The 56,130-nt window shown below is 69.3% G+C and carries 52 protein-coding genes, 1 other RNA gene, 1 pseudogene and 1 riboswitch; of the genes and pseudogenes, 8 read left to right on the top strand and 46 right to left on the bottom strand.

All coding sequences use genetic code 11. From position 1 onward, the window contains the following. Positions 1-479: 479 nt before the first annotated feature. The gene (locus E2F46_RS15790) at positions 480-1,394 is read right to left on the bottom strand and encodes a M23 family metallopeptidase (protein WP_133323545.1); all 915 of its coding nucleotides are present in this window, start codon (positions 1,392-1,394) and stop codon (positions 480-482) included. 15 nt (positions 1,395-1,409) lie between these two features. Between E2F46_RS15790 and E2F46_RS15785 the strand changes: the two are divergent. Continuing rightward, positions 1,410-1,865: pseudogene (locus E2F46_RS15785) on the top strand (DciA family protein); the annotation flags it as partial. A gap of 247 nt (positions 1,866-2,112) precedes the next feature. On the opposite strand, the gene lpxC reads toward E2F46_RS15785, so the two are convergent. The 14 genes from lpxC to mraZ all read right to left on the bottom strand — a co-directional run bounded on the left by lpxC (position 2,113) and on the right by mraZ (position 18,000). Beyond that, positions 2,113-3,021 (bottom strand): UDP-3-O-acyl-N-acetylglucosamine deacetylase, encoded by a 909-nt coding sequence (gene lpxC / locus E2F46_RS15780; RefSeq protein ID WP_133323543.1) that lies wholly within the window; start codon positions 3,019-3,021, stop codon positions 2,113-2,115. Between the two features lie 286 nt (positions 3,022-3,307). After that, entirely contained in the window at positions 3,308-4,564 is a 1,257-nt protein-coding gene (gene ftsZ, locus E2F46_RS15775) for a cell division protein FtsZ (protein WP_133323542.1), read from the bottom strand. Positions 4,565-4,710: 146 nt separating this feature from the next. Then, complete coding sequence (ftsA, locus tag E2F46_RS15770; RefSeq protein ID WP_133323541.1) at positions 4,711-5,946, bottom strand: cell division protein FtsA; 1,236 nt, start codon at positions 5,944-5,946, stop codon at positions 4,711-4,713. Beyond that, positions 5,943-6,806 carry a cell division protein FtsQ/DivIB gene (locus tag E2F46_RS15765; protein ID WP_243720473.1) on the bottom strand — a complete coding sequence of 288 codons (864 nt, stop codon included), beginning with the start codon at positions 6,804-6,806 and terminating at the stop codon, positions 5,943-5,945. The genes ftsA and E2F46_RS15765 overlap by 4 nt, the downstream gene beginning before the upstream one ends. Then, the gene (locus E2F46_RS15760) at positions 6,803-7,765 is read right to left on the bottom strand and encodes a D-alanine--D-alanine ligase (protein WP_133323540.1); all 963 of its coding nucleotides are present in this window, start codon (positions 7,763-7,765) and stop codon (positions 6,803-6,805) included. Before E2F46_RS15760 ends, E2F46_RS15765 begins: the two co-directional genes overlap by 4 nt. Further along, positions 7,762-9,210 (bottom strand): UDP-N-acetylmuramate--L-alanine ligase, encoded by a 1,449-nt coding sequence (gene murC / locus E2F46_RS15755; RefSeq protein ID WP_133323539.1) that lies wholly within the window; start codon positions 9,208-9,210, stop codon positions 7,762-7,764. The genes E2F46_RS15760 and murC overlap by 4 nt, the downstream gene beginning before the upstream one ends. Then, a complete protein-coding gene (gene ftsW, locus E2F46_RS15750) occupies positions 9,207-10,529 on the bottom strand; it encodes a putative lipid II flippase FtsW (RefSeq protein ID WP_133323538.1) in 1,323 nt (440 codons plus the stop codon). The genes murC and ftsW overlap by 4 nt, the downstream gene beginning before the upstream one ends. After that, positions 10,529-11,614 (bottom strand): phospho-N-acetylmuramoyl-pentapeptide-transferase, encoded by a 1,086-nt coding sequence (gene mraY / locus E2F46_RS15745; protein ID WP_133323537.1) that lies wholly within the window; start codon positions 11,612-11,614, stop codon positions 10,529-10,531. The genes ftsW and mraY overlap by 1 nt, the downstream gene beginning before the upstream one ends. Then, a complete protein-coding gene (locus tag E2F46_RS15740; RefSeq protein WP_133323536.1) occupies positions 11,604-12,983 on the bottom strand; it encodes a UDP-N-acetylmuramoyl-tripeptide--D-alanyl-D-alanine ligase in 1,380 nt (459 codons plus the stop codon). The genes mraY and E2F46_RS15740 overlap by 11 nt, the downstream gene beginning before the upstream one ends. Next, positions 12,980-14,482, bottom strand: a complete 1,503-nt coding sequence (locus tag E2F46_RS15735; RefSeq protein WP_133323535.1) for a UDP-N-acetylmuramoyl-L-alanyl-D-glutamate--2,6-diaminopimelate ligase — start codon at positions 14,480-14,482, stop codon at positions 12,980-12,982. The genes E2F46_RS15740 and E2F46_RS15735 overlap by 4 nt, the downstream gene beginning before the upstream one ends. Then, positions 14,479-16,326 (bottom strand): peptidoglycan D,D-transpeptidase FtsI family protein, encoded by a 1,848-nt coding sequence (locus tag E2F46_RS15730; RefSeq protein WP_133323534.1) that lies wholly within the window; start codon positions 16,324-16,326, stop codon positions 14,479-14,481. The genes E2F46_RS15735 and E2F46_RS15730 overlap by 4 nt, the downstream gene beginning before the upstream one ends. Further along, on the bottom strand, positions 16,323-16,589 hold the full coding sequence (gene ftsL, locus E2F46_RS15725; protein WP_133323533.1) for a cell division protein FtsL: 267 nt from the start codon (positions 16,587-16,589) through the stop codon (positions 16,323-16,325). The genes E2F46_RS15730 and ftsL overlap by 4 nt, the downstream gene beginning before the upstream one ends. Next, the gene (gene rsmH, locus E2F46_RS15720) at positions 16,586-17,539 is read right to left on the bottom strand and encodes a 16S rRNA (cytosine(1402)-N(4))-methyltransferase RsmH (RefSeq protein ID WP_279512690.1); all 954 of its coding nucleotides are present in this window, start codon (positions 17,537-17,539) and stop codon (positions 16,586-16,588) included. Before rsmH ends, ftsL begins: the two co-directional genes overlap by 4 nt. Beyond that, on the bottom strand, positions 17,536-18,000 hold the full coding sequence (gene mraZ, locus E2F46_RS15715; RefSeq protein WP_207949613.1) for a division/cell wall cluster transcriptional repressor MraZ: 465 nt from the start codon (positions 17,998-18,000) through the stop codon (positions 17,536-17,538). The genes rsmH and mraZ overlap by 4 nt, the downstream gene beginning before the upstream one ends. A gap of 310 nt (positions 18,001-18,310) precedes the next feature. On the opposite strand from mraZ, the gene E2F46_RS15710 reads away from it, so the two are divergent. Then, on the top strand, positions 18,311-19,072 hold the full coding sequence (locus E2F46_RS15710; protein WP_133323531.1) for an NRDE family protein: 762 nt from the start codon (positions 18,311-18,313) through the stop codon (positions 19,070-19,072). 316 nt (positions 19,073-19,388) lie between these two features. On the opposite strand, the gene rnpB is transcribed toward E2F46_RS15710, so the two are convergent. The 3 genes from rnpB to rsmI form a co-directional block, all read right to left on the bottom strand. Beyond that, positions 19,389-19,741, bottom strand: an RNA gene (rnpB, locus tag E2F46_RS15705) — RNase P RNA component class A. 44 nt (positions 19,742-19,785) lie between these two features. Next, positions 19,786-20,961, bottom strand: a complete 1,176-nt coding sequence (gene chrA / locus E2F46_RS15700) for a chromate efflux transporter (RefSeq protein WP_133323530.1) — start codon at positions 20,959-20,961, stop codon at positions 19,786-19,788. A gap of 22 nt (positions 20,962-20,983) precedes the next feature. Next, positions 20,984-21,835, bottom strand: a complete 852-nt coding sequence (rsmI, locus tag E2F46_RS15695) for a 16S rRNA (cytidine(1402)-2'-O)-methyltransferase (protein WP_133323529.1) — start codon at positions 21,833-21,835, stop codon at positions 20,984-20,986. 63 nt (positions 21,836-21,898) lie between these two features. On the opposite strand from rsmI, the gene E2F46_RS15690 reads away from it, so the two are divergent. The 3 genes from E2F46_RS15690 to E2F46_RS15680 are packed head-to-tail and all read left to right on the top strand — an operon-like array spanning position 21,899 to position 23,998. Further along, a complete protein-coding gene (locus E2F46_RS15690; protein WP_243720472.1) occupies positions 21,899-23,068 on the top strand; it encodes a penicillin-binding protein activator in 1,170 nt (389 codons plus the stop codon). Between the two features lie 7 nt (positions 23,069-23,075). Then, the gene (locus E2F46_RS15685; protein ID WP_133323527.1) at positions 23,076-23,441 is read left to right on the top strand and encodes a YraN family protein; all 366 of its coding nucleotides are present in this window, start codon (positions 23,076-23,078) and stop codon (positions 23,439-23,441) included. Further along, complete coding sequence (locus tag E2F46_RS15680; RefSeq protein WP_133323526.1) at positions 23,441-23,998, top strand: metal-dependent hydrolase; 558 nt, start codon at positions 23,441-23,443, stop codon at positions 23,996-23,998. Before E2F46_RS15685 ends, E2F46_RS15680 begins: the two co-directional genes overlap by 1 nt. Here the strand turns inward: E2F46_RS15680 and thiL are convergent. From thiL to E2F46_RS15620, 12 genes are all read right to left on the bottom strand, one after another. Beyond that, positions 23,983-24,933 carry a thiamine-phosphate kinase gene (thiL, locus tag E2F46_RS15675; RefSeq protein WP_133323525.1) on the bottom strand — a complete coding sequence of 317 codons (951 nt, stop codon included), beginning with the start codon at positions 24,931-24,933 and terminating at the stop codon, positions 23,983-23,985. The two genes, E2F46_RS15680 and thiL, sit on opposite strands and share 16 nt — an antisense overlap. Before the next feature lie 14 nt (positions 24,934-24,947). Then, positions 24,948-25,406, bottom strand: coding sequence for a transcription antitermination factor NusB (gene nusB, locus E2F46_RS15670; RefSeq protein WP_133323524.1), 459 nt, complete (start codon positions 25,404-25,406; stop codon positions 24,948-24,950). Next, positions 25,403-25,870, bottom strand: coding sequence for a 6,7-dimethyl-8-ribityllumazine synthase (gene ribH, locus E2F46_RS15665; RefSeq protein ID WP_133323523.1), 468 nt, complete (start codon positions 25,868-25,870; stop codon positions 25,403-25,405). The genes nusB and ribH overlap by 4 nt, the downstream gene beginning before the upstream one ends. A 138-nt stretch (positions 25,871-26,008) precedes the next feature. Continuing rightward, entirely contained in the window at positions 26,009-27,118 is a 1,110-nt protein-coding gene (gene ribB, locus E2F46_RS15660) for a 3,4-dihydroxy-2-butanone-4-phosphate synthase (protein ID WP_133323522.1), read from the bottom strand. Next, entirely contained in the window at positions 27,115-27,717 is a 603-nt protein-coding gene (locus E2F46_RS15655) for a riboflavin synthase (protein ID WP_133323521.1), read from the bottom strand. The genes ribB and E2F46_RS15655 overlap by 4 nt, the downstream gene beginning before the upstream one ends. Positions 27,718-27,785: 68 nt before the next feature. Further along, positions 27,786-27,972, bottom strand: a riboswitch (FMN riboswitch). 37 nt (positions 27,973-28,009) lie between these two features. Next, positions 28,010-29,032, bottom strand: coding sequence for a Gfo/Idh/MocA family protein (locus tag E2F46_RS15650; RefSeq protein ID WP_133323520.1), 1,023 nt, complete (start codon positions 29,030-29,032; stop codon positions 28,010-28,012). Beyond that, positions 29,029-29,769 (bottom strand): class I SAM-dependent methyltransferase, encoded by a 741-nt coding sequence (locus E2F46_RS15645; protein ID WP_165967500.1) that lies wholly within the window; start codon positions 29,767-29,769, stop codon positions 29,029-29,031. The genes E2F46_RS15650 and E2F46_RS15645 overlap by 4 nt, the downstream gene beginning before the upstream one ends. Before the next feature lie 11 nt (positions 29,770-29,780). Beyond that, complete coding sequence (gene ribD, locus E2F46_RS15640; protein WP_133323518.1) at positions 29,781-30,875, bottom strand: bifunctional diaminohydroxyphosphoribosylaminopyrimidine deaminase/5-amino-6-(5-phosphoribosylamino)uracil reductase RibD; 1,095 nt, start codon at positions 30,873-30,875, stop codon at positions 29,781-29,783. A gap of 40 nt (positions 30,876-30,915) precedes the next feature. Next, on the bottom strand, positions 30,916-31,449 hold the full coding sequence (nrdR, locus tag E2F46_RS15635) for a transcriptional regulator NrdR (protein WP_133323517.1): 534 nt from the start codon (positions 31,447-31,449) through the stop codon (positions 30,916-30,918). Between the two features lie 65 nt (positions 31,450-31,514). Continuing rightward, complete coding sequence (gene glyA, locus E2F46_RS15630) at positions 31,515-32,783, bottom strand: serine hydroxymethyltransferase (RefSeq protein ID WP_133323516.1); 1,269 nt, start codon at positions 32,781-32,783, stop codon at positions 31,515-31,517. Between the two features lie 133 nt (positions 32,784-32,916). Continuing rightward, positions 32,917-33,426: an RcnB family protein gene (locus E2F46_RS15625; RefSeq protein WP_133323515.1), complete on the bottom strand. Its 510-nt coding sequence runs from the start codon at positions 33,424-33,426 to the stop codon at positions 32,917-32,919. 231 nt (positions 33,427-33,657) lie between these two features. Further along, entirely contained in the window at positions 33,658-34,080 is a 423-nt protein-coding gene (locus E2F46_RS15620) for an RcnB family protein (protein WP_133323514.1), read from the bottom strand. Positions 34,081-34,291: 211 nt separating this feature from the next. Here E2F46_RS15620 and ettA point away from each other — a divergent pair, with 211 nt between their 5' ends. The 3 genes from ettA (at position 34,292) to pyrF (ending at position 37,662) form a co-directional block, all read left to right on the top strand. Next, complete coding sequence (gene ettA, locus E2F46_RS15615) at positions 34,292-35,956, top strand: energy-dependent translational throttle protein EttA (protein WP_133323513.1); 1,665 nt, start codon at positions 34,292-34,294, stop codon at positions 35,954-35,956. 133 nt (positions 35,957-36,089) lie between these two features. Next, entirely contained in the window at positions 36,090-36,827 is a 738-nt protein-coding gene (gene map, locus E2F46_RS15610) for a type I methionyl aminopeptidase (protein ID WP_133323512.1), read from the top strand. A 10-nt stretch (positions 36,828-36,837) separates the two neighbouring features. After that, entirely contained in the window at positions 36,838-37,662 is an 825-nt protein-coding gene (gene pyrF, locus E2F46_RS15605) for an orotidine-5'-phosphate decarboxylase (RefSeq protein WP_133323511.1), read from the top strand. A 15-nt stretch (positions 37,663-37,677) separates the two neighbouring features. Here pyrF and E2F46_RS15600 read toward each other — a convergent pair whose 3' ends face one another. The 16 genes from E2F46_RS15600 to E2F46_RS15525 all read right to left on the bottom strand — a co-directional run. Next, positions 37,678-38,529 (bottom strand): glycosyltransferase family 2 protein, encoded by an 852-nt coding sequence (locus E2F46_RS15600; RefSeq protein ID WP_133323510.1) that lies wholly within the window; start codon positions 38,527-38,529, stop codon positions 37,678-37,680. Then, positions 38,526-39,416 (bottom strand): glycosyltransferase family 2 protein, encoded by an 891-nt coding sequence (locus E2F46_RS15595; RefSeq protein WP_243720471.1) that lies wholly within the window; start codon positions 39,414-39,416, stop codon positions 38,526-38,528. The genes E2F46_RS15600 and E2F46_RS15595 overlap by 4 nt, the downstream gene beginning before the upstream one ends. 24 nt (positions 39,417-39,440) lie before the next feature. Then, positions 39,441-41,636 (bottom strand): type II secretion system secretin GspD, encoded by a 2,196-nt coding sequence (gene gspD, locus E2F46_RS15590; RefSeq protein ID WP_243720470.1) that lies wholly within the window; start codon positions 41,634-41,636, stop codon positions 39,441-39,443. 13 nt (positions 41,637-41,649) lie between these two features. Then, positions 41,650-42,471: a hypothetical protein gene (locus E2F46_RS15585; RefSeq protein WP_133323508.1), complete on the bottom strand. Its 822-nt coding sequence runs from the start codon at positions 42,469-42,471 to the stop codon at positions 41,650-41,652. Beyond that, a complete protein-coding gene (gspM, locus tag E2F46_RS15580; RefSeq protein ID WP_133323507.1) occupies positions 42,458-43,069 on the bottom strand; it encodes a type II secretion system protein GspM in 612 nt (203 codons plus the stop codon). Before gspM ends, E2F46_RS15585 begins: the two co-directional genes overlap by 14 nt. Then, positions 43,059-44,240 carry a PilN domain-containing protein gene (locus E2F46_RS15575; protein WP_133323551.1) on the bottom strand — a complete coding sequence of 394 codons (1,182 nt, stop codon included), beginning with the start codon at positions 44,238-44,240 and terminating at the stop codon, positions 43,059-43,061. Before E2F46_RS15575 ends, gspM begins: the two co-directional genes overlap by 11 nt. Beyond that, complete coding sequence (locus tag E2F46_RS15570) at positions 44,240-45,082, bottom strand: type II secretion system minor pseudopilin (RefSeq protein ID WP_133323506.1); 843 nt, start codon at positions 45,080-45,082, stop codon at positions 44,240-44,242. Before E2F46_RS15570 ends, E2F46_RS15575 begins: the two co-directional genes overlap by 1 nt. Positions 45,083-45,279: 197 nt before the next feature. Next, positions 45,280-45,930 (bottom strand): prepilin-type N-terminal cleavage/methylation domain-containing protein, encoded by a 651-nt coding sequence (locus E2F46_RS15565; RefSeq protein ID WP_133323505.1) that lies wholly within the window; start codon positions 45,928-45,930, stop codon positions 45,280-45,282. A gap of 200 nt (positions 45,931-46,130) precedes the next feature. Then, on the bottom strand, positions 46,131-46,637 hold the full coding sequence (gene xpsI / locus E2F46_RS15560) for a type II secretion system protein XpsI (protein ID WP_133323504.1): 507 nt from the start codon (positions 46,635-46,637) through the stop codon (positions 46,131-46,133). After that, positions 46,634-47,131, bottom strand: a complete 498-nt coding sequence (gene xpsH / locus E2F46_RS15555; protein ID WP_133323503.1) for a type II secretion system protein XpsH — start codon at positions 47,129-47,131, stop codon at positions 46,634-46,636. The genes xpsI and xpsH overlap by 4 nt, the downstream gene beginning before the upstream one ends. Positions 47,132-47,416: 285 nt before the next feature. Continuing rightward, positions 47,417-47,830 (bottom strand): type II secretion system major pseudopilin GspG, encoded by a 414-nt coding sequence (gene gspG, locus E2F46_RS15550; RefSeq protein ID WP_133323502.1) that lies wholly within the window; start codon positions 47,828-47,830, stop codon positions 47,417-47,419. Between the two features lie 273 nt (positions 47,831-48,103). Beyond that, entirely contained in the window at positions 48,104-49,318 is a 1,215-nt protein-coding gene (xpsF, locus tag E2F46_RS15545; RefSeq protein WP_133323501.1) for a type II secretion system protein XpsF, read from the bottom strand. 2 nt (positions 49,319-49,320) lie between these two features. Beyond that, positions 49,321-49,971, bottom strand: a complete 651-nt coding sequence (locus E2F46_RS15540) for a dihydrofolate reductase family protein (protein ID WP_133323500.1) — start codon at positions 49,969-49,971, stop codon at positions 49,321-49,323. Further along, on the bottom strand, positions 49,971-51,701 hold the full coding sequence (gene gspE / locus E2F46_RS15535) for a type II secretion system ATPase GspE (protein WP_243720476.1): 1,731 nt from the start codon (positions 51,699-51,701) through the stop codon (positions 49,971-49,973). The genes E2F46_RS15540 and gspE overlap by 1 nt, the downstream gene beginning before the upstream one ends. Positions 51,702-51,852: 151 nt before the next feature. Then, positions 51,853-53,748, bottom strand: a complete 1,896-nt coding sequence (locus tag E2F46_RS15530) for a S8 family serine peptidase (protein WP_133323498.1) — start codon at positions 53,746-53,748, stop codon at positions 51,853-51,855. A 123-nt stretch (positions 53,749-53,871) separates the two neighbouring features. Beyond that, positions 53,872-56,130: YadA family autotransporter adhesin (locus E2F46_RS15525; protein WP_207949612.1), on the bottom strand; the 2,259-nt coding region annotated here is incomplete at its 5' end.

The raw sequence follows: 56,130 nt of genomic DNA, 5'->3' as shown, positions 1-56,130 counted from the left end.
GGCCGGGAGGGGCGTTTCAGTCTCGATCAATTGCGCCGCGACGGCACGCCCCCCCACCCCAATCCTCCCCCGCATCGCGGGGGAGGGAGCACATCGCGGGCGCAGTGAGTCGAAAACCATGCCCCTCCCTGCGCGCAGCGGGGGGAGGCCGGGAGGGGTGTTTCAGTCTCGATCAATTGCGCCGCGACGGCACGCCCCCCACCCCAACCCTCCCCCGCATTGCGGGGGAGGGAGCACATCGCGGGCGCAGTGAGTCGAAAACCATGCCCCTCCCTCCGCGCAGCGGGGGGAGGCCGGGAGGGGGCGTTTCAGTCTTGATCAAATTCGCGGCGACGGCACGGGCCCCCACCCCAACCCTCCCCTGCGCTGCGGGGGAGGGAGCAAGTCGGGGGCGCGCCGCGGGTGAGGGAGCGCGTCGTGAGTGCGCGAGGGCGTGGCCGTGCCCTCCCTCCGCGTCGCGGGGGATGGGCCCGGAGCGATCACATCCGCTTCGCGCCGATCTCGCCGAGGAACTTGCGCGGGTTGTGCACGCGGCCGTTTTCCCAGACTTCGAAATGCACGTGTGCGCCGGTGGAGCGCCCGGTGGAACCGGCCTTGGCGATCTCGTGGCCGGCACGCACCAGGTCGCCCACCTTCACCGTGTTGCGCGAGTTGTGCGCGTAGCGGGTGACGAAGCCGTTGCCGTGGTCCACCTCGACGGTGTTGCCGTAGCCCGAGCGCCAGCCCGAATAGCTGACCACGCCGTCGGCGACGGTCATCACCGGGTCGCCGGTGCGGGCGTCGAAATCGATGCCGCGGTGGTACTGGCTGCCGCCGCCGAACGGATCGGCGCGATGGCCGTAGCCGGAGGTGATGAAGCTGTTCGCGACCGGCGCGCGCGAAGGCATGGCGTTGCGCACCAGCTCCTGATCGAACAGCAGCGCGTCGAGCACCGAAAGCTGGCTTCCGGAACGCTGGAAGTCCTGGTCGATGCCGGCCAGTCCGTCGCGCAGTTCACTGGCGGCGATGTCGCGCGGCGCATCGGCGCCACCCACGCCCACCGGGCGGTTGAAGTCGAATTCGCCGTCGCCCAGCTTGGCGACGCGGGTCAGGCGGTCGCCCAAGGCGTTGAGGCGGTTGGCCTGCGCCTGCAGTTCGCCCAGGCGCGCCGCCAGCGCGTTGAGTTCGCGCTGCGCCTCGCGGCGGGTCTCGTCGAGGCGGGCGTCCTGCTCGGCCAGCGTGGCCTGCAGGCGCAGCGTGCCGGCGCTGCCCATGGCCGCGGCGACCAGCATGCCGGCGGCCATCAGCACGATGGCGCTGGAGACGGGCTTGGCGATGGCGAGGCTGCGGCAGCGGGTGGCCAGCTGCGTGGCATGGCGGTGCATCCAGTCGGACATGCCGTGGAGGTGTTTCATATGTACAGTCATGCGATGTCTGATGTTCCGTCGAAACGTTCGAAAGGGTCCGGGCGTCCTGCCGGGGATGCGGAGCGGTCGTGCGTCCCGACGCCGGCGCTGGATGCGCTGTTGTCGGGACAGTCCGGCGATCCCGTCCGTCGCGCCTTGTGGCTAGACGCACTCGATCGTCGGCTCCAGCCGCTGCTGCCCAGGGGCGTCGCCGCGCATGCGCGGCTGGCGAACGTGGATGGGCAGCGCCTGGTGTACCTCGTCGATTCGCCGGTGTGGCATGCCAGGTTGCGCATGGCCGCTCCGGGTCTGGTCGACGCTGCCCGCTCCATCGGGCTGGAAGTGACGGACCTCGTCGTCAGGACGACGACCCGGCCGACATGGCGTGCGAATGCCGCCAACGCGTCCGGGACACCTGCGCAACGCGGGACGACATCGACCGTCGAGGGCAAGGCCCTGCGCGCGGCGCTGGCATCCCTCGCATCCCCGGACACCTCCGGTGGAGGCGACGATGGGCAGGCGGGACCTCGTCCGGACGGGGCGGCAGGTGGCCCCGGCGACCCGTCACGGACGGCGCATCCTAACGGCCAGGGGCGCGGCGGAAGTTAACGGAATGCTAGTTCGCCGTCCTCGCGGGGCGATGGCGGCGTTAATCCGTGACTGGGGTCACGATTTTTGACCGTAAAGCAATTCTTTACGAATCAAGGATTTGCGACGCACACCGCATTCAGGCGGCGACGGGGACCCCGTAGGCGACGGGCGACGGCGCGGTCTGCGGGAACGTGACCTCTTCCCACGCGGACCGGTCGGCCAGCAAGGCGCGCACCAGCTTGTTGTTCAGCGCGTGGCCCGACTTGTGGCCATGGAAGGCGCCCAGCACGGGACGCCCGGCGAGATACAGGTCGCCCACGGCATCGAGGATCTTGTGGCGCACGAACTCGTCGGCGTAGCGCAGGCCGTCTTCGTTGAGCACGCGGAATTCGTCCAGCACGATGGCGTTGTCCATCGAGCCGCCGAGGCCGAGGTTGCGCTCGCGCATGTATTCCAGGTCGCGCATGAAGCCGAAGGTGCGCGCACGGCTGACTTCGCGGATGTAGTTGTCGGTGGAGAACTCCACCGCCGCCTCGGACTGCGAGCTGGGGATGGACGGGTGGTTGAAGTCGATGGTGAAACTGAGGCGGTAGCCGTCGTAGGGCTCGAAGCGGGCGATCTTGTCGCCCTCACGCACCTCGACCGGGCGCTTGATGCGGATGAAGCGCTTGGGCGCCGCCTGCTCGACCACGCCGGCCGACTGCAACAGGAACACGAACGGACCGGAGGAGCCGTCCATGATCGGCACTTCGGGTGCGGACAGGTCCACGTAGAGGTTGTCGATGCCCAGGCCGGCCAGTGCCGACATCAGGTGCTCGACGGTCTGCACCTTGGCGCCATCGCAGGTCAGGCCGGTGCACAGGGTGGTCTCGCTGACCAGTTCGCCGGAGGCGGGGATCTCGACCACCGGGTCCAGGTCGACGCGACGGAACACGATGCCGGTGTCCGGCGAGGCCGGGCGCAACGTCAGGAACACCTTCTCGCCGCTGTGCAGGCCAACGCCCGTCGCGCGGATCTCGTTCTTGATGGTGCGTTGCTGGGGCATCGGCGATGGAGTCCTCGGAAGGCTGGCCGTCCCACCCACGGAACGACGGGCCAGATTATCACCGGCGGGCCTGAATATGAACGAAAGCGCCCCTGTCGGGGATCAGTACCCAGAAAGCCGCCGGGCCGGTGGAGCCCGGCGGCAAAGAGACATGGTGGTGACGCTCTGCGCCTTCCCCCGCACCCGCGGCGGAAGGTCGGGATGGGGGCGACGACTCGACGGACTTGCCCCCACCCCAGCCCTCCCCCGTAAACGGGGGAGGGGCTATTGCTGTGTTACAGGGACGTCAGTCCGCCTGGCGGCGCAGAAACGCCGGGATGTCCAGGTAGCTGCTGTCCGCACCGAAGTCCGCCACGGCCGGGGCGGCCGCTGCCGCCGGCTCGGCGGCGGCGCTGCTGCGGCCACGCAGGCTGGCGGCGATGTTGCTGCCGGGGGTGTAGGCATCGGTGACGTCGTCGATCAGCATGCCGGTGGTGCCGTCGCGCTTGCCCTGGCTGCTGATCAGCTGCACCTGCGGACGCTGGCGCACGGCTTCGGTGCTGCCGAAGTCGCTGCCACCGCGCACCGACGGACGCGCCGCGGCGCGGTTGAGGCCGGTGGCCACGACGGTGACGCGCACTTCGTCCTGCATGTCGGGGTCGAGCACGGTGCCGATGACGATGGTCGCGTCCTCGCTGGCGAAGTTCTCGACGGTGCGGCCGACTTCGTCGAACTCGCTCATCGTGAAATCCGGACCGGCGGTGATGTTGACCAGGATGCCGTTGGCGCCGGCCAGGTTGACGTCGTCCAGCAGCGGGTTCTGGATCGCCGATTCCGCCGCGGCCTGGGCGCGGTCGTCGCCCTTGGCGTGGCCGGTGCCCATCATCGCCAGGCCCATCTCGGACATGACGGTGCGCACGTCGGCGAAGTCGACGTTGATCAGGCCGGGACGCACGATCAGGTCGGCGATGCCCTGCACCGCGCCCAGCAGCACGTCGTTGGCGGCGCGGAAGGCCTGCACCATGGTCGCGTTGCGGCCCAGCACGGTGATCAGCTTCTCGTTGGGGATGGTGATCAGCGAATCGCAGTGCTGCGACAGGTCCTCGATGCCCTTCAGCGCCACCTGCATGCGGCGGCGACCTTCGAACGGGAACGGCTTGGTGACGACGGCGACGGTCAGGATGCCCATCTCCTTCGCCAGCTGCGCCACCACCGGCGCGGCGCCGGTGCCGGTGCCGCCACCCATGCCCGCGGTGATGAACACCATGTCGGCGCCCTGCAGCGCATCCATGATGATCTCGCGGTCCTCCAGCGCGGCCTGCCGGCCGACCTCGGGATTCGCGCCTGCACCCAGGCCCTTGGTGACGTTGGTGCCCAGCTGCAGCTGCAGCTTCGCACCGCAATTCTTGATCGCCTGCGCGTCGGTGTTGGCGGTGATGAATTCCACCCCGTCGACGCTGCTGCCGACCATGTGCGCGACCGCGTTACCGCCGCCGCCGCCCACGCCGACCACCTTGATGACGGCGTTCGGAGCCATCTTTTCCACCAGTTCGAAATGCGCCATGTCCATGTCCTCTCGATGTAGTTATTTATGTGTTGCTTCGATTGCCGGGGTGTTGCCAATGTCGCGTGACGCGCTTCGTCGTCGTGCCTTGCGTGGTCTGATCCGCCCTTCCCTTCCTGCCCTTGCCCGCTGCCCGGTGCGCACGGTCAGAACTCGCCGTTGAACCAGGTCTTGAGTTTCTTGAACACGCTGCCCGCGCGACCCGTGGGGATCGACGGACGGCGCGGGTGTTCGATCTGGCTGCCCATCAGCAGCAGGCCGACGCCGGTGGCATGCACCGGGTTGTTGACCACTTCGCCCAGGCCGGTGACGTGCTGCGGGATGCCCACCCGCACCGGCATCTGCAGCATTTCCTCGGCCAGTTCGACCACGCCTTCCATCTTCGAGGCGCCGCCGGTCAGCACCATGCCGGCGCGCACGTGCTGCTCGAAGCCGGAACGGCGCAGCTCGGCCTGCACCATTTCGAAGATTTCCTCGTAGCGCGCCTGCACCGCCTGCGCCAGCGACTGGCGCGGCAGCCGCCGCGGCGGTCGATCGCCGACCGACGGCACCTGGATCGATTCTTCCGACGTGGCCAGCTGCGCCAGTGCGCAGGCGTAGCGCACCTTGATCTGCTCGGCCTCGGGCGTGGGCGTGCGCAGCATGTGCGCGATGTCCTCGGTGACCTTGTCGCCGGCGATGGGCAGCGACGCGGTGTGGCAGATCGCGCCATGCACGAATACCGCCAGGTCCGTGGTGCCCGCGCCCATGTCCACCAGCACCACGCCCAGCTCGCGCTCGTCGCCGGTCAGCACCGCGGTGCTGGACGCCAGCGACGACAGCACCAGGTCGTCGATCGACAGGCCGCAGCGTTGCACGCACTTGCTGATGTTGGCCGCGGCGGACTGCGCGCACACGACGAGGTGCGCCTGCACTTCCAGGCGCACGCCGGTCATGCCCACCGGGTTGCGGATGCCTTCCTGCGAGTCGTCCAGCACGTACTCGCGCGGGATGGCGTGCAGGATGCGCTGGTCGGCGGGGATGGCCACGGCCTTGGCCGCATCCAGCACGCGGTCGAGATCGGACCAGGTCACTTCGCCGTCGCGGATCGGCACGATGCCGTTGGAGTTGCGGCACTGCACGTGGTTGCCGGAGATGGAGGCGTACACGCTGCGGATCTCGCAGCCGGCCATCAGCTCGGCTTCCTCGATGGCGCGCTGGATCGACTGCACGGTCGATTCGATATCCACCACCACGCCGCGCTTGAGCCCGCGCGATTCGTGGCTGCCGATGCCGATGACCTCGATCGGATTGCCCGGCGAGTACTCGCCGACCAGCGCCACCACCTTGGAGGTGCCGATGTCGAGTCCGACGATGAGGGCCTTGTCGCCTTTGCGGTTCATGCGGTTTCCTGCGATGTCTTGCCCCCGCTTCCGCCTTCGGAAGAGGGTTGGAGTGAGGGTGCGTCCAGCGCGCGCGCGATCCGGGACTCGGCCGGCCGCACGAAGGCCATGCCGTCGCTCCTGCCCCCTGCCGCCTGCGGAAGATCGGGAATGGCGGCGCCCCACGTCAGCGCGAAGCCATTCGTGTAGCGCAGGTCGGCGCGCTGCAGCGGCAGCGGGTTGCGCGCCAGCAGGTGCGGCAGCATCCGCGCGAAGCGGCGTACGCGCAGGCGCGCCTCCTGGCTGCCGATGACCACGTCGGTACCGTTGGCCAGGCGCAGCGACCAACTGCCGCGCGGATCCATCGTCACGCTGCGCACGTCGAAGCCGCTGGCCGCGAACAGGGCACGCGACTCGTTGTAGAGCGCGACCACGTCGTCGGTGCGCGCGTCCGGGCCGTGCAGCAGCGGCAGCCCCTGCGGCACGTCGATGCCATCGACCGGGAACAGTCGGCCCTGCTCGGACAACAGGCGGTCCTCGCCCCAGCGCGCGAACGGGCGATGCTCTTCGATGCGCACTTCCAGCACGTCGGGCCAGCGCTTGCGCACTTCCACGCGCTCGACCCAAGGCAGGCGCTCGACCGCCATGCGCGCGTCGGCCAGCGGCACCGCGAAGAAGCCGCGCTGCGCGTACGGCAGCAGGGTTTCGCGCAGGCGCGCCTGGTCCACGCGCTCCAGCCCGTCGTTGACGCGCAGCGTGCGCAGCGGCCAGCGGTCGCTGCCGATCCAGCCGTTGACCACGGCCACCACCGGCAGCGCGACCATGGCCAGCGCCAGCATCCAGGTGGCGACTTTCAGCGAACGGCGCAGCGCGGGACTCATGCGGCATCCCCCGGCAGCGTTTGTTCCAGCACGCGCCAGCACAGGTCGGCGTAATCGATGCCGAGCTGCGCGGCGGCCTTGGGCACCAGTGAATGGCTGGTCATGCCCGGCGCGGTGTTGACCTCGATCAGCTGCGGGCCGCGGTCGCGGTCGCACATGAAATCGACACGACCCCAGCCGCTGCAGCCGGCGGCGCGGAAGGCCTCGAGCGCCAGCGCGCGGATCGCGGTTTCGTCCTCGCCTTCCATGCCGGGGCACAGGTACTGCGTGTCGTCGGCGTGGTACTTGGCGTGGTAGTCGTACCACTCGCCGGCCGGCACGATGCGGATCGACGGCAGCGCGAGATCGCCGAGGATGGCGACGGTGTATTCCCCGCCCTGCACCATCTGCTCGGCCAGCAGTTCGCCGTCGTAGTCGCGCGCGAATGCTTCGGCGGCGGCGATGTCCGCCTCCGCGAGGATGCGGAACACGCCCACGCTGGAGCCTTCGCTGGACGGCTTGACGAACACCGGCAGCCCCAGCGCCTGCACCGCGGCGCGGACGTCGCCGCGCGTGGCGATGCGCTGGAAGCGCGGCGTCGGCAGGCCCGACGCGATCCACACCTGCTTGGTACGGATCTTGTCCATGGTCAGCGCCGAGCCCAGCACGCCCGGGCCGGTGTACGGCACGCCCAACGCCTGCAGCAGGCCCTGCACCACGCCGTCCTCGCCACCGCCGCGATTGCCGTGGAGGATGTTGAACACGCGATCGAGCTTGCCGGCGCGGACTTCGTCGACCAGCGCCGGGATGCCGTCGACCGCATGCGCATCCACGCCGCGCGACCGCAACGCCTCCAGCACGCCGTTACCCGATTCCAGCGACACCGCGCGCTCGGTGCTGGTGCCACCCATCAGCACGCCGACGCGCCCGAACACGGCCGGGTCGTCGTAGCGTGGCGCGGGCACGGCGCTGGCGTTCATCGCGCGGCCTCCGTGAACCCATCGCGTGCCAGCTGCTGCACGGCCTGGCCGATGTCGCCGGCCCCCATCATCAGCAGCAGGTCGCCGTCCTGCAGCACGTCCGGCAGCACGCCCGCGAGTTCGCCCACGGCATTGACCACGACCGGATCGATGCGGCCGCGCGCGCGAATGGCGCGTGCCAGCGCCTTCGAGTCGGCGCCGGCGATCGGGGCTTCGCCCGCGGGATACACCTCGGTCAGCACCAGCGCGTCGACCTCGGACAGCACGCCGGCGAAATCATCGAACTGGTCGCGGGTGCGCGAATAGCGGTGTGGCTGGAACGCGACCACGAGGCGACGGTCGGGCCAGCCGCCACGCGCAGCGGCGAACACCGCGGCGAGTTCGCGCGGGTGGTGGCCGTAGTCGTCCACCAGTTGCACGGTCGCGCCCTGCGGCGTGCGCAGTTCGGACAGCAGGTTGAAACGACGGCCGATCCCCTGGAACTTGCCCAGCGCGTCCGCGATGGCGGCAGGCGCCACGCCCAGCTGCCAGCCGATGGTCGCGGCCGCCAGCGCGTTCTGCACGTTGTGGCGCCCCGGCAGCGCCAGCATGGCCGGCGTGCGCGACCCATCGGGCAGGCACAGCGTGAACTGCATCGCCGCACCCTGTTGCGAGACGTCTTCCGCACGCACGTCGGCATCCGCGCTGAACCCGTAGGTCATCACGTGGCGCGGCATGCCTTCGGCCAGCGCCGCGACTTCCGGATCGTCGATGCACAGCACGGCCAGGCCGTAGAACGGCAGCCGATGCAGGAATTCGGAGAACGCCGCCTGCACGCGCGCGAAGTCGCCACCGTAGTTTTCCAGATGGTCGGCATCGATGTTGGTGACGATGGCCACCAGCGGGTTCAGACGCAGGAAGCTGCCGTCGCTTTCGTCGGCCTCGGCCACCAGCCAGTCGCCGCTGCCCAGGCGCGCATTGGCGCCCGCGGCCAGCAGCTGCCCGCCGATGACGAAGGTCGGGTCCAGCCCGCCCTCGGCCAGCACGCTGGCGGTCAGCGAGGTGGTGGTGGTCTTGCCGTGCGTGCCGGCCACCGCGATGCCGCGGCGGAAGCGCATCAGTTCGGCCAGCATCTCGGCACGCGGCACGATGGGGATGCGCTGCGCGCGTGCCTCCATCAGCTCCGGGTTGTCGGGTTTGATGGCACTGGACACGACCACGCAGTCGGTGCCGAGCACGTTGGCGGCGGTGTGGCCGCGGTGCACCAGCGCACCCAGCGACGCCAGCCGGCGCGTGGTCGCGCTGTCGGCGGTGTCGGAACCGGACACCTGGTAGCCCAGCGTGCACAGCACTTCCGCGATACCGCTCATGCCGGCGCCGCCGATGCCCACGAAATGCACGCGCGAGTATGCCTTGGCGAAGTCTTCCTTCGTCGTGGCGGCGGTGTCGTGCAGGCGGCGGATCATACCGGCCTCCCGCTGCCGAAGACGGGTTCGACGCGTTGGCGCAGGCGACTGGTGCCGCGCACGGACGACGACGGCGGCACTGGCGCGGACGGCGTGGGCGGCAGCGGTTGCGACGTCGGCGGGATGTCGCCCGCCGGCAGCTGCACCGCTTCGCCACGCAGGCGCGCGACCTGGCGCTGGGCGCGGTCGAGCTCGTACGACACGCGCAGCAGCAGGCCCATCGCCACGCAGGTCATCATCACGCTGGAACCACCGGACGAAATCAGTGGCAGGGTCAGGCCCTTGGTCGGCAGCAGCCCGAGGTTCACGCCCATCGACACCAGCGCCTGCAGGCCGACCATCAGCGCCACGCCGAATGCGACGTAGCCGGCGAAATGGCGGCGCATCTCCACGCACTTCAGGCCGACCCACAGCGCGCGGCCGACCAGCAGCGAGAACAGCAGGATCACCGCGAACAGGCCGAGGAAGCCGAGCTCCTCGCCGATCACCGCGAAGATGAAGTCGGTGTGCGCCTCGGGCAGGTAGTTGAGCTTCTGGATCGATGCGCCGAAGCCGACGCCGCTGAACTCGCCGCGGCCGATCGCCATCAGCGCATTGCTCAACTGGTAGCCGGCGCCCAGTTGGTCTTCCCAGGGATTGGTGAACGAGACGATGCGGCGGAACCGGTAGGGCTCCAGGACGGCGAGCGCCACCAGTGCGGGCAGCATGGCGAGCACCGGCAGCATCATCCGCTTCAGGTGCCCGCCGCCGAGTACCAGCATGCCGATGGTCACCGCCAGCAGCATCGTCGCCGATCCGAAGTCGGGCTGCATCAACAGCAGGCCGACCAGCACGATGGCCACGCCGATCGGCTTGAACATGGCGCCCCAGGTCGCGTTGACTTCGTCGCGGAAGCGCACGAGGTAGCTGGCCAGCCACACGAGGTAGATCACCTTGACCGCCTCGACCACCTGGAAGTTGGACACGCCCAGGTTGATCCAGCGCCGCGCGCCGTTGACGGTATGCCCCAGGCCCGGCACGAACACCAGCAGCAGCAGCACGGCGCATGCGATCAGCAGCGCCTGCGGATAGCGCTCGATGGTCTTGAGCTCGGTGCGCATCACCACGAGGCACATCGCGACGCCCAGTGCGAGGAAGACCGCGTGGCGCACCACGAAGTGGAACGGCCCCACCCCGAGTCCCTCGCCCACCGCGATCGAACTGGAGCCCACCATCGCCACGCCGAACGCGGCCAGCGCGACCATCAGGCCGAGCAGCCACGGGTCGAAGCGGCCCTGGATGGCATCGAGTCGCGTGGCCTGGCGTGCGTGGGCGTCCATCAGCGCACCTTCAACGTGGCCAGCCCGACCAGCACCAGGATCACCGAGATGATCCAGAAGCGCACGATCACGCGGGGCTCCGGCCAACCCTTGAGTTCGAAGTGGTGGTGGATGGGCGCCATCCGGAACACGCGCTTGCCGGTGAGCTTGAACGACGCGACCTGGATCATCACCGAGAGCGTCTCGATGACGAAGATGCCGCCCATGATCACCAGCACCAGTTCCTGGCGCACGATCACCGCCACCGTGCCCAGCACCGCACCCAGCGCCAGCGCGCCGATGTCGCCCATGAACACCATCGCCGGATAGGTGTTGAACCACAGGAAGCCAAGGCCCGCGCCGGCGATGGCCGCGCAGATGATCACCAGCTCACCCGCGCCGGGCACCGGCGGGATCTGCAGGTAACGCGCGAACTCGGCGTGGCCCGAGGCGTACGCAAAGATGCCGAGCGCGCATGCCACCAGCACCGTTGGCATGATCGCCAGGCCGTCCAGTCCGTCGGTGAGGTTGACCGCGTTGGAGAAACCGACGATCCAGAAGTAGGCGATGGCGACGAAGGCCAGCCCGCCCAGCGGCAGCGCCACGGTCTTGAACAGCGGGATGTAGAACGTGGTGAGGGTCGCGGTATCGGCGCTGTAGTACAGGTACAGGCCGGCGGCCAGGCCGAACACCGACTGCAGCAGGTACTTCCAGCGCGACTTCAGGCCGTTCGGGTCGCGCTTGACGATCTTGATCCAGTCGTCGTACCAGCCGATGGCGCCGAACGCCACCATCACCGCCAGCACCACCCACACGTACTTGTTGCGCAAATCGCCCCACAGCAGTACCGAGGCGAACACGGTGAACAGGATCAGCGCGCCGCCCATGGTCGGCGTACCGGCCTTGGAGAAGTGCGTCTGCGGGCCGTCCTGGCGGATCGGCTGGCCGCCCTTGAGCTGGCCGAGGCGGCGGATCACGGCCGGGCCCCACCACAGCGCGAGGAACAGTGCGGTCAACGCGGCGAGGATGCCGCGGAACGTGAGGTAACCGAACAGGCCGAACAGGCCCTCGAGCTGCTGCAGCCAGCGGGTGAGTTCAAGCAGCATCCGATTCCCCCTCTTGCGGCAACAATGCGGCGACCACGCGATCCATCGCACTGCCGCGCGACCCCTTCACCAACACCCGCACGGTGGCGTGCAGCTGGGTGCGCAACGCGATGGCGAGCGCATCGTGGTCTTCGAAATGGCGGCCGCCTTCGCCGAACGCGGCCACGGCGGCCTTGCTCAGCGGACCCAACGCGAACAGCCTGGCGATGCCTGCGGCCTTCGCGCGGCGCCCGGCCTCGGCGTGCAGCGCTTCGGCGTCGTCGCCCAGCTCGCGCATGTCGCCCAGCACCAGCCAGTTCTCGCCACTGGCCGCGGCCAGCGTGTCGATGGCGGCATTGAGCGAGCCCGGGTTGGCGTTGTAACTGTCGTCGATCAGCGTGGCGCCACCGGGCAGGCGATGGCGCACCAGCCGACCCGCGACCGGCTGCATCGTCGACAGCCCTTCGGCGATCGTCGCCAGCGACACGTCGAGCGCAAGCGCGATGCATGCCGCCGCGAGTGCGTTGCCGACGTTGTGACGGCCGGGCAGCGGCAATCGCACGGCGACTTCTCCCCGCGGCGCCGACAGCGTGAAGCGCGCAGCGTCGTCATCGAGCACGATGTCGCGCGCGCTGACATCGGCCGTCGCCTCCAGGCCGAAGCGCAGCAGGCGGTGGCCGTGCGCTCGCTCGGCGAAGTACGGCGCGAAGGCGTCGTCGGCATTGATCACCGCGGTACCGCCGGGCGGCAGCGCATCGTGGATCGCGCCCTTGGTCTCGGCGATGCCGAGCAGGCTCTGCATCCGCTCCAGGTGCGCCGGTGCGACGTTGTTCACCAGCGCCACGTCCGGCCGCGCGATGGCGGTGAGGTAGGCGATGTCGCCGCGCTTGCCGGCACCCATCTCGTAGATGGCGTAGTCGGCGTCGTCGGGCGCGTCGATCACCGACAGCGGCAGGCCGATCTCGTTGTTGAGGTTGCCGGGATTGGCGAACGCCTTGCCGGCCAGGCGAAGGATGGCGTGGGCCAGCTGCTTGACCGTGGTCTTGCCGTTGCTGCCGGTGATGCCGACCACCTTGCCGCTGCGGCCATGCTGCAGCGCCGCCGCCAGCGAGCCAAGCGCTTGTTCGGTATTCGCCACCACCACTTGCGGCAACGCGATGTCGAGCTGCCGCGACACCAGCGCGGCACGCGCGCCCAGCTCGGCGGCGGCGGCGACATGGTCGTGGCCATCGAAGTTCGGCCCCTTCAAGGCGATGAACAGCGCGGCACGGCCGTCGCTGGCATCGAGCTTGCGGGTGTCGGTGGCGACCGCGTCGATCAGCACGTCGTCGCTGCCGGCCAGCCGGCCATTGGTCCATTGCGCGATGCGCGAGAGCGGCAGCGGCTTCATGCCCGCCCTCCCGCGCCGTCCTGCATGGCGGCGCCACCCAGCGCAGCACGCGCCACCACGGTGTCGTCGAACTCGTGGCGCACGCCACGTACTTCCTGGTAGGACTCGTGTCCCTTGCCGGCGACCAGCACGATGTCGCCCTCGCCGCAGCCGGCGATGGCATCGGTGATCGCGGCCGCACGGTCGCGCTGCACGCGCACGCGCGCGGCATCGTCGAACCCGGACAGGATGTCGGCCACGATGGCATCGCCATCCTCGTGGCGCGGGTTGTCGTCGGTCACCACCACCGTGTCGGCAAGACGCTCGGCGATGGCCGCCATTTGCGGACGTTTGCCGCGATCGCGGTCGCCGCCGCAGCCGAACACGCAGGCCAGGCGACCACGCACGTGCGCGCGCAGGCTGGACAGCGCCTGCTCCAGCGCGTCGGGCGTGTGCGCGTAATCCACCACCACCACCGGCTGCCCCGCGCCGCCGCCCAGCCGGTTCATGCGCCCGGCGATGGGCTGGAGCGCCGACAGCGTGCCGGCGATGGTTGCAGGCGTTTCGCCTGAGGCGTGCAGCACGCCGGCCACCGCCAGCAGGTTGTCGACGTTGAAGCGGCCCAGCAGCGAGGAGCGCACCGGATGCGCGTCGCCTGCGATGGCAAGCGTGAAGCCGATGCCATCGCCGTCCAGCACCACGTCCAGCGCGCGGACGGTTGCATCCGCGTCGCCGCGGGCGCTCGTGGCGATGGCCTGCAATGCGACCGGCAGTCGCGCGAACAGCGCGCGTCCGAAGCTGTCGTCGGTGTTCACCACCGCCGCCTGCAGGCCCGGCCAGCCGAACAGCTTTTCCTTCGCCGCGCCATACGACGCCATGTCGCCGTGGTAATCGAGGTGGTCGCGGGTGAGGTTGGTGAACACGCCGACGCGGAAGTGCACGCCATCCACGCGACCCTGGTCGAGTGCGTGCGAGCTGACTTCCATCGCCACCGCAGCGGCGCCGGCGTCGCGCAGTTCCGCCAGCAATGCATGCATCTGCAGCACCAGCGGCGTGGTGAAGCCGGTCGGGCGCGCGTCGCCGTACAGGCCGGCGCCCAGGGTGCCGATGGTGCCGGCCGTGGTGCCGCGCAACGTCCACGCCTGGCCGAGCAACTGCACGGTGGAGGTCTTGCCGTTGGTGCCGGTGACGCCGACGGTGGCCATCGCCGCCGACGGCTGGCCGTGGAAGGTGTCGGCCATCGCGCCCATGCGCGCGCGCAGTCCGGGCACGGCAATGGCGTCCACCGGTGCCGCGGGCACGTCGCCCGGCACCGGGGGTTCGAACAGGATGGCGCTGGCGCCGGCGGCTTTCGCCTGGTCGGTGAAATGCAGGCCGTGCGTGCCGAAGCCGCCGATGGCAACGAAGGCGTCGCCCTTGCGCACGGCGCGGCTGTCCAGGACCAGGCCATGGATCGCCAGTGATGGCGGCACCGTGGCCACGTCCGGCAACAGGTCGCGCAGCAGCATCGCGCGGGTCATGGCGCCAGCTCCTGCAGCGGCTGCGGCAATGACGCCGGCGCGGCGGCAGTCGGCGTGGCGCGGGCCGCGACCTGCGGCGTGTTGCGCGCGCGCCGCGCCTCGGCCGCGGACTGCGCGGCAAGCCAGGTGTCGATGTCGTCCGGCGGCACGTCCATCAGCCGCAGCGCGCCTTCCATCACCCGCGCGAACACCGGCGCCGAGACGAAGCCGCCGCCGTAGGTGGAGCCACCGCGCGTGGGATCGGGGTCGTTGATCACCACCACCATCGAGAAGCGCGGGTTGTCCACCGGCACCAGGCCGGCGAAGTAGGCGATGTAGCGCCGCTCGTAACCACCGCCTGCGGACCGCCGCGCGGTGCCGGTCTTGCCGGCCACGTGGTAACCCAGCACCGCGGCGCGCGTCGCGGTGCCGCCCGGCTCGGTGACGGTCTGCATCATCCGCATCACCTGCCCCGCGACCTGCTCGTCGAGCACCCGTTCGGATTCGCCGACATGACCCTTCACGAACGTCGGCGTGACCGCCACGCCGCCGTTGCCCAGCGCTGCGTACGCGCGCGCGATCTGCAGCGGCGTGACCGACACGCTGTAGCCGTAGGACAGGGTCTGCTTGGTGGTGCCGCTCCAGCGCGTGTAGTCGGGGAACAGCCCCGCCGCTTCGCCCGGGAACCCGCTGCCGGTGCTGCGGCCGAAGCCGAAGCGGCGCAGGAACGCGTCGAACTCGCGGTCGGGCAGCATGTGCACGATCTTCGACACGCCGACGTTCGAGCTCTTGGTGATGATGCCGGTGGTGTCGAGCACGCCGTAGTTGCGGAAGTCCGTGGTACGGAAGCGTCCGTTGGGGATCCAGCCTGGGCTGGTGTCGAAGCGCGTGGACGGCGTGATCTTGCCCGCTTCGAGTCCGGCCGCGACGGTCAGCGGCTTCATCGTCGAGCCCGGCTCCAGCAGGTCGGTCACCGCGCGGTTGCGGTAGGTGTCGCGACCGCTGCCACTGATGCGGTTGTTGTTGTACGAAGGCAGGTTGGCCATCGCCAGCACTTCACCGGTGGCCACGTCCAGGATCACCGCCGAGCCGCTGCCCGCGCCGCTTTCCAGCAGCGCGCTGCGCAGTTCGCGATAGGCCAGGAACTGGATGCGGCGATCGATGCTGAGCGTCAGGTCCTTGCCCGGCTCGGCGGCGCGCAGCAGGTCGACGTGCTCGACGATGCGCCCCTGGCGGTCGCGGATCACCTTCTGCGCGCCGGGCGTGCCGCTGAGCCATTCGTCGAACGCCAGCTCGATGCCTTCCTGGCCGCGGTCGTCGATGTTGGTGAAGCCCAGCACGTGCGCGACCGCCTCGCCCTGCGGGTAGAAGCGGCGGAATTCGCGCTGCGAGAACACGCCGGGGATGCCCAGCGCGATGATCTTCTGCGCCGCCGACGGATTGATCCGGCGATGGCGCGGCACGTACATGAACTCCTTGTCCTTGTATTGCGACACCTGCCGCGTCAGGTAGTCCAGCGGCAGGTCGGTCGCCTCGGCCAGGCGCGCCAGCGCCGCCGCGTCGTCGGCCAGTTGCTGCGGGTTGAGCCAAAGCGACTCCACCGGCGACGACACCGCCAGCGGCTCGCCGTTGCGGTCGGTGATCATGCCGCGCGAGGTCGGGATGGGCACTTCGCGCAGGAAGCGCGCATCGGCCTGGCGCTGGTAGAAGGCGTTGTCGATCAGCTGCAGGTCCACCGCGCGGCCCACCAGCACCACCGAGCACAGCGCCAGCGCGCCGCCGACCAGCATCAGCCGGCCGCGCAGGTCGAAGTGCGCGCGTGGCCGCGGCTTCTTGGCGGTGCCGGAGGTGCGGATGAACTTCATGGCCGCACCACCACGGTTTCGTCGGTGCCGGGGAACTTCATGCCCAGCTTCTGGCGCGCGACCTGGTCGATGCGGTTGCTCTCGGCCCAGGTGGCCTGCTCCAGCTGCAGGCGCCCGAACTCGATGTTGAGTTCGTCGCGCGCGCGCTCCAACCGGGTGAGTTCAACGTAGGACTGCCGGTGTTGGTGGCGCGCGTGCGCCACGCCGATCGCCGACAGCACGTTGGCGATGACCAGGACGGCGATGGCCAGGCGCAGCGTCATGCGGTCGCCCCGACGGGCAGCTTCTCGGCCACGCGCAGCACCGCACTGCGCGCGCGCGGGTTGCCGGCAAGCTCATCGGCCGCCGCCTTGCTGGCGTCGCCGATGGCGCGCAGCGTCGGCACGAAGCCGGTGGTTTCGGGCAGGCGGCGGTTGGCCGGCGGCGCCTTGGCACGCCCGGCGATGAAGCGCTTGACGATGCGGTCCTCCAGCGAATGGAAGCTGATCACCGTGAGCCGGCCGCCCGGCTTGAGCGCGTCATGGGCCGCGGCCAGGCCGCGCTCGAGATCCTCGAGTTCGCGATTGACATGGATGCGGATCGCCTGGAACGAGCGCGTCGCGGGATGGATGTCTGACTTGCCGCGCGGCATGGCGGTCGCGATCACCGCGGCCAGGTCGGCGGTGCGGGTGAACGGCTCGATGGCGCGGCGCGCGACGATGGCGCGCGCGATGCGCCGGCTCATGCGCTCCTCGCCGTAGGTCCACAGCACGTCGGCGATCTCGCGCTCGTCGGCGCGCGCCAGCCACTGCGCCGCGCTTTCGCCGGCGTCCGGATCCATGCGCATGTCCAGCGGACCATCCTTGCCGAAGCTGAAGCCGCGCTCGGCCACGTCGAGCTGCGGCGACGACACGCCCAGGTCGAACAGCACCCCGTCGAGCCCGGCCCGCACCGCATCCCACTGCGCAAGGTCGGCGAAGCTGCCGCGCTGGATCGCCACGCGCGCATCCGCACCGAACTCGCGTCCGGCCACGGCGATCGCTTCGGGATCCTTGTCCATCAGCAGCAGTCGGCCTCCTGCGCCCAACCGTTGCAGCACCCCGCGCGCGTGTCCGCCGCGCCCGAACGTGCCATCGAGATACGTTCCGTCCTGCACCACACGCAGCCCTTCCATGACCTGCGGAAACATCACCGGAAGGTGCGCGGACCGGGGTTCCGCGCCGCCGCCGGTCACAACTGCAGGTCCACCAGCGCGTCACCCAGGTCTGCGTCGTCCAGCGTCTGCCGGATCTGCGCCAGGTGCGCCTGCTCGCTCCACAGTTCGAACTTGTCACCCATGCCCACCAGCACCGCCTTCTTCTCGATGCCGACGGTGTTGCGATGGCTGGCCGGGATGCCGATGCGACCGCTGCCGTCGGGCTCCAGGAAGGTCGCCGCGCCGACCAGCTTCAGCTGCAGGGTGCGGCTGACGCTCTTGGTCCGCGGCAGGGCGTTGACCTGGTCGCGGACGCGCTCCCAGACCTCCTGCGGATACAGGTAGAGGCTGCCGGACTCGAACGGGTTGTAGGTGAGGACCAGCCGGTTTCCACACGCCTGCGCGACGACATCCCGGTAACTGGTCGGGATCGCCAGCCGGCCCTTGTCATCGATGGTGATGGCGGTCTCGCCCTGGAACACGCAACTCTGCCCGGTCATGCCCGTCTTTGGCGGGCTTCAGCCAAGGAAAACCACATCTCACCCGGTTTCCCCACGAGTCGCCACCTTATGACCCGCCCAGAGGGTTGTCAACACGTTTGGAGGGGAAATTTCACCTGTACCGTCAAAGACTTGCGACAGACTTCAGAGAGTTGTTCAAGCTTTATCCACAAGGCGCTGATTCATCTCATTTTTTGAGATTCCGAAAATTGAGGAAGCCACCGAGTCGCTCCCGCATGATCCGAAGCCAGCGCAATTTTGTGAGATACGTCACGAAAATTGCGTCCGGCGAATGGCCCAGAATGCGCGGATGTGCCTGCTCGCCGTCGCCTGGAACACCCACCCCCGCTGGCGGCTGCTGCTGGCCGGCAACCGCGACGAATTCCATGATCGACAGGCCACCCCGTTGGCGCGCTGGACCGGCCCGGCAGGCATCGTGGCGGGGCGCGACCTGCAGTCGGGCGGCACCTGGGCCGGCATGGCCCGCGGCGGTCGCATGGCCGTGGTGACCAATGTCCGCGACCCCACCGTCGACAAGCCGGGCGCGCCCTCCCGCGGCGCCTTGGTCACGGCCTTCCTGGGCAGCGAAGAAAGCGCTTCGGACCACGCGGCCCGCTTGCTCGCCCCGGCGCCGGATTACGCCCCGTTCAACCTGCTGCTGGCCGATGGCGAGACCTGCGAGTACGTCGGCAACACGCCCGCCGCCCGGCGCACGCGCCTTGCGCCGGGCGTGCATGGCCTGTCGAACGGCGACCTCGATGAACCGTGGCCGAAGGTGGTCATGTTGCAACAACGCCTCGGCGAATGGATCGCTTCCGGCGACGACGATTTCGAACCATTCTGGGCCGCACTGGCCGACGAAACACCCGCGGATGACGCCGCACTGCCCGACACCGGCGTGGGCCTGGAACTGGAGCGCGTGCTCTCCCCCGCCTTCATCCGCGGCCCCCGCTACGGCACCCGCGCCAGCACCCTGATCGCGATCGACCACGATGGGCGCGGCTGGATCGCGGAACGCCGGTTCGGTCCGGGCGGGGTGTTCGAGGGTGGGACGGTGCTGGCGGTGGACTGAAGCGAAGCCTCTGTTCGCCCCTGTCGCGCTACCGCCCCCTCCTCCGTTTACGGGGGAGGGTTGGGGTGGGGACACGGCCAGCAGCGTCGCGACCGTCCGCCCCCATCCTTCCCGCCACCTCGAACCGTTCTCGCCCCCTCTCCCGCGTGCGGGGGAGGGATGGGGTGGGGGCACGCCCGGCAGCGTCGCGGCTGTCCGCCCCCATCCCGTTCCCTTCCCCCGCAAGCAGGGGAAGGGCGAAGGAGGTCGGGAATAGTCACGTTGGCATGTTCCAAAAAACGGCCATGAGGTCGCTTTGAAAACAACGATTGTTGGGGGGCGGAGCCGGCCGGTAAGCCGGGTTCTGTCGTGGACAGTCATTCCTCTAGGCGCATCGTCACCGATACGCTCGAGCAACCTACCCGGAGACACCGCGGGCCACGGCATCGTCTCCCTATTTGGTCTTGCTCCCGGTGGGGTTTGCCGTGCCGGCCTGTTGCCAGGCTCGCGGTGCGCTCTTACCGCACCATTTCACCCTTGCCACGCACGTCTTTCGACGCCGTTCGGCGGTATCTTTCTGTTGCACTTTCCGTCGGCTCGCGCCGCCCAGGCGTTACCTGGCACCGTGCCCTGTGGAGCCCGGACTTTCCTCGGCACTCCGAAGAGTGACGCGACTGTCTGGCCGACTCCGCCGCGCGCATTGTCGCACGCATGCCGCGTTGCGATGCCTGTACTCAGCCGCCGAACCACCAGCCGCCGAAGACGAAGGCCAGCACCACCCCCCACGCCGGCACCCGCAGCGCCTGCATCGCGACCAGCGCCGCCATCACCAGCAGCACGTCACCGACGCCGAGCAACGCGCTGCGCGCGACCGGATCGACCAGCGCCGCCAGCAGCAGGCCCACCACCGCGGCATTCACGCCAGCCAGTGCGGCGCGCATCCGCGGCCAACGACGCACGTGGCGCCAGAACGGCAGTACGCCCAGCACCAGCAGCAGCGACGGCAGGAAGACCGCCAGCAGCGCGAGCACGCCGCCGGCCCAGCCCCCCGGCCCCGCGGACATCGCGGCCCCGAGGTAGCCCGCGAACGTGAACAAGGGGCCCGGCACCGCTTGCACCGCGCCGTAGCCTGCGAGGAAGTCGTCCTGCGACAGCCAGCCGGGCGCCACCACGGCGGTATCGAGCAGCGGCATCACCACGTGCCCGCCGCCGAACACCAGCGCACCGGCACGATAGAACGCCGAGAACACATCCCCCGTCGAACCGGAGGCAAATCCGAGCAGAGGCAATCCGAACAGCAGGGCGAAGGCCGCCAGCGCGAACGCACCGGGCCGCCGCGGGACGGCCACGTTGAAGCCAGGCCCTTCGCCAGCCGACACCGCACTGCGCCAGCCCAGCCCCACCAGCGCACCCGCGGCGATCACCAGCCATTGCATCCACGCCATCGGCCACGCCAGCAACAGCACGGCGCAGGCCAGCGTCAGCAGCGCGGCCGGCAGTGTGCGACAGAAGCCGCGCGCCATGCCCCACACCGCATGCGCCACCACCGCCACCGCCACCAGCTTCATGCCGTGCACCACGCCCGGCGGAATCCCTGCCCCGCCATGCAGCACGCCCAGCGCCAGCCCGATCATCACCAGCGCCGACGGCAGGGTGAATCCGACCCACGCCGCCAGCGCGCCGGACAGGCCCGCGCGCCGCAGGCCGATCGCCATGCCGACCTGGCTGCTGGCCGGTCCCGGCAGGAACTGGCAGATCGCCACCAGTTCGGCGTACTCGTCGTCGCGCAGCCAGCGCAGGCGCGTGACGAAGGCCTCGCGGAAGTAGCCCAGGTGCGCGATCGGGCCGCCGAACGAGGTCAGGCCCAGGCGCAGGAACACCGCGAAGACGCGCCAGGCCTCCATCGTCATGCGCCCGGTTGCATGCGGGGCATCACTCGCCGTCCTTCATGCCGTACAGCGCCTTGCGCGGCGCGCCGGTGATCTCGGCGGCCAACTTCGCCGACGATGATGGCGGCAGGTGCGCGTTGAGCAAGGCGTAGACGCGACGGCCTTCCGCGAGTTGCGCCTCGGCATCGTCGCCCGCACCCTCGACCACCAGCACGAACTCGCCCTTGCGCTGGTTGTCGTCCGCGGTCACTGCCGCCAGCAGGTCGGCCAGCGTGCCATCGAGCACGGTTTCGAACAGCTTGGTCAGCTCGCGCGCCAGTACCGCGGGACGGTCGGCGCCGAATGCCACGCCCATGTCCTCGAGGGTCTCGACGATGCGGTGCGAGGATTCGTAGATCACCAAGGTGCGCGGCTCGCCCGAGAGCCGCTGCAGGCGTTCGCGCCGCGCCGCGGCCTTCGCCGGCAGGAAGCCTTCGAACGTGAAGCGGTCGCTGGCCAGTCCGGCCACGCTGAGCGCGGCGATGGCGGCGCAGGCACCGGGCACCGGGCTGGTCTTCACCCCGGCTGCGCGCGCCGCCCGCACCAGCCGGTAGCCCGGGTCGCTGACCAGCGGCGTGCCCGCATCGCTGACCAGCGCCAGCGACTCGCCCGCCAGCAGGCGCTGCACGATGCGCTGCGCCAGCGCATCCTCGTTGTGTTCGTGCAGGGCCACCAGCGGCGTGTTGATGCCGAAATACGCCAGCAGCTGGCCGCTGCGGCGCGTGTCCTCGGCGCAGATCGCCGAGACCCCGCGCAACACCGCCTGCGCGCGCGTCGACAGGTCGCCGAGGTTGCCGATGGGCGTGGCCACCACGTGCAGCGTGCCTGGCACGCCTTGGGGTTCGGGGCCGGCCATCGTGTCCTCACTAACGTGACGGTAGAATCGGCGGCCATTGTCCCGCACGGAGCCACCATGCGCATGTCGGCGAAAAGGATCCCGCTGTCCCCGGTGCTTGCAGCCCTGCTGCTGTCGCTCGCCGGTTGCGCCAGCGTGCAGGTGGCGCAGCCCACGGCGACCGAAGTCGTCGAGGACGCCGGCCCCGGCACGCACTGGACCTTCGACGAGACCCGACCGCCCGCCGAATCGGACGGCTATCGCCCACCGCGCAAGCTGGCCGTGCTGCTGCCGATGACCGGCTCGCTGGCGACGGCCGCGGGTTCGGTCCGCGACGGCCTGCTGGCCGGCTACTACGGCGAACGCAGGCCGCGCCCGGAACTCGCGTTCTACGACACCACCGGCACCGCATCCGGCGCATCGGCCGCGCTGGCGCGTGCACTGTCGGAAGGGGCGGACCAGGTGCTCGGCCCGCTGGGTCGCGAGGAGGTGGTGGCCATTGCGTCGTCCCCGTCCGCGCAGCCGATCGTGACGCTGAACAGCAGCGACGCCACCCTGGGCACCAATGTCGCCGCGTTCGGCCTGTCGCCGGAAGACGAAGGCCGCGCGATCGGCAACTACCTGTCGGCTCGCAACGCACGCCGCGTGCTGGTGCTCAGCAGCGGCGACGACGGCGCCAACCGCAGCGTCAACGCCTTGCGCGCGGTGCTGCAGGCCGACGGCGGCGAAATCGTCGATACGCTCGCGGTAGTCGGCGAGACGCCCGGCGACCTGACCTCGGCGTTGCGTGCCTCCGCCTCGCGGGAAGGGGGCGTGGATGCGGTGGTGCTGGCCCTGCGCGGCAACCAGGCGCGCCTGGTCGCACCGCAACTCGCGGCCGCCGGCCTCAGCCAGCGGCTGCGGATCGCGACCGCGCAGATCACCTCGGGGACCGGCAAGGCCGAAGAGGATCGCGCGCTGGACGGCATCGTGTTCCCGTCGGAAGCCTGGGTGGTGGGTGGCACGTCCGCCCTGCCCAACGCCGCCACGCTGGGCCGCGACCTGCCGACCGCGCGCGGACCCGCGGCCCGCCTGTTCGCCTTCGGCCATGATGCTTGGCTGTTGAGCGGCTGGCTGTACCACCTCGCCAGCAACCCCACGGCCCGCATCAACGGCGCCACCGGGCAACTCGGCCTGCAGGCCGATGGCACCGTCGTGCGCCAGCCCGCATGGGCGACGTTCAGTGGCGGCGCGGTGGTGGCGCAGCGCGACTGAGCCCGCCATGACGCATGGACGCGGTGCGCAGGTGGAAGCCGCCGCGCACCGGCATCTGATCGCCGCAGGCCTGCGACCCGTCGCGACGAATGCCAGCTTCCGCGGTGGCGAACTCGACCTGGTGATGCTGGACGGCGACACCCTGGTCTTCGTGGAGGTGCGCTATCGCGCCAGCGCCCGCTTCGGGGGCGGCGCGGCCTCGATCGATGCCGGCAAGCGCCGCAGGCTGGTCCATGCCGCCCAGGCCTTCCTCGCCGGGCATCGGCAGTTCCGCGATGCCGCGTGCCGCTTCGACGTGGTGGAAGCCACCGGCGACCCGGACGCTCCCGTGCTGCACTGGCTGCGCGATGCGTTTCGCGCGGATGACGCTTGATGCCGACCGTCATCACCCACGCCGCGGTTCCGCTGGCCTTGTACCTCGCGTCGGAGCGAGGACGCATCTCCCGACCGCTGCTGGCCGCGGGTGTCGCCGCCGCCATCCTGCCGGACGCGGACATGCTGGCCTTCGCATTCGACATTGCCTACGCGGAGGCATGGGGCCACCGCGGCGCGACGCATTCGCTCGCCTTCGCCGCGCTGGTCGCACTCGCCGGTGCCTGCGCAGCGCGCTGGCTGCGCAGTACGCCTTGGCAGGCCGCGGCATGGCTGTTCGTCTGCACGCTGTCGCATCCGCTGCTCGACGCAATGACGTCGGGCGGGCTGGGCGTGGCCTTGGCATGGCCGTGGAGCGAGCATCGCCATTTCGCGCCCTGGCGGCCGATCCTGGTGTCGCCCTTCGCCGGCAACTTCTTCAATGCACGCGGGCTGGCCACCCTGCTGTCGGAACTGCGATGGGTCTGGTTACCGCTGTTCGCCTGCGCCGGGATGTGGAAACTGGTCCAGGCTGGGCCACGGTCGCAACGGCCCGGCAAGCATCAGTCGGAAAAGTGACGATAACCCGGGCGCGACGGCCGCCATCGCGCGCCATCGGCCTGCAGCACATCGACGCCGTCGCCGACGACGATGCTGCCGATCCTGCGCACGCTGACCTGCAGGTCCGACATCGCCTGCGCGATCCGGTGTCGCGACGCCGCGGCAGCGCTGAAGCACAGCTCGTAATCGTCGCCACCCGATGCCTGCCACTGCCGTCGCAACGCGTCGTCGACCCCCATGTCCGACAAGGCCGGCGAAGCGGGAAGCCGGTCGACTTGGACCGCGGCGCCCACGCCACTCGCCGCGCAGACGTGCCCCAGATCCGCCAGCAAGCCATCGGACACGTCGATGCAGGCATGCGCGATGCCCGCCAGCGCCTGCCCCGCCGCAACGCGCGGCACGGGGCGATCGAGTCGCACCCTCAACGCGTCTGCCACCGCTTCGCCGCGTTGCAGGAGCGCGAGCGCGGCGGCCGCGTCCCCCAGCGTACCGGTGACCCAGACATCGTCGCCAACGCGTGCACCATCGCGGCGCAATGCCCGCGCGGGCTCGACCAGGCCGTGCGCGGTCACGCACACTGACAGTGGCCCGCGCGTGGTATCGCCGCCCACCAGCGCAACGTCGAATTCCTTCGCCAATGCCAGGAAGCCATCGAGGAAGCCATCGATCCAGGCGGCATCCGCCTCCGGCAGGGACAGCGACAGCGTGCACCACGCCGGTCGCGCGCCCATGGCGGCAAGGTCGGACAGGTTCACCGCGAGCGACTTCCAGCCGATGTCGACCGGCGCGGTGCCCTCGGGGAAATGCACGCCGCTGTTCAGGGTGTCCATCGCCACCACCAGCTGCCGGCCCTCCGGCACCTGCAGCAACGCGGCATCGTCACCGATGCCGAGCACCACGTCGTGGCGCGTGGGGGCGCGTGCGCGGATGCGGGCGATCAGGTCGAATTCCATGCGCGGCGACGCCGCTACCTGCGCGCGCCCTGTGCCTCGGCGCTGCGCCACTCCGCGGCGGCACGATCGAGCACGCCGTTGACATAGGTATGGCCGTGCTCGGAACCGAAGCGCTTGACCGTGTTCAAGGCTTCGTCGATGACCACGCGGTACGGCACGTCCAGCCGGTGCAGCAGCTCGTAGGCGGCGATGCGCAGCATCGCGCGTTCGATGGCGTCGACTTCTTCCACGTTGCGATCGAGGAACGGCGCCAGCGCTGCGTCGAGTTCGCGATGGTGGCCTCCGACGCCGCGCACCAGGTCCTCGAAATACACCAGGTCCGCCGGCTCGCGCGCCTGCTCGTGCGCGAACTGGGCGATGGCGTTCTTCGCATCCACGCCCGACAGCTGCATGGCATACACCGCCTGCAATGCGCGGCGACGCGCGCGCGAACGCGCGACCGGGTCGATCCCGTCCCTGCGCTGGCGGTTCATGGCAGGCGCTCCAGGAGGTTGGCCATTTCGATCGCGACCAACGCGCACTCCTCGCCCTTGTTGCCGTGGCTGCCACCGGCGCGCTTCTGCGCATCCTCGTGGCGGTCCACGGCCAGCACGCCGTTGGCGACCGGGATGCCGTGGTCCAGCGAAACCGCCATCAGGGCCTCGCTGCAGCCGTCGGCCACCTGTTCGAAATGACGCGTATCGCCGCGCACCACGCAACCCAGCGCAACGATGGCGCTGTGGCCCCGGGCCGCGGCCAACCGTGCGGCGACGGGCGGTATCTCCCACGCGCCGGGCACGCGCACCACGTCCAGCGCGTCCTCGGCCACGCCGTGGTCGGCGAACGCCTTGCGCGCGCCGGCCACCAGCGCGTCGGTGATGCGCGGGTTCCAGCGGCTGGCGATGATCGCGAAGCGCGCGCCTTCGGGGGCGCGCAGGTCGCCTTCGTAATGGCTCATGCGGACGGTTCTGCAGGGGAAGGGGCGATTCTACAGTGCCCGGGACAAGGGCAGCGGCGCGGTCCACGGTCCACGGTCCACGGTCCACGGTCCACGGTCCACGGTCCAATGATCGTCCGGACGCGGCGGCGTGCGTACCTACCGGCCCAGGTACTCCACGATCTCCAACCCGAAACCGGCCAGCGCCACCTGCCGACGTGGCGTACCCAGTACGCGAAGTCGGCCGTAGCCCAGGTCGTGCAGGATCTGCGCGCCGGCGCCGTTGCGGCGCCACTGCCCGGCATCGCGGCCGGACGGACCAACCGCCACGGCGGCCCCGGCGGGCGTTGCCTGCAGGCGGGCCAGCAGCGCCTCGCTGTCGCGCGGCGCCGACAACACCACCATCGCGCCCTGCCCTTCGGCCGCGATCGCGCGCAGGGCGTCGGTGGCGGCCACGCCGAAGTCGTCGCGGCGCCAGTGCAGCAGGTCGCTCAGCGGGTTCTCCACCTGCACCCGCACCAGGGCCGGGGTGGCGGCATCGGGCGTGCCGCGTACCAGCGCGAAGTGCAACTCGTGGGCGATGCGGTCGCGATACGTCACCAGCCGGAACGGACCGAACTCGGTGTCGATGCCGCGCTCGTCGACGCGCTCGACGGTGTGTTCGGTGGCCAACCGGTGCGCGATGAGGTCCGCGATCGATCCGATCTTGAGGCCGTGCTCGCGCGCGAACGCTTCCAGCTGCGGCCGCCGCGCCATGGTGCCGTCGGCGTTGAGCACCTCCACCAGCACGCCCGCCGGCTCCAGCCCGGCCAGCAGCGCCAGGTCGCTGGCCGCTTCGGTATGGCCGGCGCGATTGAGCACGCCCCCGGGTTGCGCGACCAGCGGGAAGATGTGGCCGGGCTGAGACAGGTCGCTTGGCTTCGCATCCGGTCGCACCGCGGTGCGGATGGTGTGCGCACGGTCGTAGGCGGAGATGCCGGTGGTGACGCCTTCGGCGGCCTCGATGCTGACGGTGAAATTGGTCTGGAACTGCGCGGTGTTGCGCTGGACCATCGGTGCCAGCCCCAGTTGCGCGCTGCGCTCGCGGGTCAGCGACAGGCACACCAGGCCGCGCGCGTGGGTGACCATGAAATTGATGTCGGACGGCTTGACCAGCTCGGCGGCCATGATCAGGTCGCCCTCGTTCTCGCGGTCCTCGTCGTCGACGATGACCACCATCCGACCGTTGCGGATGTCCTCCAGCAGCTCGGGAACGGATGCGAAGTTCATGCCGTACCTCCCGCCGCCAGCAGCCGCTCGACGTAGCGCGCCACCAGGTCGATCTCCAGGTTCACGGCATCGCCGACTGCAACCTGCGCGAACGCGGTGTGCGCGACCGTATGCGGCACCAGTGCGACCTCGAAGCCCTCGCCGCCGACTTCGTTCACCGTGAGGCTGACGCCATCGACGCAGATCGATCCCTTCTTCGCGACGTACTTCGCCAGTGCCGCGGGCAACGAGAACCGCCAGCGCTGCGCACGCGCGGCGTGGTGCACCGATTGCACGACGCCGACGCCGTCGACATGGCCGCTGACCAGGTGGCCACCCAGCCGGTCGTTGGGGCGCATCGCGCGTTCGAGGTTCACGGCGCGGCCAACCGGCAAGGCGCCCAGCGTGGTCAGCGCCAGCGTTTCGGTGGAGGCATCGGCCTCGAAATGCGCGGCGTCGAAAGCCACCACGGTCAGGCACACGCCGTTGACCGCGATGCTCTCGCCCAACGCCACCTCGGTGAATGGCAGCGTGCCGGTGGCGATGCGCAGGCGTGCGTCGCCCTCGCGCAGTTCGCGGGAAGCCAGTGCGCCGACGCCTTCGATGATGCCTGTGAACATAGTTGCGTTTCCCGTGCGGACGACGAGAAACGCCCGCAGGGCAGGCGGACGCGCGACAGGGCCGCGCGGCGCGTCTTCTTCCATCCGGACTTTCCGGAAGCCTTCGCTTCCGACCGTCGGCCCCGGCATTCGACCGGGTCTGCTGACCTTCCGGGCCGCAGGCGGCAACGGAAGCGCTCGCGGGCTCGCGGACCCATCCCCGTGGACGGTCCGCCTACCGCCGGTGGGGAATCGCACCCCGCCCTGAAGACGTTTCGTGGTGGTATCGGGCCAAGGCCCGACAGCGGTGATTTTACACGATGCCGCCGCCCGGCCCGCCGGATGCAGCGTCCCGCAGGCCTGCACGATAATCGCCGAGCACCGCATCGATCACCCGCGTGGTGCGTGCCGCGGTGTCGCCCATGGAAGGGCAGCGCCCTTCGCCGTTCAGCTGGCGGACGATGCTCTCGATCAGCGGCTGCTGGATGTGCGCGGGATTGGCGACGCGGTGTTCGTGCCGTCCGCTATCCGCCTCGTGCACGATCGAGCCGTCGCCGAAGGTCGCGAAGCGCAGCCGCCCGCGATCGCCGACGATCTCGATCTCATCGCGATGTCCGGTGGCATTGAAGTCCCATTCGCCGGTGCCGCGGATGCCGTCGCCGCAGGTAAAGGCCATCGACACGGTGTCCTCCGCGGGATAGGCGCCGGCACGGTTGCTCGCCTCGCCCGTGACGTTGCGCAGCGGGCCAAGCAGGAAGTCGAGGATGTCGAGCGTGTGGCTGCCAAGGTCCACGAACAATCCGCCACCCGACACTTCCGGTCGCACCCGCCACGACAAGTTGCGCGGATCGCAATAGATCGGTTGCAGTTCCCGTGTGTAGTGCACGCCGACGCTGCGCGGCGTGCCGATGGCCCCGTCAGCAAGCAGGTCGCGGATCAGCAGGAAGCGCGGCAGCGCGCGGCGGTAATACGCCACGAACAGCGGCACGCCGTGTTCGCGACTGGCACGCAACATGGCGTCGCATTCGGCCGCGTCCATCGCCATCGGCTTTTCCACGTACACCGGCTTGCCCGCCGCCATCGCCATCAACGCGTACTGGCAATGCGTGGACGGTGGCGTGGCCACGTACACCGCGTCCACGCCGGGATCGTCGATCAGCGCCTGCGCATCGGCATGCCAACGTGGCACGCCGTGGCGGCGTGCGTAGTCCTCGGCCAGCGCGGCATCGCGCCGCATCACCGCGACCAGCGCCGAGCCCGGCACCTTCGCGAACGCCGGGCCGCTCTTGGCTTCGGTGACGGCGCCGCAGCCGAGGATGCCCCAGCGCACGGTCATGGCTTGCGCCGCGCGTGCACGAACATCGGCCAGCGCACTCGCCGGGCGGCGGCATTGCCCCAGGCCGTGGCGACGGCCTGGGCATGCTGCGCGACCGGATCGATGCCGGTCGCCTCGCGGTAGCGATGGGTCGCGGAGTAGCTGGAAAAATACGCCAGCAGCCGAGGCAGCGGCCAATCGGCTTCGATCGCCATCGCAGGCGCCTCGATGGCGGGAAACGGCCACGCGAATCCGGCATAGGCGGCGTCCACCAGCGCACGCTCCGCGGGCCAGTACGGACGGATGTCGGCCGCGAACGCGGCCACGGCATCGCGCAGTGCATCGGGCACTTCGATGTCCTGGTAGCCCCACGCCACCAGCACTCCGCGCGGCTTCAACACGCGGTCGCATTCGGCGTAGTACGCGTCGCGGTCGAACCAGTGCAATGCCTGCGCAACGCAGGCGGCATCGATACTGGCATCGGGCAGGCCGCAGCGCTCGCCGGGCTCGACCGCGAACGTGACGTTGGCCGGGGCGCTGGCCTGCGCCACCTGCCCTGCGCTCGGGTCGGTGGCGTACACCTGCCGGAAATGCGCCGCCAGGCCGCGACTCGCCTGTCCGCTGCCACAGCCCGCGTCCCACGCCTGCGTGGTCGATGGCGCAATGCCCGCGAGCCACGCGAACAACGCCTGCGGATAGGTTGGCCGCGCCCGCGCGTACGCCGCAGCCACCGCGGAAAAATGGTCGTGGAATGCCACGCGGGGCCTGCTCAGTCCTGCGCGGGTCGCAGCCGGAGGCGGAGGTCGCCGCCGACGTGCCGGCTATCGACGATGCTCATCCGCAGCCGCTGCGCCATGTCCGCAAACCCCAGCCCATCGAACAGCGGACGCGCACGCTCGCCCATCACCACGGGTGCGACGTAGAGCAGCAATTCATCCACCAGGCCGGCCTTGAGCAGTGCGCCGGCCAGCGTTGCGCCCGCCTCGACATGCAGTTCGCCAATCTCGCGCTGCGCCAGCAGGGCCAGCACGGCGTGCAGGTCGGCCACGGCGCCCTGCACCGGCACGGCCGCACGCTCGGCGGCCAGTTCGCGTGGCGGCTTGATGTCCGGCGCATGCAGGTACAGCGTGGGGGCATCGCCTTCGCGCACCTTGCCGCGCGCGATGGTGGCGAGGCCAGGGTCGAGCACCACGCGCAGGGGCGGCACGAACGGCGTGTCGTCGCCCAGGCGCACGGTCAACGAGGGGTCGTCGGCCAGCACGGTGCCTGCGCCGGTGAGGATGGCGCCCGCACGCGCGCGCCAGCGCATCACGTCGGCGCGCGCGGCCTCGCCGGTGATCCACTTCGAATCGCCATTGGCCATCGCCGTGCGTCCGTCGAGGCTGCAGGCCAGCTTCACCCGCACCCATGGGCGGCCGCGCTCGATGCGCGACAGGAAGCCGACGTTGAGCGCCCGCGCCTGCGCTTCCATCAGCCCACTCGCCACGTCGATACCGGCATCGCGCAGGCGTTCGAAACCGGCGCCATCCACCTGCGGGAACGGGTCGCGCATCGCCGCCACCACGCGAGACACGCCCGCCGCGACCAGTGCGTCCGCGCAGGGGCCGGTGCGCCCGGTGTGCGCGCAGGGCTCCAGCGTGACATAGGCGGTGGCGCCCTTGGCACGCGCGCCCGCGGCCTGCAACGCGAACACTTCCGCATGCGGACCGCCCTGGCGCTGGTGCCAGCCCTCGCCCACCACTTCTTCGCCGCGGGCGATCACGCAACCAACCATCGGATTGGGCTTGGTGGTGTAGGCGCCGCGCTCGGCTAGGCGTAGTGCGCGGGCCATCATGGCGTGGTCGGTGGCGGTGAAGTCGGTCATCGGCCGATTCTAGCCACGCCCGTCGACGGGACGATGACGCTCAGCGCTTCCGCCCCTTGCCCGCGCCCTTGTCGAACGGCACCACGTCGCCGGACAGCAGCGGCAACTGCGCCTCGCCCGGCAGGTCGCGTTCCAGGCGGTCGAGCTCTTCGCGGAAATCGGTGATGTCCTCGAACGAACGATAGACCGAGGCGAAGCGCACGAAGCCCACGTGGTCCAGCTTGCGCAGTTCGGCGATCACGAATTCGCCGACGCGGCGCGACGGCAGCTCGCGCTCGGTGGTCATGCGCAGCTGGTGCACCACGGCGCGCACCGCGGCCTCGATCTGCTCTTCGGACACCGGCCGCTTGTGCAGCGCGCGGTCCAGGCTGATGCGCAGCTTCTTGGCGTCGAACGGCTCCCGCCGGCCGTCGCCCTTGATGATCACCGGCAATTTCAGTTCGATGGTTTCAAGCGTGCTGAAGCGCTCGCCGCAGGCCTCGCACTCGCGACGACGGCGGATCGTCGCGCCGTCTTCCGACGCGCGCGAGTCGATGACCTTGGTGTCCTGGTGCTGGCAGAAGGGGCAATGCATGGCGTCGGGCGGGTTTTAACCCGCCATCTCCGTAGCGTCAACGGCGCGGCGGAACACGTTCCGCCCTACCCGTAAACAGGGAATTGCTTGCATTGCTGCGTCACCGCTTCGCGCACGCGCGCCAGCACCGCCTCGTCTTCCGGCGCGTCCAGCACGTCGCACATCCAGTTCGCCAGCGCGATGCAGTCGGCTTCCTGGTAGCCGCGCGTGGTCACCGCGGGGGTGCCGATGCGCAGGCCGGAGGTGACGAACGGCTTCTGTGGGTCGTTGGGCACGGCGTTCTTGTTGACGGTGATGTGCGCCTTGCCCAACGCTTCCTCGGCGGCCTTGCCGGTGATGCCCTTGCCGATCATGTCGACCAGCATCAGGTGGTTTTCCGTACCACCGGAGACGATGCGGTAGCCGCGCTCGATGACGACCTTCGCCATCGCCTGCGCGTTCTTCACCACCTGCTGCTGGTACGCCTTGAATTCCGGCTCCAGCGCTTCCTTGAAGGCTACGGCCTTGGCAGCGATGACGTGCATCAGCGGCCCGCCCTGGATGCCCGGGAACACGATGCTCTGCAACTTCTTGGTGATCTCGGCGAAGGCTTCGCCGGCGCCCTGCTCGCTGGACACGATGATCCCGCCGCGAGGCCCGCGCAGCGTCTTGTGCGTAGTCGAGGTGACCACGTGCGCATGCGGCACGGGGTTCGGATACACGCCCGCGGCGATCAGGCCGGCGACGTGCGCCATGTCCACGAACAGGTAGGCACCCACCTTGTCGGCGATGGCACGGAACCGCGCCCAGTCGATCTTCTGCGAGTACGCGGAAAAACCGGCGACGACCATCTTCGGCTTGTGTTCCAGCGCCAGCTTCTCGACTTCGTCGTAATCGATCAGGCCGTCGTCGTTCACGCCGTACTGCACGGCGTTGAACAGCTTGCCCGAGGCGTTGACCCTGGCGCCGTGGGTCAGGTGGCCGCCGTGGGCCAGCGACATGCCGAGGATGGTGTCGCCCGGCTGCAGCAGCGCGAAATACACCGCCTGGTTGGCCTGCGAGCCGGAGTGCGGCTGCACGTTGGCGTAGTCCGCGCCGAACAGTTGCTTCAACCGGTCGATGGCCAGTTGCTCGGCGACGTCGACGTACTCGCAGCCGCCGTAGTAGCGCTTGCCCGGATAGCCTTCGGCATATTTGTTGGTCAGCTGGCTGCCCTGCGCTTCCATGACCCGCGGGCTGGCGTAGTTCTCGCTGGCGATCAGCTCGACGTGGTCCTCCTGCCGACGCACCTCGTTGGCGATGGCCTGGGCCAGTTCGGGATCGTAGGCTTCGATGCGGGAATCGCGCGGGAACATCGGCTCTCCGTGGGGGCGCAGGGGAACCGGGATTGTAGCGCGGCAGGGCCCGGCAGCCGCTGTCGGAGGCCCGGAACGCACGAGGCGCGCCCCGTGGGACGCGCCTCGCCTTGCCACTGGTGCCCGCGCTGGATCAGCCGCGCAGGATCAGGTCCACGATCACCCCGGTGGCGATGCCCACCAGCAGGTAGTGGCCCAGGTCGTCGCGGACCCAGCGATGGCCCCGCGGCGGGTGGCGCAGGCCGTAGCCACGATAGTCGTGCACCACGTACACCGGCCGGTTGTAGTGGTGGACGTAGCCACCACGCGCCCACGGCGGCGGACCGACATGGCGGCGCGGCGCGGGATGGTAGACGTGGCGGACCGGCGCACGGTGGTGGACGACGCGCACCGGCGGGCTGTAATGGCGCGAATGCGCGTAGTCGCGGAGACGGTCCTGGCGATGGTCGTAGCGGGCATTGCGACGGTCATGGCGACGGTCCTGGCGGTAGTCGCGACGGTCGTGCCTGCGATCATGGCGGTCATGGTCGCGATGGCTGGAGCCGTGGCGGCCCCGATCATCGCGCGCCTCGGCCGGCAGTGCGGTGCCGAGGGTCGCGAATGCCAATGCCAGGGCGGCCCCCCATTTGAGCGAACTGTTCATGCTGTCCTCCGAAGTTCTGGACGTCTTCCGCACACCGGAATCCGTACCACCGACTATCGGATGGCAAGCCTGAATCGCAGCGACCTGCAACCGTTTGCAGCCTGCAATTGGTGGCTCGTGTTTAATGTTTGCTCAGCAGCGCGCTTGTCCGTGCTCACGCACGCCGAAAGCGCGAGTCCGCGCGCCGCAAGCTGAATGAACAGGTCGCGTCACGCGACGCGACACCGTCGCCTATTCGTACGGAATGAAATCCGACACCAGGCCGCTCGAAACGACGACAAGCAACACGTCGCCGCTGTCGGCGCACATCCAGCGCGCGCCGCCAGGCGGACGGCGCAGGCCATGGGCGTGCGGATTGCGCACCTCCTGGAACCGGCGGTCACGGACATCGACATGACTGCCCGCGCGCCAATGCCCGACCGGTGCATTGGCCTGCCGACGGCACGCCGCTTCGCGGCTCCGATTGAGGTCGGCCCGGTCATGGCGGCCGTAGTCCGGGTGGTCGCGCACGGCCGCGCGCCGGGCCTCGGCCTCCAGGTACTGCGCGCGATCCGCTTCCGGGTCGGATGCAGGCGGCTCGCCCGCACCAAGCCCGCCAGCGGCCAGTGCCGCCACGAAAGACAGCAGGATTGCGTTCGGCAACGGATGCTTCATGGCTCGGCTCCTCTCGCTGGCTCGGACCACGCCCCACCCCGCTGTGGCGGATCACTGGTCATTGATCCTGCGGGCAACCCTGCCGGGGCGCAAGTCCGGCGACGCCTGGCCGAACCGGCCCGATGGGGGGAACCGCTATAATTGCGCGATTCCCGACCATCCCACGGCCCGCGCCCCGCGCGTGGGCACGGCAACGCTTACCGGAGCCCCCATGTCCTCGCAGTACATCTACACCATGAACGGCGTCAGCAAGGTCGTGCCGCCGAAGCGCCAGATCATCAAGGACATCTCCATCTCGTTCTTCCCCGGGGCCAAGATCGGCCTGCTTGGCCTGAACGGCGCGGGCAAGTCGACGGTGCTGAAGATCATGGCCGGCGTGGACACCGACTTCGTCGGCGAGGCGCGCGCGCAGCCGGGCATCAAGGTGGGCTACCTGGCGCAGGAGCCACTGCTCAAGCCGGAGCAGACCGTGCGCGAGGCGGTCGAGGAAGGCGTGGGTGAAGTGCTGCAGGCGCAAGCCGCGCTGGACAAGGTGTACGAGGCCTACGCCGAGGAAGGTGCCGACTTCGACAAGCTGGCCGCGGAACAGCAGCGGTTGGAGGCGATCCTGGCCAGCGGCGACGCGCACACCCTGGAACACCAGCTGGACGTGGCCGCCGATGCCCTGCGCCTGCCGCCTTGGGACGCGAAGATCGGCAACCTGTCGGGCGGCGAGAAGCGTCGTGTCGCGCTGTGCCAGTTGCTGCTGCAGAAGCCGGACATGCTGTTGCTGGACGAGCCCACCAACCACCTCGACGCCGAGTCGGTGGAATGGCTGGAACAGTTCCTCGCCCGCTACACCGGCACCGTGGTGGCCGTCACCCACGACCGCTACTTCCTCGACAACGCCGCCGAGTGGATCCTCGAACTCGACCGCGGCCGCGGCATCCCGTGGAAGGGCAACTACACCGAGTGGCTGATCCAGAAGGACAACCGCCTCAAGCAGGAAGACAACCAGGAGAAGGCGCGCCAGAAGGCGATCCAGAAGGAACTGGAATGGTCGCGGCAGAATGCCAAGGGCGGGCGCTCCAAGGGCAAGGCGCGTCTTGCGCGCATGGAAGAGCTGCAGGCCGTCGATTACCAGAAGCGCCAGGAGACCAACGAGATCTTCATCCCGCCGGGCGAGCGCCTGGGCGCACGCGTGGTGGAGTTCAAGAACGTCTCCAAGCGTTTCGGCGACCGCCTGCTGATCGACGACCTGAGCTTCGTGGTGCCCAATGGCGCGATCGTCGGCATCATCGGCCCCAACGGCGCCGGCAAGTCGACCCTGTTCAAGATGATCACCGGGCAGGAGAAGCCCGATTCGGGCAGCATCGAAATGGGCCCGACGGTGAAGATCGCCTATGTCGACCAGAGCCGCGAGAAGCTCGAAGGCAACCACAACGTCTTCCAGGAAGTGTCGGGCGGCGCCGACATCCTCAACATCAACGGCGTCGAGATCCAGTCGCGCGCCTACATCGGCCGCTTCAACTTCAAGGGCCAGGACCAGCAGAAGATGGTCGGCACGCTGTCGGGCGGTGAACGCGGCCGCCTGCACCTGGCCAAGACGCTGCTGCAGGGCGGCAACGTGCTGCTGCTCGACGAACCGTCGAACGATCTGGACATCGAAACCCTGCGCGCGCTGGAAGACGCGCTGCTGGAGTTCCCCGGCAACGCTTTCGTGATCTCGCACGACCGCTGGTTCCTGGACCGCATCGCGACCCATATCCTCGCCTTCGAGGGCGACAGCCACGTGGAGTTCTTCCAGGGCAACTACCGCGAGTACGAGGAAGACAAGAAGCGCCGCATGGGCGACGATGCCGGTCCGAAGCGCCTGCGGTTCAAGGCGTTGAAGTAAGGCAGGCACTGCCTGCCCTGGTCGCCACCTGCGCGAAGCGTTGCTGCCATTGCGTCATCCCTGCTCAGGCGGGAAGTGCTTTTACGACAGCCGTATGGCTGGTCATCCACCAGTAGCCCCCGGAGACCACACCATGACCATCGAGCACGCACACGAACTCGAAGGCCTGCGCCGGGCCGGGGCACTGGTGGCGTCGATCCTGTCGACGATGCGCGAGGCTGCATCGGACGGCGTGCGCACGCGGGATCTCGACGCACTGGGCGCTAAGGCGATGCGCGAGGCCGGGGCGCGTTCCGCGCCGCAGCTGACGTACGGTTTCCCCGGTGCGACCTGCATCAGCGTCAACCGGGTGGTGGCGCACGGCATTCCGGACGACACCGTGTTGCGCGACGGTGACCTGGTGAACATCGACGTCTCGGCGGAACTCGACGGCTATTTCGCAGATACTGGCGCCAGCTTCGTCGTTGGCACCCCGAATACCGCGCAGCAACGGCTGCTCGACGCCACCCGCGAAGCGCGGGACGCGGCCATCGCCCAGCTGCGCGCAGGCGAGCTGCTCAACGGCATCGGCCGCACCGTCGAGGCCGTCGCCGCCCGCCGCGGCTTCCGCGTGATCCGCGATCTGCAGAGTCATGGCGTGGGTCGCGCGCTGCACGAAGCGCCCGGATCCATTCCCGGCTATTACGACCGCCGCGACACCCGCCGCCTGCACGACGGCATGGTGATCACCGTCGAACCGTTCCTCGCCACGCATGCCACGCGCACCCACGCCCTCGATGACGGCTGGTCACTGGCCTGCCCGAAAGGCGTCGGCGCGCAGTTCGAGCACACGGTCGTCGTCACCCACGGCGCGCCGATCATCGTCACCTGAGGAGCCGGGGATGCCGTCGTCGTTCATGCAGAAGCTCCGCGACCGCTGGCAACAGGCCGATACCCTGCTATGTGTCGGACTCGACCCCGATCCGGCGAAGTTCCCGGACGCCTTCGTCGCCGACGAGGATGCGCTGTTCGCGTTCTGCCGCGACATCGCGGATGCCACCGCGGAGTACGCCTGCGCGTTCAAGCCGCAGATCGCCTACTTCGCCGCGCACAACGGCGGCGAGGCGGCATTGCAGCGGCTGATCGCGCACCTCAACGCCACGCATCCGGACGTACCCGTCATCCTCGACGCCAAGCGTGGCGACATCGGCAGCACGGCCGGGCAGTACGCCGTGGAAGCCTTCGACCGCTTCGGCGCGGATGCCGTCACCCTCAACCCCTACATGGGCCACGATTCGGCCGCGCCGTTCCTGCAGCGCAACGACCGCGGCTGCATCTTCCTGTGCCACACCTCGAACCCGGGCGCGCGCGACTTCCAGGAACTCCCGGTCGATGGCGCGCCGCTGTACCAGCACATCGCGCGCACGATCGCGGAGGAATGGAACGTCGACGGCAATTGCGCGCTGGTGGTGGGCGCGACTTTCCCGGAAGAGCTGAAGGTCATCCGCGCGATCATCGGCGACATGCCGCTGCTGATCCCCGGCGTCGGCGCGCAAGGCGGCGACGTGGAGGCCGTGGTGCGCAACGGCCGCACCGCCGACGGTACCGGGCTGATGGTCAATTCCTCGCGCGGCATCCTGTACGCATCGATGGATGCGGATTACGCAGATGCCGCCGCGAACGCCGCCAGGTCGCTACGCGACGAGATCAACCGCTATCGCAACTAGCGGCGCGCAAGTCGCTCACGCAGCGTGGATCGCCGCGCGCAGCGCCACGACCGGGAACCGCAGCCAGATCATCGCGAACACCGCCGCGCGGACGTGCGGCGGGCGCCGTGCGGACTCGAACTTGCGGAAGTAGCGCCACAGGCCGCGGTGCTTGTGCCATTCCACGAATACCGGCCTGGCGCGACTGGACACGCCGCGCACATGCACTACCTGCACGTCGTTGGCGACGAACAGCCGGGCCCCGGCGTCGCGCGCACGCCGGCACAGGTCGAGATCCTCGGCGTGGAGGCGGTAGGCCTCATCGAACCCGCCGATGCGTTCGAACAGGCGCCGAGGCACCAGCATGACCGCACCCGAGATCGCCTGCACCGGCTGCAGGGCTTGCGCATCGTCCACTGCAATCGACAGGTCGCGCGCGGCACGCGATCGCAGCATCGCCGCGAAGTCGGGGTCTCGGCGGCGGGCGGCGGCGTCGCGCGTGCCGGCTTCGTCGACAAGGTCGGCGCCGAGCACCACGTCCCTTCCTGCTCCGGCCGCGTGCGCCGACAACCTGCGCAGCGCATCGGCTTCCAGCAAGCAATCGGGATTGACGAATGCGATCCACGCCGCGTCGCCATCGCGCGCACCCTGGTTGCAGGCCACGGCGAAGCCCGGATTGTCCGGATTGCCGATGAAGTGCAGCCGCGGGTCCAGCGATGCGTGCCGCTGGACGATGGCGAGGGTGGCATCGCACGAGCCGTTGTCGACCACGCGGATCTGCACGATGCCCTCGGCGCCACGCAGCCGCTGCAGGCAGTCGTCGATGGTCGACGCGCTTTCGTGGGTGACGACCACGGCGCAGATGCCATCCGTTTGGATGCCGGTCACGAGGCGTCGTCCCCGTCCACGAGCGATTCGTCGATTGCCATCCCGCCGTCGCGCGGCGCGAACAGGTCAGGCTGGCGCGCAGGCGCATCGGCATCGGCCAGCAGCGCGGCGAGGCGTTCGCGCTGCAGCCGCAACGGATCGCGCATCAGGAATGTGGCCAACCGCGCGTGCCAGGCCGGCCAGCGCGCAGCCAGGGCCTCCATGTCGCCATCGTAGGGACCACCCTCGCCGCCCCGCGCGACGAAGGCCGTTTCGCACAAGGCGTTGCGCCAGCCAAGGCCGGAAAAGCGCATCGACAGGTCGATCAATGCCGCATACCAAGAAGCGTAGCTGGAGACATCCAGTCCGCCCGCCTTTGCACGCGCCGTGCCCCGCAGCAGTACCGCGTGCGCCACGGCCGCCGGCAGTTCCGGATGCTGCGGCGGCATGGCCGCGCAGGCGCGTGCCAGTCCACCCAGTTCGCCCGGCATGGCATCCACTTCGCCGATGCGCGGCCACGACGCCGACTCACCGGCGTTGCACCACGGTGTCGCGGTGGCGATGGCCGCGTCGCGCGCGAAGCACGACGCCAGCTGGTTGGCCCAGCCCGTCGCGGGTACCGCATCGGGCGCCAGTACCAGCACGTCGGCCGTGCCACAGGCTGCAAGTGCCTCGTCGAGGTGCGCGACCTCGCCGATCGGGCGCTGCCGGCGCGTGTAGTCCGCCTGCAGCCGGGTGTTGGCAAGCCAGCGTTCGATGATCGCCAGGCCACGCGGCCCGGCCTGCGCATCGTCGGCCAGCCAGATGCGGGTGCCTGCGGGCGTGCCGGCATCCAGCGCGGCGAGGCACGCATCGAGGGCGTCGTCGTCGACGCCCACGGGCAAGAGCACCACCGGGAGCTCATGCATGGCGACGGCCCCCGTCCGCCATGTTCAGTTGCGTGTCGGGTAAAGGGGTTCCAACGCGCGGAAGCGGCGGCCGTACTCATCGGTGAGGTCGCGCGCTTCCTGCGTGTTGCGAACGATGCGCGCGGTGATCAGGATGATGGTTTCGTTACGCTCCGTACGCGATCCCTGGGTGCCGAACAGGCCACCGATGACCGGGATGCGGCTGAGGCCCGGGATACCGTTGCTGCCCCGCTCCACGCCATCGTTGATCAGGCCGGCCAGCATGATCGTGTCGCCATCCTGCGCGATCGCTTCAGTCTTGAGTTGGCGCTGGCTGATGCGGAAGTTGCCGTTGGCATCGGCATTGCCGACCGGCGCGCTGATCTCCTGCACGATCTCGAGGAACACCGTGCCGTCGCGGGTCACGCGCGGGCGCACCTTGAGGATGGTGCCGGTTTCGATGTACTGGACCGAGGTGAGGCTGCTGTCGCTGCCGAGGATCGGATTGACCGACACCGTGGACACCGGGATGCGGTCGCCGACGATGAACTGGGCCTCGATGTTGTTGCGCACGAACACAGAGGGCGTCTGCAGCAAACGCACATCGGTCACGCTGTCGAGCGCGCGGATGATGGCGGCGGCATCGTTCTTGAACAGCGTCCATGCCATCCCTGCGGCGCTGACGCTGCCGCCGAACGTGCTCCAGTTACCGGGGATCAACGGGTTGACGTTGCGGTCGAGCGTCGACGGCAAGTTGGCGCCCTGGGTGCCATGGTTCTCGATGAACCATTGCACGCCGTACTCCAGTTCGCCGCTCAACTGCACCTGCGCCACCTGCGCCTCGATGTGCACCTGCATGGGCATCACGTCGAGGCGCTCGATGACATCGCGCATCGAGCGCCACGCGCCCGGGCTGGTGCGCACCAGCAGCGAATTGGTCTCTTCGACCGCGGACACGCCGACGCGGGTGCCGTCGATCTCCAGCATCACGCTGCCGCCGCCGCCCTGGGACTGGTCGAGCGACAGCGCGCCGCCGCCCAGGCCGCCGCTGTTGCCACCCAGGCCGCCACCGGACAGGCCGCCCTGCGACGACATGCCATCGTCCATGCGTCCGCCCCCCATGCCACCATCGCTGATGGTGCCCGAGGTCAGTCCCGGCATCAGCGACGCGCCGCCGCCACTACTGCGCCCGCCGCCGCCTCCGAAGACTTCCGACAGGCGATCGGCCAGGTCGCGCGCCTTGATGTACTTCAGCTCGTACGAATACAGCCGCGCTTCCTGACCGGCACTGTCGATGCGCTCCAGCCACTGTTCGATCTCGTCGAGGTAATCGGGCTGCGGGGTGATGACCATCACCGCGTTCGCACCTTCCAGCGGCATGAAGCGGAACATGCCCGAGACCGGGGACTCGGCTTGCGCACCGAACACCTTTTCCAGATCCGACACGACCTTCGCGGCACGCCCCGACTGCAGGGGGAATACGCCCACCGACATGCCCGACAGCCAGTCCACGTCGAAGATCTCGATCGTGCGCAGGTAATTTTCCAGTTCCGCGCGCGAACCGGAAATGGTGATGACGTTGCGGCCGTTGTCCACGTGCACGATCGAGTTCGGACGCGCGTAGGGCTTGAGGATCTTCTCCATCTCGGTCGCGGAGATGTAGCGCAGCGGCACCACGCGCGATTCGAAGCCGCGCGCGCCGGTGGCGGCACCGGTGCGCGGTGCGACGGTGCCGGTGGCCATCGCGGTCTCGGCAGGCACGATGTTGTAGCGGCCATCGGAGTAAAGCAGGCGGGCGTTGTTCCAGCCCAACACCATCTCCAGCACGCTCAATGCCTCGGCCGGGCTGACCGGCTTGGCGGTGACGTAGGTCACCGTGCCCTGCACGCCCGGCGCGATGATGTAGTTCTGGCCCAGCATGTCGCCCAGGATGGCCTTGACCACGGCGTGGACCGATTCGCCCTCGAAGTTGAACTCGGCCTGGCCGGTGGTGCCGCCCAGGTTGGGCGGCGGCGCCGACGCCGCGCTGCGATTGATGACCTGGCCGGTGCCGCGCCGGATCTGCGCGCGCGGCCCCTCGTCCACGTCGAGTGGCTCGGCCTGGATGCCGTCGCCCTGCGCCGCCCGGGGCGGCGCGTGCACCCCCTCGCGGTGGACATTGGGCGGGGGCATGGTGGCGCAGGCCGCCAGCAACAGGACCAGCGCGGTCACCAGTGCGGGCTTGAGGGACGGGTTGGGCATCATCGGCACGAGTCTACGGTGTCTGGTTGTTCTGCTGGGCCTGTTCGCGCAGGCGGGCGCGGCGTTCTTCGATCCGCCTGCGGATGGCTTCCACCTGGTCAGGGGAAGTGCGGGCGGCAGGCGTGGTCTCGGGGGCGACGCCCTCGGTCACCTGCGGCACCGGCATCCCGTTGGCATCGGTCACGGCAGGCGTGGGCGCCGACGATGCGGCGGCGGATGCATTGGGGCCGGCATTGGCCGAAGCGGGCGGCACGGACATGGCAGACCGAACGCCCGCCGTTCCAGGGTCAGGACTCGCGCCGACCGACATCCGGGTCGGCGGCTCGCCGCCCACGCCATCGAACTGCCGCAGTTCCAGCGTCATTTCGCCATCCGGGCCGTTGAAGACGGCAGTCCGCGAGCTGATCGACGCCAGCGACCAGTTCGACAGCCCGTCGACGGCGTCCCCGACCTTGACGCCGATCGAGCGGCCGCCGTCGGTGGGCTGCAGGATCACCATCTCCAGCGACGGGGTGCGCAACACACTGGTCAGCACGAAGTCGAAGGCACCGCCGCCATCGCCGGCCTCGGCCATCGGGTCGATCAGGAACGGCTGTGGCCGGCGATCGTCGGTGAACAGCGGGCGCGAAGCCGGTTCGGCGTACTGCTGCAGCGCACCCAGACGCTCGGGCAGCGGCTCGAACGCACCCGGTAGCGGACGCAGCAGGCTGGCGTCCTCGTCGAGGCGGTCGATGCTACCGGCCATGCCGAACAGCGCCAGCAGCCACAGGCAAAGCGCCCAGCCGGCCAGCGTGGCCAGCAACCAGGTGCGCGGGGCGGCCTCAGCGATCCGCATCGGTGCCTCCCGGCAGCGGCTGCAGATAGCCGTACAGGTCGAAGCTCACGTCCAGCCCACCACCACTGGTCTGGTTGCCGGTGAACTGGAACCGCTGGGCGAGGATGTTGAGATTGTCGACGAAGAGCCGCGGCGTGCCCTGCTCCAGCGCATGCAGCACGGCCACCAGCTCCGGGTTGCCGCAGTTCAGGCGCACCTGCACCGCGGCGCGCGGGAAGCGTTCGCGCCCGGCGTCGGCCAGTGGCGAACGGTTGGTGATGGCGCAGCTGCGATTGCCCGGGCTGGCCTCGGCCACCACGGTCTCCAGGCGCTGCACCAGCGCGGAGGTGGCGAGCTGTACGTTCGCCTCGGCCATGAAGCCGGGCACGTTGGCGGTCTGCGCGCGCACGTCCTCCAGCCGCTGCTGCACGGCAGGCGCCTGTTGCAGCTCCATGCGCGCGCGCAGGTCGCGCTGCTGGAGCGTGTCGATCTCGGCGTTGATACGCAGCATCGGTGCGGTCCACCACGGATGCACCAGCAGCAGGTAGGCCAGCGCCAGCACGCCGCCCAGGATGGCGAGCGCCAGCCAGCGGTCGCGGCGGGAGGGCTCAGCGTGCATTCGCGACCCCTGCATTGTCCGGGGCACCTGGACTGTCGGCACCGCGCACGACCCGTTGGGCCGTCAAGGTGAACCGGTCGCGTCGCGTCCGCGGATCCGGCTGCAGGGCCCCGGCCAGCGCAGCGTTGCGCCACAGTGCGGAGCCTTCGAGCTGCTGCACGAGGGAGGAAGCTTCGCCACTGAGGCCGATCAGCAGGATCCGGTCGCCTTCGATCGACAGCTTCTCGAGATACGTGTTGTCCGGGAGGCGGCGCGCCAGTTCATCGACCACCTCCACCGTGGTCGGCAGGCCGGCACGGGTGTCCTGCAGGAAGCGCGTGCCTTCCACCAGGTTCAGCAGGCGGCGCTGCTCGACGGCCGCGCCGCGGGCCTGGCGCACCTGTTCATCCACCTGCTGCGCGAACAGGTCCGCCGCGGTGCGGCGGTTGTCCAGCATCTGCCACAGCCCGGCGGCCAGTGCCAGCACGGCTACCGCAGCGAACACGAGGTTCCACTTGCGCCACGGGTCTTCACGCCGCAACTGGCGTGCGGTTGGCAGCAGGTTCACGCCCAGCGTGCCGCCGCGGCCATCGTCGACGTCCACGCCGGCCAATGTGGCCGCGATTGGGCCCAGAACATCCAGTTCCGCGTTGACGGCCGCTTTCGGCACCACCACCAGCTCGACGTCGAGCTGGCCATCGCCGCGACGGGCCAGCAGCCGCGCATCGTGGTGCACGTCGGCGGCGGTGAACGGGGTCTGGCGATCGATCTCGAACGCCAGCACGTCGCGCAGGCGGTCGGCCGCGGCGGCCGGCAAGGTCAGCGAGCGGCGCAGCACCATGGCCGCAGGCAACACCAGCCAGCGCGGGACATCAGCGTGCCGTTGCGCCAACAATCCGGCGAGCGGATCGGCGACGCTCGCGTGCAAGTCGGCCAGCGGCAAGGCCGCCGTGCTCCGCACCCCGCCACCACGCAGCATCGACAGTGTTACTTGGGTGTCGACGCGCCGGAACAGCAGGCGCTGCGGAATCCAGCCAAGCAGGTCGCGCACGCGGGCCGGCAGCCAAGCCGCAAGCGCGCCCGTCCACCAGTGCCAGAATCCGGACAGGCGCGGGCGCAGCCCGGCGTCGATCCGACGCCATCGTCCGCTGAGCCCCTGCGCTTGGGGTTGTGCTGGATCCACTGCAGCCATCATCGGGGCCTGGCGCCCTCCTCCCATCGCAAGATCGTGTACGCCGCGCCCGGCAGCCCGCTGGCCCCGGTGCGGACGACCGCACGCAACACCGCCTGGCGGCCATCGCCGAGGCGCGCATGGCTGTCGATACTATACGTGCCGCTGCCCGCGCCCACGAACAGCGCGTCCTGCGGAGACGCGGGCTGTTCACGCGCGGCCAGCACAGGTTCGGGATCCACCCCAACCGCCTGCAATACCGGGCCGCTGGCGAACCGCGTATCGGGCATGGGCAGGCCGGTGTGGACGGTCAGGTGCGGTTCGATCCGCGCGAACAGGGCCGGGGTCATGCCCAGCACCTGCAGTACTTCCGCCACGCTCTCGAACGGCGCGTCCTTGGCCCCGTACGGCAGGCCCGCGGCGGCGTACTGCGGGTCCTCGGCGCCGCCCTGCGGCTGGGTCATGTCATCGGCATCGCGCCAGTCGAGGATCGCGGCGGCAATGGCATCGGCCTCGGTGGGGTCGCTGCCCAGCACGCGCAGCAACGCCGACAGCAGCCGTGCATCGGCGCCGTTGAGGTCGATCTTGCCGGCCTCGTCGACGATGCGCACTTCGATCTCCGCGCCATCGAACTGCCAGGCATGCGGCCGACCGTCGACGCTCCACTGCAGCCGCGGGTCGGGATCGCCCACGCGTGTCATCGCGTACTCCAGCCCGGCCCGCGCGACCTGCTCCGCCGCCACGCCGGCATGCAGGGTACGGCCCTGCATGTACTCGATGCGCGCCGACAGCGCGAACGCACCCACCAGCGCCGCGAGCAGCACGATCAGCCACAGCACCAGCATCAGTGCCGCACCGCGCATGCCGCGTCGGCCCGGAACCTGTTCACGATCTCCGAACAGCCTGCGCCGCGCTTGCTGGCGTGCCGGGCAAGGAAGAGCGAGGGCGCGCATGTCGACATGCAACCGGGCGATGACGCGGCCTTGCGCGTCGGCAGGTGCAGCCCGGAGGGCGGCTGCATAGCGGCCACGCGGGTCGTCTGGAGACCGCGGACAGGTTCTCATGGCCGCACCGTCGGGATCGTCGCCACCCCGCCCTGCGGCAGCGCCACCACCAGCGTCGGCCAGTGCCCGCCGGACGCCGTCTCGATCTCCACCTGCACCTGCATCGGCAGGATGTCGCCGTACTCCCAGCGCTCCAGCCATTCGGTCGGGCGCATCTGCTCGTCGAGGCCGCGGTAGCGGAAGCGCATCGACGTAACGTCACTCACCAGCGGCTCGGGTGGGCGCGCATCGCCGTCCTCGATGGTTTCGCCGGCCAGTACCATCGCGAAGGACACCGCCAGCCGCCGAGGATCGCCATCGTCGAACAGTTCGACGTCGTGCAAATGCGGACCGCCGCGTCCCAGGTAGTCCGGCAGGTCGGCGACGAAGCGCACGCGCTGCGGTTCGCCGATGAAGCGCACGGCGCGGCCGGTGTCGGGTTCGGTGGCGAATGCAATCGGCAGCGTCGACGACAACCGACGGCGCAGGAAGCCCTCGACCGCCCGCATGCGTTCGCTCTGCTGTGCGATGGCCTCGGCGCGATTCACGCTGGCGGTGGCGGCGCGCAGGGTGGCGAAGCCGAGCGCCAGGCCCGCCGCCAGCACCGCGGTCGCCAGCAACACTTCGATGAGGGTGAAGCCGCGCTGCCTGCCTGTGGACGATTGCATGCCAACGAGGCCGTCGCCGCGGTACGCTGCGCCAACCGCTTGCCCGGCAATGAGGCCGTCGCAACGGCTGACACCAATGACTCGCCCGGTCTCGGCCCCCGGCAACCTCTGCCCGCCCACCATCGACTGCCCGACAGCCGTCCCTTGCCCACGGCTGAAACTGGCCGCATCCGTCGAACCGGGCGGTGGCTCTCGCCGCATCAGAACAGCCCCCCTTCCGCACCTGGCTGCACCAGCCGCAGCGTCGACACCTGCAGTCGCTCGCGTGGCGTGCCATCACCCCAGGTCATCGTCAGCTGCAGCCGCAGCAACCGCGGGCCGCTCGCCTCGACGACAGGCGACGGGGGTCGCGCACCATCAACGTACGGCTCGATCTCCATCGACCAGCGATAGCGGCCGTCTTCCAGTTCGCCATTGCTGTGCCCGGGCTGCAGGGCTTCGCCGACCCCGGCCTGGTCCAGCAGCGATTGCGCCAACAGCGCCGCGCGCCCGGCATCCGCAGACCAACGCACCTGGCGCATGCCGCCGGACAGCGAACCCAGCAGCACGGTCAACGCCACCGCGAGGATGCCGAACGCGACGATCACTTCCAGCAGGGAATAGCCGCGTTGCGATTCCCCTGTCGATGCAATCCGCGGCCAACCGCCGCGACGGCCCGTCAGCGTGGACCGCAGGCGTGCCGGTACAGGCGCGATACGCAACGTCATCGTCCGGCCTCCACGCGACGCATCGTCACTTCGCCCGTCAGCCAGGCCACGTCGATGTTGCGTGCGGCTGCGCCGGCAGACAGCTGCACACGCCCGCCCGTGGATGCGCCATCGCCGAAGAACACGATGGCACCGATGCCTTCCGCAGGCTGCAGTTCACGTGCACCGGTGAACGCGACGCCAAGCTGCGCAGGAATCTCGCCGCCACGGTCCTCGGCCGATTGCCAGGTGCGCGCGCGCGGGTCGATCACGAACTGTTGTGGCGTACCCGTGGCCAACGCGCGCGCCCGCGCATGGCGCAACTCGGATGCGACCCGCTTGGCGCTGGAATCCAGCCGCAGCCGATCGACACCGCCGGTCATCACGCCCGCGGCCAACAGCGCCATGCCGGCGATCAGCACCATCACCACCATCATCTCGAGGAGGGTGAATCCGCGCTGGTGTCCCGTCGGCGACGAACGTACAGAAGGCTCGGCATCGTCCCCGTCATTCATGTGCAAAGCCTGTCCCCAATGCAAACAGGCCCGGGCACCGATGGACGTTGATGCCGGGAATGGCAGATCCATGGCCCCCTGCCTGCACGGGGATGACCGCATGTGAGCATCTCGACGCAGCGCTTGGAGCGTCATGCCCCGGCCTTGGCTTCGTCCTGCGCCCCACCACGACGCGGGCCACGACAGAAGACAGATCGCGAAGCGCGCAGGGCGCGAGCGTGTGCCAAACCGCTCCCGATCCCGATCCCGATCACGCACCGCTCCACGACACGCTGCGCATCGCGGCTATTCGAAACGGATGTCCGCGTTGACGCTCTGCCCGCCTGGCGAGCGGTCGGCGCCAAGACTGACCAGGTCGAAAGGACGACCGTCGCCCGGCACCCGGTACTCGATCGGCGTCTTCCACGGGTCCACCAGGTCGTCGGCGCGCGCATACGGCCCCAGCCAACCCGTGGCATCGCCCGGCTGCACGACCAGGTCCTGCAGTGCATTGGGCAGGCGGCCGGTATCCATCTGGTATTGGTCGATCTTCTGCGCCAGCGTCTGGATCTGCGCCTCGGCGATGCGGTAGTTGGCGCGGTCACCGCCGCTGAGCACCTGACTTGCGGCGAACGCGACGAGGGCACCGATCAGCACGGTGACGATGATGATTTCCAGCAGGCTGAAACCGGCCTGCTTGAGGCGGGACGCCTGGTGCATGCCGATGCCGTGCCCAAGCGGGGCGCCAGGGAACGGCTTGTGCACGCGTCCTTCAAACTGCTGCGCGCTACGCGACGCAGCTAATGGAATGTTGCAGTCGCCACGGCTGATGCCAGTGGACAACCCCGACCTCCCGCCGGCAGACATCCCCCGCGCGCCCTTTCTCTTCTGGTACCTCGCACTACCCATCTGGCATTTCTCCTCTTGGCGCTTGTCCTCTCCGCCCGTCCGATCAATGCGGCCAAGGCGGCAAGCTGCGCGTGTTCATCAGGACTAGATCGTATTCGTCAACCCATAGATCGGGATCAGCACCGCCAGGATCACCACGCCGACGATGGCCGCCAGCACCACCGTCACCACCGGCACCAGCGCCGCCATCAAGCGGTCCAGCGCCTGCGCGGTCTCCTGGTCGAACGTATCCGCGGTCTTGAGCAGCATGGTATCGAGTGCACCTGACTCCTCGCCCACCTGCACCATCTGCAGCGCCAGGCGCGGGAAGCGCTTGCCCCTGGCCAGCGCCGTGGACAGGCCGACACCGTTCTTCACATCGGTCGCCGCGGCTTCGACATCGGCAGCGAGCGCGCGGTTCCCCAGCACCGCCTTGCCGATGCCCAGTGCCGCGATCAGCGGCACCCCGTTCTTCAGCAGGGTACCGAGCGTGCGCGCCAGGCGGGCGGTCTCGATCTTCGCCACCAGCGAACCGGCCAGCTTGCGCTGCAGCAGCCATTCATCGAACCCGGCGCGGAAGGCGGGGCGACGCAGGCTGCGCTCGAGCCACCACAGCGCAAGCACGGGGATCACCAGCAGCACGATCCACCAGTCGCGCACCAGCAGGCCCACGCCGAGCACCAGTTGCGTGAACCACGACAGTTCGGCGTCGAGGCTGTCGTACATCGACGCGAACTCCGGCACCACGTAACCCAGCAGGAACATCAGCGCGCCGCAGACCACCACCAGCAGGATCGCCGGGTAGATCAGCGCGTTGATGACCCGGCCACGCAGCAGGCGCGTGCGCTCGAGGTAATCGGCCAGGCGCTGCAGCGTTTCCTCCAGGCTGCCACCGGCCTCTCCCGCGCGCACCATGTTCACGTACAGCGACGGGAAGGTACCGTGCTGGCGATCCAGTGCCGTCGACAGCGGGATGCCGCTGCGCACCGCGTCGCGCACTTCGGAGATGGTGCGCTTGGCGGCCGCGTCCTCCGGCAGTTCCAGCAGGATCGACAATGCGCGATCCAGCGGCTGGCCGGCACCGAGCAGCGTCGCCAGTTGCTGGGTGAACTGCACCAGGCGCTGGCCGGCGAACGGTTTGGGCTTGAACAGCGAGCGCCACGCCGGTTCGCCACCGCCTTCGCTGGCCAGTCGCGCCTCGACCGGCAGGTGGCCCTGCTCCTGCAGGCGCAGCGCGACCTCAGCGTCGCTGGCGGCTTCCATCTGGCCATCCAGCATCTCGCCGCGCGCATTCAGCGCCTTGTAGCGGTACAGCGGCATGTTCAGCCCACCCGCTCGACCAGGATGTGCATTGCACGCTCGCCGGGTGCGCTGTCACCGACGCGATAGCCCAGCGCCGGCAGATCGAGTCCTGCGAACAACGACTCACCGCTGCCGAGCAGCACCGGCGCGACGGCAAGATGCATGTGATCGATGGCACCGGCTTGCAAGTACTGGCGGATCGTCCCGGCACCGCCGCCAACGCGTACGTCGGCAGCACCCGCCGCCTGTTTCGCCAGTGCCAGCGCTGCCTCGGCACCGTCGGTGATGAAGTGGAACATGGTGCCACCCGCCATCGCCAACGGTCCGCGGGCGTGATGGGTCAGCACGAAGACGTCGCAGTGGTAGGGCGGCTCGTCGCCCCACCAGCCGCGCCAGCCATCGTCGGGCCACGGTCCGCGCGAAGGACTGAACATGTTGCGCCCGAGGATCCACGCGCCGACGCCTTCGAAGCCACGCGCGGCGAAATCGTCATCCACGCCGGACTCACCGCCCTCCTGTCCCATCACGTTGCGCTGGAAGGTGCGGGTCGGACGGAACCAAGCATGCAGGCCCAGGCCGCGGGCGCCCAGCGGATCATCCAACGACTGCTGCGGACCGGCGGCGAAGCCATCGATCGAAACCGCAAAACTGTCGACCCGGACCTTGCCCATCAGGCGTCCTCGGTGACGCGAAGCACTTCCTCGATGGTCGTCACGCCGCGCAGGGCCTTGGCGATGCCGTCCTCGTACATGGTGCGCATGCCGGATTGCCGCGCGAGCTGTTCCAGCTCGCCCATGCCTGCATGGCGCATCACCGCGCGGCGAAGCGCGTCGTCCATCACCAGGAACTCCATGATCGTGGTGCGGCCGAGGTAACCGGTGGGCGCGATGGCGGACGGGCGCGGGCGATACAGCATGATCTCGCCCTCGGGCTGGAAGCGGCGCAGGCCGAACTTCTCGATCTCTTCGGGCGAGGCCGCGTAGCGCTCGGCATGGGTCGGCTCCAGCCGTCGCACCAGTCGCTGCGCCAGGATGCCGTTGACGGTGGACGTGAGCAGGTAGTCCTCGACACCCATGTCCAGCATGCGGGTGATGCCGCCCGCTGCGTTGTTGGTGTGCAGCGTGCTGAGCACGAGATGGCCGGTCAACGCGGACTGGATGGCGATGCGCGCGGTTTCCAGGTCGCGCATTTCACCGATCATGATGATGTCCGGGTCCTGGCGCACGATGCTGCGCAGCGCATGGGCGAAATCCAGGCCGATCTGCGGCTTGGCCTGGATCTGGTTGATGCCCTCGAGCTGGTACTCCACCGGATCCTCGACGGTGATGATCTTCACGTCGGGCGTATTGAGCCTGCTCAGCGCGGTGTACAGCGTGGTGGTCTTGCCCGAACCGGTGGGGCCTGTGACCAGCAGGATGCCGTGCGGCTGCTCCAGCACCTTCTCGAAACGCGGCAGGAAGTCGCTGGTGAAGCCGAGGCGTTCGAAATCGAACACCACCGTCTGCCGGTCCAGCAGGCGCATCACCACGCTCTCGCCGTGCGCGGTCGGCATGGTGGAAACGCGCAGGTCGAGTTCCTTGCCCTGCACGCGCAGCATGATGCGTCCATCCTGCGGCAGGCGGCGTTCGGCGATGTTGAGCTTGGCCATGATCTTGACACGGCTGATCACGGCGGCGGTCAGGTTGGACGGCGGGCTCTCGCCTTCCTCCAGCACGCCGTCGATGCGATAGCGCACCTTCAGCCGGTTCTCGAAAGGCTCGATGTGGATGTCCGACGCGCGCAGTTCGACCGCACGCTGGATCACCAGGTTGACCAGCCGGATGACCGGCGCCTCGGACGCAAGGTCGCGCAGGTGTTCGACGTCGTCGACATCGCCGCTGCCCTCGCCATCGGCGGTTTCGACGATCGCGCCCATCGCGCTGCGGCCCTGCCCATGCCAGCGCTCGACCAGGTCGCCGATTTCCGAACGCAATCCGACCGCCGGCTGGATCGGGCAGCCGGTCGCCAGGCGCACCGCCTCGATGGCGTACTCATCGTAGGGATCGGCCATCCACAGCAGCAGGCGACCACGGTCCTCGCGCAGCGGGCAGACGTTGAACTGCTTCAGGAAGCGCACGCTGAGCGGCTGCGCGTCCGGCATCAGTTCCGGCGGTTCGGCCGGCAGGTCCTTGCCAGACAGCAGGCGCAACGACAGGGTCTGCGCGCAGGCCTCGGCATGGTCGCGCTCGGACACCAGACCCAAGCGCGACAGCAGCTGCAGCAGGCTGCCGCCGGTTTCCTGCTGCAGGCGACGCGCGCGGGCCAGGTCGACGTCCTTGAGCTGGCCGTTGGCGACCAGCGCATCGACGATGCGCGCTTCAGCAGAGGTGGCCGGGAGGTCAGCGGTCGCGGATTGCGGAATCGCGTTCACATCGGAGATCACGAGAGCGGGACAGCGACTTTAGCACCGCCGGTTCACGCCCGGCATCGTCGCGCAGTGCCCAGCGTCCCATCGTCCAGACGGCAAAAGCCCCGGACTGGCCGGGGCTTTCGCTTGCAGCCTGACCGCAGGGTCAGTTGTGGCTGGCGAGCAGCCTGACGTTGCTGAACGCAGCCGTGCCAACGAGCTTGACGTAGTACGTACCGGCCTGGGTGGACGGCACGCGCACCGACTCGTTGTTGCCCGGGCGCGCCGAGGTGTAGTCCGCATCGCCGACGTTTGGCTCTTCACCGAAACTCACCAGCAAGGTGACGTTGCCGCTGCCGCCGCTGGTGGTGATGCTGAGCGGACCGCTGACACCGGCCGGCACTTCGATGGCATACAGCGCTTCGCTGCCGGCGTTGCCGGACAGGCCGTTGACCGCCACCTTGTTGACCAGAGGCGTGGCATCCGGCTCGCACTGCTCGACTTCGGGGTCGCAGGGCTCCACCAGCGCCTCGGTCAGCGCCGCCACCGGATCGACGATGCCCGAGCCCATCGGTGTGTTCGTGGGAATGGTGACCGGGAACGGACGTGCCGTTGCAACCAGCAGGTCACGCATCTGCTGCCAGTTCAACGGATCACGATCCGCCTCGACCAGCGCGCCCTGCACCATCGCGGCCACGGCCGCCACGTGCGGAGATGCCATGGACGTGCCGATGAAGCCCACTGGCGCAAAGTCGGTGGTCGGCCCCTGGGTGCCGGTATTGATCATCTGCCAGATGTAGCCGTTCGGGTTGCCATCGACGGCGCCGCCGCCGCCCGGGGCAGACAGGTCCACGCGCGCACCGAAGTTCGAGTAGCTGGCCTTGCCGCCGGTGATGCGGGTCGCGCCCACGCTGATCACGTTGTTGCACGAGGACATCGTGTAGTTGGCGGCATTGGCATTCGAATTGCCCGCCGCGACGACGATGATCGAACCGGCAGCGTTCACCTGGTTGATGGTGTTCTGGTACAGCGCCGAGCACGCTTGCGGTCCCTGGCTGCCCAGGCTCATGTTGAGGATTTCCGCAGGCGTGGGGTTGAGCGGAAGGCCCGGCACTTCGAGGCCGGCGGCCCAGAGCATGCCGTCGGAGATGTCGCTGCCGAAGCCGCCGCACGACCCCAGCACTCGAACCGGCTGGACCTTGGCACCATGCGCGAGGCCTGCAAGGCCCACGCCATTGTTGGTCTCCTGCGCCACCGTGCCTGCAACGTGGCTGCCATGCCAGGAGCTGATGTCGGCCGGATGCGAAGGCGCGCCCAGCTGGACGCAGTAGTTCGCCTCGATCCAGTCGCCCACGTCCCAGCCGCCCGCGACGCGCCCGTCGTTCGCGCGACGCGAGATGCGACGGTCGCTGATCATGTCGTAACCCGGAACGACGTTGGCCGCCAGGTCGAAATGGTTCTGGACGATGCCGGTGTCGAGCACCGCCACCACCACGCCTTCGCCGGTCGCGATGTCCCACGCCTGTTCCGCACCCACGCCGCCCACCGGGTTGCGGAAGTTCCACTGTGCGACCGAATAGTACTGGTCGTCCGGCACCAGGGCCGGCGAGAACGTCTGTGCGCGCTGGTACAGGCGGTCCAGCTCCACCACCTCGACACTGGGGTCTGCCGCCAGCTCGCGCATGAAGCTGGCCGCTTCCTGCGCATCGAGATGACGCGTGGTCTTGACCACGCTCCAGCCTTCCATGCCCATCCTGCGAAGGTGCGATGCAGATACCGCGCCCTTGCCGGCCGACGTCTTCGTCGCAGCCAGCGTGCGTCCAAGGCCAGCACGATCGACGGCGGACTTCAGGCCGCTCTCGATCATCCTGGTATCACGGGACTCCGCGGAGCCGGCTCGATACTTGACGACGAACCGGGCCCCACCGTCGCCCGCTGCAGGGGTCGTGGTCGTGTCGCGTACCGCACCCACGCTGAGCCCCTTCACGGTGGCCGCGGAAACGCCCACCACGGACACCAGAATCGCACCTGCAATCGCCACGCTGATCTTGTTCTGTTTCATGCCTTCGCTTCCTCGTTTGAAGTTCCATTCCGGGCCCGCAAGCCCATCTGAATCGTTCGTGCGCCCCAGGGCGCCCGCATGTCCCGCCCGGTTCCGTCGCTGACGCGACGGAACCGGCAACCCTTACCAACCGAAGCCGGCGCCAACGCCCACCGACTTCTCGTCGCCGCTGAACGCACCGCCGAAGGTCACGGTAGCGCGATCGCTGATCGCGCGCTGGTAGCCGACGGACAGCGCGCTCTCGCCGCCCTGGAAGCCGATGCCGACGCCAACCCGATTCTGCGTGCGGATGCCCGCGGCACTGGTCGCCATGTTCAGCATCGCCGCGCCCATCGCGCCCTGGCGGTCGATGCGGCGATCCTGGTCGGTGAAACGCTGTTCCAGCTGCTGCTGGTAGGCACCGAAGCTGTCGCTCCAGGCATTGAAACGCTGGTCGGTGTAGGCGTTCGCCGTAGCCACCGCCTGGGTGGCGGTGGACTCAAGCTGCGCCACGTTGACCGCGTCGGTGGCCTGCGTGCCGGCCGCGACATTGGTGACCTGGCGCTCGTTGCCCGCGCTACCCACCGACACGGTATTGGCGCGATTGGCGACCGATCCCTGGCCAAGCGCCACCGAATTGTCGGCGCTGGCCGATGCCCCGTGGCCCAGTGCCGTGCCATTCGTGCCAGTGACGCTGGCGCCCTGGCCGACCGCGGTACCCCCGGATGCCGACACCGTCGCGCCCTGGCCCACCGCGACGGCGTTGGTCGCGCCAGCGGCGATGCTGGCATTGGCTCCCATGGCCGTGCCGTTCGCCGCGTCGACGCTTGCATTCGCGCCGACCGCCACGCCATTGCCCGCCTGTGCCGACGCGTTGGAACCGATCGCGATCGCGTTCGAGCCGTCGGCGATGCTGGCATCGTCGCCACCGGACGGCTCGCCCCCCACCACGATCCGGGGGCTGACGCCGCCGTTGTTCTCGATCGAGGTCAGGCGATTACCGATCATGCTGATCTGCGCATCGATGGCCCCCAGGGCGTCGCCAACGTTGAAGAAGCTGGCACCCTGGATCACGTACGTCGGGGCCGAAAGCGTGCCGAAGGCCGTCACGGCGGCACCGCCGCCGAAGATCTGGGCGGCGCTTGCCATGGCGTCGTACATCTGGCCGCCGTTGATGGCATCCATGCTGCCCGCCGCCACCGCACCCGCCGCTACGTTGCGCAATTGCGTACCGTCATCGCCGGCGAAGGTCACGCTGCCGCGGTCGTCATCGTCGTACTGCACGGAGTTCGCGGCCACGCCCTCGATGTCGCCTACACGGGTGTCGAGGTCGTCGACGCGCCCTTCGACCAGGGTGACGCGCTGGTTGGTCTCGAACAGCTGGCTGCCGTTGATCGCATCCGTGCTGGTTTCGCTGACCTCGCCCGCCGCCACGTTGGTGATCACGGTGCCATCGACGCCCCCCAGCGTGATGACGCCCTTGTCGGCATCGTCGTAGACCACCGCATTCGCGGTGATTCCCTCGACGTCGCCGAGCCGGTCGTCGATATCATCGACGCGTCCTTCAACCACCGTGACCCGCCCTTCCACGACCGTCACCCGCTCGTTGGTCTGGAACAACTGGCCGCCATTGATGGCATCGGTACTGGTCTCACTGACTTCGCCCGCGGCGAGGTTGGTGATGAGCGTGCCATCGGCTCCAGCCAAGGTGATCGACCCCCTGCTCGCGTCGTCGTACAGCACCGCCATGTCGGCGACCGCCGAGACGGCATTGAGCTGCGCGAGGTTCACGGCATCGGTGTCCTGCGTGCCCGCCGCCACGTTCGTGATCTGGCGCTCGCTGCCCGCGCTGCCGACCGAGATGGAGTTGCTGCGATCAGCCACCGAGCCTTGGCCCAATGCCACGCTGCCATCGGCAAACGCTTGTGCGGCATTGCCGAGCGCGGTGCTGCCGGATCCGGCCGCATAGGCACCGCCGCCAATCGCGGTCGAACTGTCGCCCGAGGCTTCTGTCGCCAGCGATCCGCTGCCACCCACCGCCACGCTGTCGAAACCCGAGGCGATGCTGCCGCGGCCCACGGCCACGCTCGCTTCGCCCGAAGCCTCGGCGTCGGCGCCCAGCGCGGTGCTGTCCGCGCCGGATGCAATCGCATAGCTGCCAACTGCCGTGCCGTTGAAACCCGTGGCATTGGCATTGGCGCCAAGTGCAGTGGCGTAGTCCTCCCCTGCCACTGCGCCGGCACCGAAGGCCGCCGACTCGACGCCCGTGGCTTCGGCACCGGAACCGGTCGCGGTCGAGGCGAAGCCACTGGCCACGCTCTCGCTGCCCACCGCCACGGCGTACTCGCCCATGGCCTGGGCATACGCGCCCAGTGCGGTCGCGTTGGCCTGGTCGGCCACGGC

Origin of the sequence: Luteimonas aestuarii (assembly GCF_004357985.1) — a bacterium.
In the GTDB taxonomy this organism is placed as follows: Bacteria; Pseudomonadota; Gammaproteobacteria; order Xanthomonadales; family Xanthomonadaceae; genus Luteimonas; species Luteimonas aestuarii.
Note: the sequence above shows the minus strand (reverse complement) of the source record. Positions and strands in the feature narration are given on the sequence as shown.

Excerpts from the sequence above, each read along its gene's own strand:
- mraZ (WP_207949613.1), bottom strand. The coding sequence starts at position 18,000 with ATGACCGGGCAGAGTTGCGTGTTCCAGGGCGAGACCGCCATCACCATC.
- E2F46_RS15685 (WP_133323527.1), top strand. The coding sequence starts at position 23,076 with ATGACGCATGGACGCGGTGCGCAGGTGGAAGCCGCCGCGCACCGGCAT.
- E2F46_RS15650 (WP_133323520.1), bottom strand. The coding sequence starts at position 29,032 with ATGACCGTGCGCTGGGGCATCCTCGGCTGCGGCGCCGTCACCGAAGCC.
- ribB (WP_133323522.1), bottom strand. The coding sequence starts at position 27,118 with ATGAACTTCGCATCCGTTCCCGAGCTGCTGGAGGACATCCGCAACGGT.
- xpsF (WP_133323501.1), bottom strand. The coding sequence starts at position 49,318 with ATGCCGCTGTACCGCTACAAGGCGCTGAATGCGCGCGGCGAGATGCTG.
- E2F46_RS15790 (WP_133323545.1), bottom strand. The coding sequence starts at position 1,394 with ATGAAACACCTCCACGGCATGTCCGACTGGATGCACCGCCATGCCACG.
- E2F46_RS15570 (WP_133323506.1), bottom strand. The coding sequence starts at position 45,082 with ATGCGCGGTGCGGCACTGATGCTGGTGCTGTGGCTGATCGTGCTGCTC.
- rsmI (WP_133323529.1), bottom strand. The coding sequence starts at position 21,835 with ATGGCCGGCCCCGAACCCCAAGGCGTGCCAGGCACGCTGCACGTGGTG.
- E2F46_RS15620 (WP_133323514.1), bottom strand. The coding sequence starts at position 34,080 with ATGAAGCATCCGTTGCCGAACGCAATCCTGCTGTCTTTCGTGGCGGCA.
- E2F46_RS15710 (WP_133323531.1), top strand. The coding sequence starts at position 18,311 with ATGTGCCTGCTCGCCGTCGCCTGGAACACCCACCCCCGCTGGCGGCTG.
- ftsL (WP_133323533.1), bottom strand. The coding sequence starts at position 16,589 with ATGACGCTGCGCCTGGCCATCGCCGTCCTGGTCATCGCCAACGTGCTG.
- lpxC (WP_133323543.1), bottom strand. The coding sequence starts at position 3,021 with ATGCCCCAGCAACGCACCATCAAGAACGAGATCCGCGCGACGGGCGTT.
- murC (WP_133323539.1), bottom strand. The coding sequence starts at position 9,210 with ATGATCCGCCGCCTGCACGACACCGCCGCCACGACGAAGGAAGACTTC.
- glyA (WP_133323516.1), bottom strand. The coding sequence starts at position 32,783 with ATGTTCCCGCGCGATTCCCGCATCGAAGCCTACGATCCCGAACTGGCC.
- E2F46_RS15655 (WP_133323521.1), bottom strand. The coding sequence starts at position 27,717 with ATGTTCACAGGCATCATCGAAGGCGTCGGCGCACTGGCTTCCCGCGAA.
- E2F46_RS15760 (WP_133323540.1), bottom strand. The coding sequence starts at position 7,765 with ATGAACGCCAGCGCCGTGCCCGCGCCACGCTACGACGACCCGGCCGTG.
- gspG (WP_133323502.1), bottom strand. The coding sequence starts at position 47,830 with ATGCACCAGGCGTCCCGCCTCAAGCAGGCCGGTTTCAGCCTGCTGGAA.
- E2F46_RS15585 (WP_133323508.1), bottom strand. The coding sequence starts at position 42,471 with ATGCGGATCGCTGAGGCCGCCCCGCGCACCTGGTTGCTGGCCACGCTG.
- E2F46_RS15680 (WP_133323526.1), top strand. The coding sequence starts at position 23,441 with ATGCCGACCGTCATCACCCACGCCGCGGTTCCGCTGGCCTTGTACCTC.
- E2F46_RS15530 (WP_133323498.1), bottom strand. The coding sequence starts at position 53,748 with ATGAAACAGAACAAGATCAGCGTGGCGATTGCAGGTGCGATTCTGGTG.
- ftsA (WP_133323541.1), bottom strand. The coding sequence starts at position 5,946 with ATGAACCGCAAAGGCGACAAGGCCCTCATCGTCGGACTCGACATCGGC.
- thiL (WP_133323525.1), bottom strand. The coding sequence starts at position 24,933 with ATGGAATTCGACCTGATCGCCCGCATCCGCGCACGCGCCCCCACGCGC.
- mraY (WP_133323537.1), bottom strand. The coding sequence starts at position 11,614 with ATGCTGCTTGAACTCACCCGCTGGCTGCAGCAGCTCGAGGGCCTGTTC.
- ettA (WP_133323513.1), top strand. The coding sequence starts at position 34,292 with ATGTCCTCGCAGTACATCTACACCATGAACGGCGTCAGCAAGGTCGTG.
- ribD (WP_133323518.1), bottom strand. The coding sequence starts at position 30,875 with ATGACCGACTTCACCGCCACCGACCACGCCATGATGGCCCGCGCACTA.
- xpsI (WP_133323504.1), bottom strand. The coding sequence starts at position 46,637 with ATGACGTTGCGTATCGCGCCTGTACCGGCACGCCTGCGGTCCACGCTG.
- ribH (WP_133323523.1), bottom strand. The coding sequence starts at position 25,870 with ATGAGCCATTACGAAGGCGACCTGCGCGCCCCCGAAGGCGCGCGCTTC.
- E2F46_RS15730 (WP_133323534.1), bottom strand. The coding sequence starts at position 16,326 with ATGAAGTTCATCCGCACCTCCGGCACCGCCAAGAAGCCGCGGCCACGC.
- map (WP_133323512.1), top strand. The coding sequence starts at position 36,090 with ATGACCATCGAGCACGCACACGAACTCGAAGGCCTGCGCCGGGCCGGG.
- pyrF (WP_133323511.1), top strand. The coding sequence starts at position 36,838 with ATGCCGTCGTCGTTCATGCAGAAGCTCCGCGACCGCTGGCAACAGGCC.
- E2F46_RS15565 (WP_133323505.1), bottom strand. The coding sequence starts at position 45,930 with ATGCAATCGTCCACAGGCAGGCAGCGCGGCTTCACCCTCATCGAAGTG.
- chrA (WP_133323530.1), bottom strand. The coding sequence starts at position 20,961 with ATGACGATGGAGGCCTGGCGCGTCTTCGCGGTGTTCCTGCGCCTGGGC.
- E2F46_RS15735 (WP_133323535.1), bottom strand. The coding sequence starts at position 14,482 with ATGACCCGCGCGATGCTGCTGCGCGACCTGTTGCCGGACGTGGCCACG.
- E2F46_RS15540 (WP_133323500.1), bottom strand. The coding sequence starts at position 49,971 with ATGGGCAAGGTCCGGGTCGACAGTTTTGCGGTTTCGATCGATGGCTTC.
- E2F46_RS15625 (WP_133323515.1), bottom strand. The coding sequence starts at position 33,426 with ATGAACAGTTCGCTCAAATGGGGGGCCGCCCTGGCATTGGCATTCGCG.
- ftsW (WP_133323538.1), bottom strand. The coding sequence starts at position 10,529 with ATGGACGCCCACGCACGCCAGGCCACGCGACTCGATGCCATCCAGGGC.
- E2F46_RS15595 (WP_243720471.1), bottom strand. The coding sequence starts at position 39,416 with ATGCATGAGCTCCCGGTGGTGCTCTTGCCCGTGGGCGTCGACGACGAC.
- gspM (WP_133323507.1), bottom strand. The coding sequence starts at position 43,069 with ATGCACGCTGAGCCCTCCCGCCGCGACCGCTGGCTGGCGCTCGCCATC.
- nusB (WP_133323524.1), bottom strand. The coding sequence starts at position 25,406 with ATGAACCGCCAGCGCAGGGACGGGATCGACCCGGTCGCGCGTTCGCGC.
- E2F46_RS15575 (WP_133323551.1), bottom strand. The coding sequence starts at position 44,240 with ATGGCTGCAGTGGATCCAGCACAACCCCAAGCGCAGGGGCTCAGCGGA.
- E2F46_RS15765 (WP_243720473.1), bottom strand. The coding sequence starts at position 6,806 with ATGAGTCCCGCGCTGCGCCGTTCGCTGAAAGTCGCCACCTGGATGCTG.
- E2F46_RS15690 (WP_243720472.1), top strand. The coding sequence starts at position 21,899 with ATGTCGGCGAAAAGGATCCCGCTGTCCCCGGTGCTTGCAGCCCTGCTG.
- E2F46_RS15740 (WP_133323536.1), bottom strand. The coding sequence starts at position 12,983 with ATGAAGCCGCTGCCGCTCTCGCGCATCGCGCAATGGACCAATGGCCGG.
- xpsH (WP_133323503.1), bottom strand. The coding sequence starts at position 47,131 with ATGAATGACGGGGACGATGCCGAGCCTTCTGTACGTTCGTCGCCGACG.
- ftsZ (WP_133323542.1), bottom strand. The coding sequence starts at position 4,564 with ATGGCGCATTTCGAACTGGTGGAAAAGATGGCTCCGAACGCCGTCATC.
- nrdR (WP_133323517.1), bottom strand. The coding sequence starts at position 31,449 with ATGCATTGCCCCTTCTGCCAGCACCAGGACACCAAGGTCATCGACTCG.
- gspD (WP_243720470.1), bottom strand. The coding sequence starts at position 41,636 with ATGCCCAACCCGTCCCTCAAGCCCGCACTGGTGACCGCGCTGGTCCTG.